This is a genomic window from Chryseobacterium indologenes (assembly GCF_002025665.1).
GTDB classification, from domain to species: Bacteria; Bacteroidota; Bacteroidia; order Flavobacteriales; family Weeksellaceae; genus Chryseobacterium; species Chryseobacterium metallicongregator.
In genome coordinates, this window is record NZ_CP018786.1 from 3,171,647 (window position 1) to 3,229,317 (window position 57,671).

General features: G+C 35.9%; 49 protein-coding genes and 1 tRNA gene (2 of these 50 running past the window's edge). 10 read left to right on the forward strand and 40 right to left on the reverse strand.

Going from position 1 to position 57,671, the window contains the following annotated elements:
* Positions 1-80 carry the 5' end (the start) of a hypothetical protein gene (locus BUE84_RS14440; RefSeq protein ID WP_079242240.1) on the reverse strand. Its footprint begins 247 nt before the window's first position, so 80 of the gene's 327 nt are visible here — the first part of the coding sequence; the start codon lies at positions 78-80; the stop codon falls past the left edge of the window.
* A 315-nt stretch (positions 81-395) separates the two neighbouring features.
* Between BUE84_RS14440 and BUE84_RS14445 the strand changes: the two genes are divergently transcribed.
* On the forward strand, positions 396-1,241 hold the full coding sequence (locus BUE84_RS14445; protein WP_079242241.1) for a T9SS type A sorting domain-containing protein: 846 nt from the start codon (positions 396-398) through the stop codon (positions 1,239-1,241).
* A gap of 79 nt (positions 1,242-1,320) precedes the next feature.
* On the opposite strand, the gene BUE84_RS14450 is transcribed toward BUE84_RS14445, so the two are convergent.
* The 11 genes from BUE84_RS14450 to BUE84_RS14505 form a co-directional block, all read right to left on the reverse strand.
* A complete protein-coding gene (locus BUE84_RS14450; protein ID WP_034699621.1) occupies positions 1,321-1,770 on the reverse strand; it encodes a VOC family protein in 450 nt (149 codons plus the stop codon).
* A 31-nt stretch (positions 1,771-1,801) separates the two neighbouring features.
* The gene (locus tag BUE84_RS14455; RefSeq protein WP_238594264.1) at positions 1,802-2,317 is read right to left on the reverse strand and encodes an SRPBCC family protein; all 516 of its coding nucleotides are present in this window, start codon (positions 2,315-2,317) and stop codon (positions 1,802-1,804) included.
* Between the two features lie 50 nt (positions 2,318-2,367).
* Positions 2,368-2,739, reverse strand: a complete 372-nt coding sequence (locus tag BUE84_RS14460) for a VOC family protein (RefSeq protein WP_079242243.1) — start codon at positions 2,737-2,739, stop codon at positions 2,368-2,370.
* Positions 2,736-3,140, reverse strand: coding sequence for a hypothetical protein (locus BUE84_RS14465; RefSeq protein WP_079242244.1), 405 nt, complete (start codon positions 3,138-3,140; stop codon positions 2,736-2,738). The genes BUE84_RS14460 and BUE84_RS14465 overlap by 4 nt, the downstream gene beginning before the upstream one ends.
* Positions 3,141-3,142: 2 nt before the next feature.
* Positions 3,143-3,613 carry a hypothetical protein gene (locus BUE84_RS14470; RefSeq protein ID WP_079242245.1) on the reverse strand — a complete coding sequence of 157 codons (471 nt, stop codon included), beginning with the start codon at positions 3,611-3,613 and terminating at the stop codon, positions 3,143-3,145.
* Between the two features lie 13 nt (positions 3,614-3,626).
* Complete coding sequence (locus BUE84_RS14475; protein WP_034699611.1) at positions 3,627-4,082, reverse strand: DUF1569 domain-containing protein; 456 nt, start codon at positions 4,080-4,082, stop codon at positions 3,627-3,629.
* Between the two features lie 294 nt (positions 4,083-4,376).
* Positions 4,377-5,585, reverse strand: a complete 1,209-nt coding sequence (locus tag BUE84_RS14480) for an ABC transporter permease (protein WP_079242246.1) — start codon at positions 5,583-5,585, stop codon at positions 4,377-4,379.
* A 66-nt stretch (positions 5,586-5,651) separates the two neighbouring features.
* Positions 5,652-6,608, reverse strand: coding sequence for an HlyD family secretion protein (locus BUE84_RS14485; protein ID WP_079243952.1), 957 nt, complete (start codon positions 6,606-6,608; stop codon positions 5,652-5,654).
* A gap of 11 nt (positions 6,609-6,619) precedes the next feature.
* The gene (locus BUE84_RS14490) at positions 6,620-8,038 is read right to left on the reverse strand and encodes a TolC family protein (protein WP_079242247.1); all 1,419 of its coding nucleotides are present in this window, start codon (positions 8,036-8,038) and stop codon (positions 6,620-6,622) included.
* Positions 8,039-9,057: 1,019 nt separating this feature from the next.
* Complete coding sequence (gene eco, locus BUE84_RS14500) at positions 9,058-9,546, reverse strand: serine protease inhibitor ecotin (protein ID WP_079242249.1); 489 nt, start codon at positions 9,544-9,546, stop codon at positions 9,058-9,060.
* 157 nt (positions 9,547-9,703) lie between these two features.
* Entirely contained in the window at positions 9,704-15,619 is a 5,916-nt protein-coding gene (locus BUE84_RS14505; RefSeq protein WP_079242250.1) for an alpha-2-macroglobulin family protein, read from the reverse strand.
* An 18-nt stretch (positions 15,620-15,637) separates the two neighbouring features.
* Here BUE84_RS14505 and BUE84_RS14510 point away from each other — a divergent pair, with 18 nt between their 5' ends.
* The 5 genes from BUE84_RS14510 (at position 15,638) to BUE84_RS24425 (ending at position 18,606) form a co-directional block, all read left to right on the forward strand.
* Positions 15,638-16,393 (forward strand): hypothetical protein, encoded by a 756-nt coding sequence (locus BUE84_RS14510; protein WP_079242251.1) that lies wholly within the window; start codon positions 15,638-15,640, stop codon positions 16,391-16,393.
* A 3-nt stretch (positions 16,394-16,396) separates the two neighbouring features.
* Entirely contained in the window at positions 16,397-17,476 is a 1,080-nt protein-coding gene (recF, locus tag BUE84_RS14515; protein WP_079242252.1) for a DNA replication/repair protein RecF, read from the forward strand.
* A gap of 137 nt (positions 17,477-17,613) precedes the next feature.
* Positions 17,614-17,982: a four helix bundle protein gene (locus tag BUE84_RS14520; protein WP_079242253.1), complete on the forward strand. Its 369-nt coding sequence runs from the start codon at positions 17,614-17,616 to the stop codon at positions 17,980-17,982.
* A 59-nt stretch (positions 17,983-18,041) separates the two neighbouring features.
* Positions 18,042-18,335 (forward strand): hypothetical protein, encoded by a 294-nt coding sequence (locus tag BUE84_RS14525; RefSeq protein ID WP_079242254.1) that lies wholly within the window; start codon positions 18,042-18,044, stop codon positions 18,333-18,335.
* Between the two features lie 103 nt (positions 18,336-18,438).
* Complete coding sequence (locus tag BUE84_RS24425) at positions 18,439-18,606, forward strand: hypothetical protein (protein WP_157885754.1); 168 nt, start codon at positions 18,439-18,441, stop codon at positions 18,604-18,606.
* A 49-nt stretch (positions 18,607-18,655) separates the two neighbouring features.
* Here the strand turns inward: BUE84_RS24425 and BUE84_RS14530 are convergent, their stop codons facing one another.
* Genes BUE84_RS14530 through BUE84_RS14540 form a run of 3 tightly spaced genes read right to left on the reverse strand, consistent with a single transcriptional unit; the run spans position 18,656 to position 22,434 of the window.
* Positions 18,656-20,686 carry a recombinase gene (locus BUE84_RS14530; protein WP_079242255.1) on the reverse strand — a complete coding sequence of 677 codons (2,031 nt, stop codon included), beginning with the start codon at positions 20,684-20,686 and terminating at the stop codon, positions 18,656-18,658.
* A gap of 13 nt (positions 20,687-20,699) precedes the next feature.
* The gene (gene mtgA, locus BUE84_RS14535; RefSeq protein ID WP_079242256.1) at positions 20,700-21,344 is read right to left on the reverse strand and encodes a monofunctional biosynthetic peptidoglycan transglycosylase; all 645 of its coding nucleotides are present in this window, start codon (positions 21,342-21,344) and stop codon (positions 20,700-20,702) included.
* 43 nt (positions 21,345-21,387) lie between these two features.
* Positions 21,388-22,434 (reverse strand): ABC transporter substrate-binding protein, encoded by a 1,047-nt coding sequence (locus tag BUE84_RS14540; RefSeq protein WP_167595393.1) that lies wholly within the window; start codon positions 22,432-22,434, stop codon positions 21,388-21,390.
* A gap of 59 nt (positions 22,435-22,493) precedes the next feature.
* Between BUE84_RS14540 and BUE84_RS14545 the strand changes: the two genes are divergently transcribed.
* Positions 22,494-22,567 (forward strand) — tRNA-Arg (locus BUE84_RS14545).
* A 304-nt stretch (positions 22,568-22,871) separates the two neighbouring features.
* On the opposite strand, the gene BUE84_RS14555 is transcribed toward BUE84_RS14545, so the two are convergent.
* Positions 22,872-23,234, reverse strand: a complete 363-nt coding sequence (locus tag BUE84_RS14555) for a nucleoside-diphosphate sugar epimerase (RefSeq protein WP_145953256.1) — start codon at positions 23,232-23,234, stop codon at positions 22,872-22,874.
* Between the two features lie 620 nt (positions 23,235-23,854).
* Here BUE84_RS14555 and BUE84_RS14560 point away from each other — a divergent pair.
* On the forward strand, positions 23,855-27,382 hold the full coding sequence (locus BUE84_RS14560) for a M60 family metallopeptidase (RefSeq protein ID WP_158521370.1): 3,528 nt from the start codon (positions 23,855-23,857) through the stop codon (positions 27,380-27,382).
* Positions 27,383-27,839: 457 nt separating this feature from the next.
* Here the strand turns inward: BUE84_RS14560 and BUE84_RS14570 are convergent, their stop codons facing one another.
* The 7 genes from BUE84_RS14570 to BUE84_RS14600 form a co-directional block, all read right to left on the reverse strand.
* A complete protein-coding gene (locus BUE84_RS14570; protein ID WP_079242261.1) occupies positions 27,840-29,117 on the reverse strand; it encodes an NAD(P)/FAD-dependent oxidoreductase in 1,278 nt (425 codons plus the stop codon).
* A gap of 123 nt (positions 29,118-29,240) precedes the next feature.
* Positions 29,241-31,787: a DNA ligase D gene (gene ligD / locus BUE84_RS14575; RefSeq protein WP_079242262.1), complete on the reverse strand. Its 2,547-nt coding sequence runs from the start codon at positions 31,785-31,787 to the stop codon at positions 29,241-29,243.
* 48 nt (positions 31,788-31,835) lie between these two features.
* Positions 31,836-32,615 (reverse strand): Ku protein, encoded by a 780-nt coding sequence (locus BUE84_RS14580; RefSeq protein ID WP_079242263.1) that lies wholly within the window; start codon positions 32,613-32,615, stop codon positions 31,836-31,838.
* A 106-nt stretch (positions 32,616-32,721) separates the two neighbouring features.
* Entirely contained in the window at positions 32,722-33,336 is a 615-nt protein-coding gene (locus BUE84_RS14585; protein WP_145953257.1) for a hypothetical protein, read from the reverse strand.
* An 11-nt stretch (positions 33,337-33,347) separates the two neighbouring features.
* Complete coding sequence (locus BUE84_RS14590) at positions 33,348-33,722, reverse strand: DUF6766 family protein (protein WP_185116995.1); 375 nt, start codon at positions 33,720-33,722, stop codon at positions 33,348-33,350.
* A gap of 76 nt (positions 33,723-33,798) precedes the next feature.
* The gene (locus BUE84_RS14595; protein ID WP_079242265.1) at positions 33,799-34,443 is read right to left on the reverse strand and encodes a response regulator transcription factor; all 645 of its coding nucleotides are present in this window, start codon (positions 34,441-34,443) and stop codon (positions 33,799-33,801) included.
* Positions 34,443-35,177, reverse strand: a complete 735-nt coding sequence (locus tag BUE84_RS14600; RefSeq protein ID WP_079242266.1) for a sensor histidine kinase — start codon at positions 35,175-35,177, stop codon at positions 34,443-34,445. Before BUE84_RS14600 ends, BUE84_RS14595 begins: the two co-directional genes overlap by 1 nt.
* 208 nt (positions 35,178-35,385) lie before the next feature.
* Here BUE84_RS14600 and BUE84_RS24950 point away from each other — a divergent pair, with 208 nt between their 5' ends.
* Complete coding sequence (locus BUE84_RS24950; protein WP_262487959.1) at positions 35,386-35,514, forward strand: hypothetical protein; 129 nt, start codon at positions 35,386-35,388, stop codon at positions 35,512-35,514.
* Positions 35,515-35,919: 405 nt separating this feature from the next.
* Here the strand turns inward: BUE84_RS24950 and BUE84_RS14605 are convergent, their stop codons facing one another.
* The 15 genes from BUE84_RS14605 to BUE84_RS14675 form a co-directional block, all read right to left on the reverse strand.
* On the reverse strand, positions 35,920-37,353 hold the full coding sequence (locus BUE84_RS14605) for a hypothetical protein (RefSeq protein ID WP_079242267.1): 1,434 nt from the start codon (positions 37,351-37,353) through the stop codon (positions 35,920-35,922).
* Between the two features lie 10 nt (positions 37,354-37,363).
* Positions 37,364-40,168: a hypothetical protein gene (locus BUE84_RS14610; RefSeq protein ID WP_238594265.1), complete on the reverse strand. Its 2,805-nt coding sequence runs from the start codon at positions 40,166-40,168 to the stop codon at positions 37,364-37,366.
* A gap of 9 nt (positions 40,169-40,177) precedes the next feature.
* A complete protein-coding gene (locus tag BUE84_RS14615) occupies positions 40,178-40,978 on the reverse strand; it encodes a WxL protein peptidoglycan domain-containing protein (RefSeq protein ID WP_238594266.1) in 801 nt (266 codons plus the stop codon).
* 81 nt (positions 40,979-41,059) lie between these two features.
* Positions 41,060-41,605, reverse strand: coding sequence for a peptidoglycan-binding protein LysM (locus BUE84_RS14620; RefSeq protein WP_079242268.1), 546 nt, complete (start codon positions 41,603-41,605; stop codon positions 41,060-41,062).
* A gap of 218 nt (positions 41,606-41,823) precedes the next feature.
* The gene (locus BUE84_RS14625) at positions 41,824-42,369 is read right to left on the reverse strand and encodes a peptidoglycan-binding protein LysM (RefSeq protein ID WP_079242269.1); all 546 of its coding nucleotides are present in this window, start codon (positions 42,367-42,369) and stop codon (positions 41,824-41,826) included.
* Between the two features lie 338 nt (positions 42,370-42,707).
* Complete coding sequence (locus BUE84_RS14630; RefSeq protein ID WP_079242269.1) at positions 42,708-43,253, reverse strand: peptidoglycan-binding protein LysM; 546 nt, start codon at positions 43,251-43,253, stop codon at positions 42,708-42,710.
* Positions 43,254-43,591: 338 nt separating this feature from the next.
* Positions 43,592-44,137 carry a peptidoglycan-binding protein LysM gene (locus tag BUE84_RS14635; RefSeq protein WP_079242269.1) on the reverse strand — a complete coding sequence of 182 codons (546 nt, stop codon included), beginning with the start codon at positions 44,135-44,137 and terminating at the stop codon, positions 43,592-43,594.
* Positions 44,138-44,341: 204 nt separating this feature from the next.
* On the reverse strand, positions 44,342-44,884 hold the full coding sequence (locus BUE84_RS14640) for a peptidoglycan-binding protein LysM (protein WP_079242270.1): 543 nt from the start codon (positions 44,882-44,884) through the stop codon (positions 44,342-44,344).
* 162 nt (positions 44,885-45,046) lie between these two features.
* Entirely contained in the window at positions 45,047-45,457 is a 411-nt protein-coding gene (locus BUE84_RS14645; protein WP_145953258.1) for a hypothetical protein, read from the reverse strand.
* Between the two features lie 373 nt (positions 45,458-45,830).
* The gene (locus BUE84_RS14650) at positions 45,831-50,324 is read right to left on the reverse strand and encodes a hypothetical protein (RefSeq protein WP_079242272.1); all 4,494 of its coding nucleotides are present in this window, start codon (positions 50,322-50,324) and stop codon (positions 45,831-45,833) included.
* Positions 50,324-51,343 carry a hypothetical protein gene (locus tag BUE84_RS14655; protein WP_079242273.1) on the reverse strand — a complete coding sequence of 340 codons (1,020 nt, stop codon included), beginning with the start codon at positions 51,341-51,343 and terminating at the stop codon, positions 50,324-50,326. Before BUE84_RS14655 ends, BUE84_RS14650 begins: the two co-directional genes overlap by 1 nt.
* Before the next feature lie 14 nt (positions 51,344-51,357).
* Positions 51,358-52,200, reverse strand: coding sequence for a hypothetical protein (locus BUE84_RS14660; protein ID WP_079242274.1), 843 nt, complete (start codon positions 52,198-52,200; stop codon positions 51,358-51,360).
* Between the two features lie 326 nt (positions 52,201-52,526).
* Positions 52,527-52,967: a lysozyme gene (locus tag BUE84_RS14665; RefSeq protein ID WP_079242275.1), complete on the reverse strand. Its 441-nt coding sequence runs from the start codon at positions 52,965-52,967 to the stop codon at positions 52,527-52,529.
* Positions 52,964-53,533, reverse strand: coding sequence for a hypothetical protein (locus BUE84_RS14670; protein WP_079242276.1), 570 nt, complete (start codon positions 53,531-53,533; stop codon positions 52,964-52,966). The genes BUE84_RS14665 and BUE84_RS14670 overlap by 4 nt, the downstream gene beginning before the upstream one ends.
* Positions 53,534-53,609: 76 nt before the next feature.
* Positions 53,610-54,926 (reverse strand): ATP-binding protein, encoded by a 1,317-nt coding sequence (locus BUE84_RS14675; RefSeq protein ID WP_079242277.1) that lies wholly within the window; start codon positions 54,924-54,926, stop codon positions 53,610-53,612.
* A gap of 110 nt (positions 54,927-55,036) precedes the next feature.
* Here BUE84_RS14675 and BUE84_RS14680 point away from each other — a divergent pair, with 110 nt between their 5' ends.
* Complete coding sequence (locus BUE84_RS14680) at positions 55,037-55,255, forward strand: hypothetical protein (protein ID WP_145953259.1); 219 nt, start codon at positions 55,037-55,039, stop codon at positions 55,253-55,255.
* A 301-nt stretch (positions 55,256-55,556) separates the two neighbouring features.
* Here the strand turns inward: BUE84_RS14680 and BUE84_RS14685 are convergent, their stop codons facing one another.
* Positions 55,557-56,414, reverse strand: coding sequence for a hypothetical protein (locus BUE84_RS14685; protein ID WP_079242279.1), 858 nt, complete (start codon positions 56,412-56,414; stop codon positions 55,557-55,559).
* A gap of 251 nt (positions 56,415-56,665) precedes the next feature.
* A protein-coding gene (locus BUE84_RS14690) for an SGNH/GDSL hydrolase family protein (protein WP_079242280.1) crosses the window boundary here: on the reverse strand, positions 56,666-57,671 show its final stretch. Its footprint extends 1,277 nt past the window's final position; the window shows 1,006 of its 2,283 coding nt (coding positions 1,278-2,283); the start codon falls outside the window, past its right edge — the gene reads right to left on this strand; it ends in the stop codon at positions 56,666-56,668.

Consider the following 57,671-nt stretch of genomic DNA (forward strand, 5'->3'; position numbering starts at 1 on the left):
TCAATACCTTTTGTGTTTTGCCAATTTGTGATCCATGTTTTAGCATCATCTAATGAGATTGCGTGTTTTGGTAGTTCCATAGTTTTTCTTGTTTTAAATTATATAATAGGTTTAGAATAAAGTCACTGTAGCTACACATTACAAGTTATGAAAAAAACTAACCATACCGTGAAATAATTTCATTTTAATTAACATAATATTCATTTTTCAAAATTATAATAATAACAAACAACAAAACTGCGTATTTCTACGCATTTTTCAATTAGGCATTTAATACGCTGTTATCACTTTGTATTTCTCGGTTACTTTGTGGTATCCTTTATAGGAAAACCCCATGAGCATATCAACAGTACAGAAAGTTTATGATCTTCTGTAAACATTAAAAAATCTGTATCATGAAAAAAATTATCTTTTTTGTAATTCTTGCTTTCATAAGCAGTATTACAACGATCAATGCACAGATCACCACTGTAACTTTTGAAACTTCAACTGGTGGCAGCACAAGCTTTACCAGCAATGGATATACATTCAATATTATTTCACAGGCCGGAACTTTTAGAATTCAAAGTAATTATCCAAACACCGGCTGGAACGGAACAGCGAATGACAATGTTTATATTGACAATACAGGAACAACCAATATTAATGCTCCTTCTTTCAGTGTTAAAAGCAATTCTATGTTCACCGTATCCAAGTTTTGGGTCTTCCTGAGTAATACTGCTTTAAACCAGTCTACCTCATCAGGAACACTGATCATTACAGGAAAATTAGGAGGAGTTACAAAGTTTACCACCACAAAAACTTCAGGTTTTAATACAACATTCAATGCAACAATGGGAACAACGGGCATTAACAACGGATTTACCCTGATTGATCTTGCTACTTTAAATAATCAGAATAACAGCAATACAACCATTGATGAACTCCAGCTGCAATCCACCGGAGGATATGTCTATATGTGCCTGGATGCGTTTACATGGACAAAAATTTCCACGCTGGGAACTTCGGAAAATGTCCTCAAAGGCAAAGGGAATATTTATCCGAATCCTACTCCTGGTATCTTCTATATGGATGACCTGAAAAAAAACGAAAAAGTTTCATTATACGACCAGGCTGGAAAACTTATGAAATCTGCAGCAGCAGAAAAAGATAAAAATGAGTTTGATATAAGCGAACTACCGGATGGCATTTACCTCATCACAACAGCATCAGGAAGCTATAAAATCATTAAAAAGAAATAAAAGCGGTACAGCTAGTAAATAATAAAAAAACCGACAGCTATCTGTCGGTTTTTGAATATTTTGAATTCAAATATAAATCTTATGGATGCTGCTGCATTTTAGCAGGATCGTCATAGTTTACCATCCAGTTGATTCCGAATTTGTCACTAAACATTCCAAAATAAGCTCCCCAGAAGGTATCAGCCATAGGCATTGTTACCTGTCCACCAGCAGAAAGACCACCGAATAATTTGTCAGCTTCTTCTTTAGATTCAGCGTTCACAGAAATAGAGAAGTTGTTTCCTGCTTTGAAGTTGGAAGACCACTCTCCTCCTGTATCGCTTCCCATCAAAATCGTTTCTTTGGAGATCGGAAGTGAAACGTGCATGATTTTGTTTTTGTCTTCTTCAGGCGTTTCTTTTCCTTCCATTGGAGGCATTTCTCCAAATGTTCCGATGTAAGGATATTCTCCTCCGAAAACAGATTTATAAAAATCGAATGCTTCTCTGCAGTTTCCGTTGAATGTCAGGTAAACGTTTACTGTTGCCATAATTGTTTTGTTTTTTTAAGTTAAGTTTATTTTATTGAGGTTTTTCAGATAAGGTTTTTAATCTTGAAAGTCCTTTCTGATAATCTTTTCCAATAGCTTTCTCCATATTCATAAACAGTTTCATCAAAGTAAACGGATAAGGAATCTCTGAAGTAAATCCCCATGTTGCTTTACTTCCGCTTCCTTCCGGAACTACTGTTACATAAGCATTTGCTTCACTTTCATAAGGGGTGAGAAATTTGATTTTTGTATCTATTCTTTTACCTGTTTCATCTATTTTTTCTAATTCCTGACAACCTTTTCCTGCCTGTTTATTTTTACTGTCCCAGCAAACTTTTTCTCCGGGTTGACCGGTTGTTCCTGTCCAGTCTTTTTTCATACCCGGATCAAGATCATTCCATGGACTCCATTGATCCATTGCCTTGAGGGTATTGGTATTTTTCCACACTCTTTCTACCGGAGCATTGATAGAAATCGACTTTTCATATTTACAGTCTCCCGAAATAAAAGCAGCCCAAACCAACAAGATGATTAGTAATGTGGCCAAAAGTAAAAAAATGCGTTTAAATGTTCTCATCATAAATGTGTTGTTAATTATTATCTGTGTTGATCTATAAGAATCATATTTCCATCAGGGTCTTTCAGATAGATATGCTCAGGACCGGAAGTGGTTTCATCGGCTTCTTTCCCGATTTCTACTCCAGTTTCTCTTAACTTTTTCTGAATTTCACGCACATCATCAAAAGATTCCAGATTCTGTGCATTTTCATCCCATCCCGGATTGAAAGTAAGCATATTCCCATCAAACATCGCCTGAAAAAGTCCGATAAGAGTAGACCCGTTTTTCATGATCAGGTAATTTTGTGCTTCTGTTCCTGCCATAGTGGTGAACCCAAGTTTCTCATAAAAGTCTTTGGATTTCTGAAGATCTTTTACACTTAAACTGATTGAAAAAGCTCCTAATTTCATATTTTTATTGTTTTTAAAGCAAGTTTATGTCCTACGAAAACCAGTCCCCATACCAGAATTCCTAAAATCCAGAACCAGATAGGAGAAGGTAAAGATGCCATCATGTAAATGGTCATCAGTAAAAAAATAATTCCACAGATTGCAGCAGCTGTATATTTCCCATTATTTGAGATTTTTGAGGCTACAAAACCTGAAACAATTGCTGCCAAGGCATAGGCAATAATGATAAAAAACAGAGCCATAAAAGGAGCCTGATCTACATACAATTTCAAAGCTTCCATATCTCCGGCCTCTGCCTGTGCAGGTGGTGGGTACAAAGCATGCCCTATCTTTTCCACCACAGTAATACAAACGGATCCTGTGATAAGGCCAACCAATACAGCTAATATTCTTCTCAACATCGTTATTGGTTTTTCAATTGAGTTTTAAACTCCAGAGTTCCGTCATAACTTTTCCAGTCTCCTATAAACTCAATAGATTGTCCTTCAATTTTCTCTGTCTTTCTATTCCATTTGAAGTTATAGACAAACTTTCCTTTGAAAAGTCCCGAATGTTTTCCTTTATTCTCTTCTGCCAACTCATATTCTCCATATACTGTTCCCTGTTTTTTGGAATCCTTATATTTTGAAATGGTAATTTTCCCTTCAAATTTCGCATAACTGGTATCCACAAGAGAATATCCTGAAACGAAATATTCCTGGTCATTCTTTTTATTCTGTTCAGAAATATTGATCTTCAGTTTCAGTTCCTGGCCTTTGCTCCCAATAGTCCCTATGTAAGGTTTACTATTGTTCAGCCAGGTATTTGAGATATCCGGCATCTGCCCTAATGTAAAATTGGCAGTCAGAATGAGGAGTAATAAAAATTTTTTCATGTTGTGTGATTTATTAAACACCAAATTGTGCCAGATGGTGATTCAGATGTTTGGCAAACATATTATTCCATTCCTGGGAATTCAGTTTTCCGAAAGAAAAAGATTCTTTACCATCGAACGCATCTGCGCCTAACTGCTGAGTCTTTTGAATAAACCCGATCAGTCTTGTTTTTTCTTCGTGAAAATTCTTTCTTGTGGTAATCAAAAACTGTGGAGCGGTAGGAGAATCTCTCGGATATGCTTTTTCTCCCACCACTTTAGGTTTTACGAAAGTTTTTAGTATAAATTTTGCAATCGCTCCCGGCTTTTTGTGTTTTTCCGGCTCATAGATCATTTCATAGGTAATACAACAGTGTGCCAGCATTTGGTCTACTGTCATTTTCCCCCACAAACCGTGAGTATCTTCTACCAATCTGTTGATCCTATCTATATAGTTTTGAGCATCTTTTGCATCAAATACATTTTCCATATAATTTCTATTTTACTATGGACAAATATATCAGTTTTTTTGTTTGATTTTATAGTCGGTTGAAAAAATTGAGAAGTGCTTGTTATGAGATACGAGTTACGGGGTACGGAATTCGAGTTCGAAATTTTTTTGGCTATTTTTCGGGGTATTTTTTATGTGTTTTTTCCTGCTCTTGTTTTAATTCGTCGGGCATAGAAACTGATTATCAGTCAGCCCATATACTGCCAAAAGCAACCAGCAAACCAGCATCCTATTAACATCTAACTTAAAACCCAGCAACAAATTAACCAAAAACTACTCTATCTCTTCCCGAGAAGTTTCCTCAATTGTAATTTCCTGAGGTGTGGATTTTTTGAAAATAAACCAAAGTTTGATCTTTAAAGCAATCCAGCCGATAATAGCATATATTACTAAAAGGATAGTTAGATGTTTCAGATATGGGAATGTAAGTTCTACCGAACCCTTTTGAATTAATAAAATTTTGAAAGCCTGTAAGAAAGGAGTCAAAGGAATAATATTCGCGATAAACTGGACGAAAGCAGGCATTGCGCTCAAAGGCCATGTAAACCCGCTGATAATGAAGGCCGGTGAAGCAATTACCATCAGGATTTGTGTCGCTTTCAAAGCATCCGGGATTAGGATACTGATGAATACGCCCAAAAATGAAACTGATCCCACAAAAACGGCTGTGAGGAGTATAAAATTAAGAATTCCTTCCGGCATCGGAACCCTGAAGATCATATGCATAAAGTAATAAATACCTACAATAAGAATAGAAAACACCCAGATTGGAATGACTTTAATAAGCATGGTTGGGAAAGCCCATTTCTTCATTTTGAGATATTCTTTCACAAAAGATCCTCTTTCAAATTCGGCAGCAAAACTTACTGCCATTGCTAATAAAATTACCTGTTGTAATACCACTGCCAGCATTGCAGGCCACATAAAAATAAGATAGTTTCCTGTAGTATTGAAAAGAGTAATATAATTGGCTTTGAAAGGTTCATATTGTGTTGCAGCTTTTGCAGCGGGCATTCCTGCTTTCTGAAGAGCTTTAATGGAAGCTCCGGCAGAAAATGTTCCTATGGTCAGCTGAAGCGCTTTCGATGCAAAATTTGCTGTTAAAACATTCCCTGTATTGATATAAACATTGAGCTCCGGGTATTTTTTCTGCAACATATCTCCTTCAAATCTTGATGGAATAATTACGACAGCTGCTGCTTCATGCCTGATCACCTCATCTTTAATACTGAGAGGTTCCTGCAGATATCTGATAATTTTGATGCTTTTATTATCATCCAGCATTTCCGTCAGTTGGTTGGATAAAGGCGTATTGTCCCTATCAACAACCAAAACAGGAGTATTTTCAACTTTTCCGCTTTTGTAGACAAACCCCAGCAAGGTAGCATAGAAGACCGGTGCCAAAAAGAACACCGTCCTTAAGGTAGAATTGCCGATAAAAAGTTTGAACTCACGTTTCAAAAGACGGAAAAATTCTTTCATCTGTATATTTTTATATGTTGAAGAATAAAATGAAATTCCATTGAAACTTCATCTGTTCTTTTCAATTTATTTCAGGATTACATTCGCGTTGACCAGAATACTTTTAGCCTTATTCATGTCTTTGGGTTTTACTTTGATCTCATAGATCGCATCCTGTAACTGGTAATCAGGATAAGCCGTGGTGATATCAGCATACTTTGTCAACTGCTTAATGTATACAATATTTCCTGTCAGGTTTTCTTTGTTATACACTACCTGCATGGTTACCTCCTGCCCTTTTTTGTATTTTGAGATAGCACTTTCCGGGATGGTAAATCTGAAATACGTACTCTCCGGAATATATCCGTTAAACAGAGCGAAACCAGCGGTTGCCAGTTCCCCTGTATTTAAGCTGATGGTCTCAATTTCCATATCGTTGGTAGCAATGATATATCTTTCGGAATAGGCTACATTAGCTTCCTGCAAAGCTCCTTTGGCTTGTGAAGCCTGCCCTGCCGCCATTTCTATTTTTTCGAAACGGGTTCCTCTGTTTACATCATCCAATTCTGCCACTACAGCATCATACTGAGCTTTTGCGCCTTGTAATTTTGCATAGATTTCATCATGAGCCTGTGGAGACATTAAGCTGTCGCGAAACATATTGTTGGCTCTTTTGTAAGATTTCTGGGCAAATTCATATTGTTCCTTCAATCCTTTATATTTGGCCTGAAGTTGTTTCAGCTGATCGGATGTTGCTCCGTTTTTGGCCATTTGTTCCTGAGCTGAAGCCGCACTTACTGCACCTTGTGCCTGTGCTATTTTTGCAGAAACTTCAGGGACATCAAGCTGAGCCAAAGTATCTCCTTTCTTTACAGTCTGACCTTCAGAAACATATATTTTAAGAATCCTTCCGGTAACTTTAGGAGCGAAAGAGATCACATCCTTTTTAGTTTTTCCTTCAGGTTCTTTGATTTTTTCATTTTTTTTGTCACAGCTCCCCAATAAAAACAGAGCAGCGAAGAGTATAGATATATTTTTATGCATCATTTAAATTTTTAAGGGATTAAATAAAATTTGGTGATATCCAGCTCCTGGGTAGACCTCATCAGTTCTATTCCCGCTCTTCTCTGGTTGAAAATGGCATTCTGATATTCCAGTTCGGAAGCTTCCAGGTCGTTTTCTGCATCAATAAGCTGTGAAGATTTGCTCATTCCGTATCTGAATTCTTTTTCGGCCTGTACCAACGCATTTTTTGCCAGCTCTTTTTCTTTGGCTTTCAAGGTAATCTGTGCAGAAGCAATATCGTAATTGGTTTGATTATTGGCCAGATTCAACGTCAGCTTCTTCAGCGCGTCTTCTTTCTGGTTCTGCAATACTTCTTTCCCAACTTTGGCTGTTTCTTCTGCATGTTTTCCTTCTTTACCATCGAAGATCTCCCATTTAAAACCGACACCTGCCGTAATCAATGGAAACACGTTGATATTATTGGGTCTCCAGTCCAGCTTTTTTCCTTCATATCCAAGAATTGGCACAGCAGGAATGACATTTTCTGAGGACTTTATTCTGTTTCCATACAATCCGATATAATAAGCAGAAGCCATCAGCTGTACTTTGGGAATCATCCACGTTTTTTCTGCTTTTATTTTATAGTCTGCAGCACTGATCCCATGTTCCAGTGCACGGATTTCTGCTCTTTGTTCAATTCCTTTTTCTGCAGCCAACAATTCTACAGGAGATAATACAGGATCAATCATTCTGAGCCTGTCTCTTTGAATCCCTGTCAAAATATAAAGCTGGGTAAGAAGCAATTCTTTTTTCCCTTCATATTCTACCATTTTAGCATCTAAAGTAGCTTGGGCCAGCTCGATTTTCTTATGATCATAAGGTGTTATCAAACCATAGCCAAGCGCTTTGTCCGCAGTTTTTCTGTTGATATCCAGTCTTTTTTTACTTTCATCCAGAACTTTTTTAGACTGATGAATGAGAGCTAGCTGGTCATATGCTTTAGAAATAGTAGCAATCACCTCATCTTTTGTTTTCTCCAGAAGGATATCTTCAGACTTTTTCTTTTCTTCCACCGCTTTTTTCATGTACTTCACCTTTCCTCCTGAATACAGCAGCATTTTGGCATCTGCCTTGGTAATACCTGAAAATCCGGAAACATTGAAATTATTGTTGAAAGCCCCTTCAGGGATATTGATAAAGGGAGCGAGATTGAATTCTGGTGACGTCAGTCTTGCTGTTCCGTTGAGATAGCCAGCCTTACCACTTAATTCCAGAGTTGGAAGAAAGATATCCTTGAGTTTGTGTTCGTCAAGATCGGTAAGTTTGTTTTGGGTAATCTGCATTTTGAGGTTCGAGTCCCGAACCATAGCACTATCCAGAAGTTCTTTAAAATCCGGCGCAGACTGTGCCCAGCCAAAAGCGGGGAAAGCAAAAAAACTAAACGTAAAAATCAATAAATTGTTTTTCATGGTTTATGTTTATAACAAATATAATGCAAAAATTGTTAAAATCCTTAAAGATAATTCTACAATACCGTGAATTTAAACTAAGTTTAAAATACGTTTAAGTTTAAAGCCCTACAAAATAAAGTTTTGGGCAAAGCGTTTAAATGTTAATTAAAAACTAAAAAACTTTGAAAAATTACTTAACTCTACTTTTTCCATACTCAATTGAGAACTATTTTATCAATAAATAAAGGGATATGAGAGTATTATAACTAAAAAATATCTATAAATTTTTTATACTGAATTTTGAAATTTGGATTCCTGCGGAATGATAAAGGATGTAGATAGGTTCTTGGAAGAAAAACGCTATGATCGCAAAGGGATTATGAATTGGCTTTAAAACGAGCGCAAAGGCGTGATACTCAACAAAAGGATTCGATAAAACTCTATCCAAACTAATCAATTCAATAGGAACGGGCTTTAGCCCGTTTAATGAGAACAAAATTTCCAGCAGCTTTAGCCCAAACTTAAAGCCATTGAGAAATGGATACATTATCACCTTCTTCTTTTATTTTGATTTTGAATTTTGGAAACCGGATTCCTGTGGAACGAGAAATGGAGTGGATAAACTTTGATAATAAATAATCTGCTCGCTGTAAAATTGAGTGTAAGTTTGGGCTAAAGCCAAAGGAATTTAAATTATTTATTAAATGGGCTAAAGCCCATTTCTATTGAATAAAACTGGACTTATTCTCTTTATATTTTAAATTTTGGAGGCTGGATTCCTACGGAATAGCAAACTGGATGCTTAAGCTCTGAAATAAAAATCAGTAAAATTTTTGAGAATGAGGATTCAATAGGAATGGGCTTTAGTCGAAACTTATATTACAACGCAATGTTCGCAAAAGCATTATGGATAGCTTTGAACTCGTGCGCAAAGGCGTTTCACTAAGCAAAGAACATGACGAATTATCTTATTCTGAAAAAACGAAAACTCCCCACATCACTGTGAGGAGTTTTCTGTATAATTATAATAAGCTGATTTATTTTTGAACTGCTTTTTTCATGCCAGCATCAGGGCGTAAAATTCGGTAACGAACTTCAATGTCTTTCGGTACGTAGAATACCAATGGAAGTTTACTGTTATATCTTACAATTTCAGGTTTTAAAGTCACAAACTTTTTAGTCTGTTTTTTATCCAGACAACCCATCAGTGTTCCTGCGGTTTCTCCTTTAGATTCTACTTCATAATAGTTGTATCCCCATCCCTGAAGATCCTGAGTTTTCATTTCTCCCATCAGGAAATAGTTGTTACAGTCTAACATTTTTTCAGCTCCTACAAAAAGTTCAACTTTCAAATCGTTTTCATTTTTTGCTACGGGAAGCTGAATATATACTTGCTTATATCCTTCTTTTGCTTTGGGGAACATTTCAATCTGTAGTTTTTCAAACTTCTCTGCTTTCTTTTGTGCGAAAGCATTTACTCCAGCCATTAATACTAACCCTGTGATTAAAGTTTTAGAAAATTTCATCTTTTAATAATTTTTTTAATTGCTACTATCTTAATTCCAAAAATCATTCCAAAATTAAACAATTGTTTGATTTTTCGATTTCATTCTATTTTTATTAAAAATTTAGAAATAAAAAACTGCAGTAAAAAAATTTACTACAGTTTTCTATGTTGATCAGTTACTCTGAAATTGTTACATTACTTCCTTTTGTATGCGCATTCATCTGTGGTGCGTAATAATTCTGCATCGTTGTAATTCCGTTGGAGAATTTTCCTGATGCATTGGAGACCACATCGTATTCAAAAACATATTTTCCTTTCGGCATATACTGAATATAGAAATTGGTAGAGGCATCTTTGGTAGACTGATAGTACCCAAGATTATTTTTCCACTGGTATCCGGATAATACATCTACAGGCTCGAATCCTGCTGCACGCATATCTTTAATATGAATAAACTCCATGGCTCTGTCCGTGTTCAGAATCATTCTTACGGTTACTTTATCTCCTACTTTCAACGGTGTTTCAGAAGAGATTTTCTGAAGTTCTTCTCCGTTTACAGTTTTCACTTTTTTATAAAGCTCTTTCGTCACAGAAATATAGTTTTCTGAAGATTTTATTTTATCAAGATCCTCATAATATTGCCAGAACAATCCTCCCTGAACAATTCCAGGACCAGGTTTCGTTACAGTTACAGTGGCTAGGTTTTTATCTATAGCTCCTGGCTTCACTGTCGATTTCACGTAGCCTGTAGCTTGTGTCTGAGGAACTAGTTCTTTTCCACCCCAAACAATTGTTGCTTTATCACTTTCTGTTCCCGTCCATGATTTTCCCGAATTCAAAATGGTAAAGATCACCTCAGCTGTTCCTCTTGAACTTCCCCATGAGTTAACTTCTTTTTGGGTTACCAGCCAGATTTTCACATCTTCAATAAAGTTTTGGTCGTTAGATTGTAACCTATTGAAAGCTTCCAATGCTCCGGCATGGTTGACTACTTTCGAGCCGAACCATCCCCAATCATTCAGGTTCTGTTTCCAGTAGACCCCTTGTGTTTTGGTATCTGTAGAAGTTTCCTTAAGATAAGTCATCAACTTTGCAGACACATCTTTCAGACCATAATCGTTCATTAATAATGCAGCACGGTGAAGTCCGAAGAATGTAAAGTCGGTGATTTTCGCTGTTTTTGCCTTTTGTTTCACCAATGTTTTCAAGGTAGCACCTTTTCCTTTCAATGGATATTGCTTTTCCCAATAGTTTCTGGTATCAAGATAATCCATTGCCCAGTTGTTCCAGACATTTCCTTTTTTAGCATCAAAATATTTATTCACCTCATTATCTACATACTGGATCAATTTAGCAACAAGTACTTTTTGATCAGCATTTTGATAATCTTTCACATTATCTTTTAACCAGGAATTGATTTTCCCTAAGTTTTTAAGGATATACAATGACGTTCCGTAAGAACTTGGATAACCAGGATACCATGAGAATCCACCGTCAGGATTTTGCAGTTTTTTAAACTCATCCCAATCCTGATTGATAGAATTTTTCATGGTATTGACATCAAACAGTAATGCCAGTTTCTGCATCTGTTCACCTTCATTTTTACTTTCCAGCACCCATGGTGTTTCTTCCAGCAACAATTGTTTTAATTCCTGATTCTTTTCAAGATTTGAATTTAATAATCCCTTGTTCTGATATTCCTCAAAAACCGTTTTCATTTTTGGATTTGCTTTGAATATTTCCGAAGCCAATACATCAGCAAACCATTTATTAAAGATAACATCTGCAGAGTTATTCTGGTCATTTTTCAGACTTGGAAGGGCAAACATGATCTCCCAGATCGGATTGGTTGTCAGTTCTAACGTATTGGAAACATTAGAAGCTGTTGTAGAGGTATTATTTTTAAGGTTATCCAGTACAAATGTTTTGGTCTCTCCTTCTTTTACAAATACAGGAACAGCATCCGTTACCAGCATTCTGTTTGGCAATACCGCAATAGCCTGCTGCTCTCCATCCGAATACGCTCCAGCTTTTGCTACCACTTTGAAAATAACAGAAGAAACATTGTCCGGAACTTTTAATTTCCATGTCAGTGCACTGCTTCCATTTTCAGCTAAGCTAAAGTTTTGTCCTCCTGAACTCATTCCGAATTTAGAAGAAATATTTTCATTGGTGAAGGCATCTAAAATCTGTAATTCCGCAGAACCGCTTAGTTTTTTATCGGTAAGATTGGATAGTTTCGACTGCAGATTGAGTTCATCTCCTTCTCTCAGGAATCTTGGATAGTTAGGAGTTACAGAGAATTCTTTCTGCGTTACCACTTCTTTTTCTAATGTCGCTGCTCTTGCATCTTTGGTGTGGGCAAGAAACATCAGTTTCCATTTTGTCAGTGCTTCCGGAGAAGTGAACTCGAAGCTTACATTACCTTCTGCATCGGTTTTCAGATCCGGATAGAAGAATGCCGTTTCGTTTAGATTCTTACGAACAGCTACTTTAGCCAGATTTTCTTCAGAAGATCCAGGAGGAGAAGTTTCTACCTTCGGAGCTTTTACAGGCTCAGGAACAACATTCTGCATCACCTCAATTCTATCTTCTGCAACAGCAGCTCTTGCTGTTTTAAATTTAGCACCAGCAATTGGTGACGGAGGTGGTGCATAAGCCGGAGCTTTAACTCCTTCCTGATTGCTAAATCCTACTATAGTTTCCCTTGAAATTGAATAATAATTTCCATCAAACCAGTTAAACTGAGGAACAGTTATATATCTGTCTTCAAAGTATTTTAATCTCTTCTGATAGTTTTGCTGCTGAAGATAATTTCTGATTCCATAAGAAGTCACCATTACAAATGGAGTATATAGTTTTCTCCAGCTGTACGTGTTTTTAGCAAACTGATCCAGAGACATATCATACATATTCGCCAATACTTCAGCATTGATCTTTTCATTATCATTTCCAGTTACTTTTACTGTCCATTTTTCCTTAGAATTCGGTTCCAGTTTATCTCTGAAAGTAACGGTTTCAATTTTCAAAGGTTTTTCAGTATCTTTTATTTTTAAAGAAACAGATTCTGTATTCACATCATTAAATGCTACCAGCTGAAACTGAAGATTCAGATCTGAGACACTTTTATCTTTAGGAATTTCAGCCGTATATTCTAATACTCCGTTTTTCATCTGATGAACTTCTGAAATGGTTTTTCCGGATCCGTCCTGCACAAAAACATTGATTAAAGCATCAGGAACAGCCGAGTAAACATACACTTTTGCTTTTTCTCCTCTGGATAATTCTTCTTTCGGAGCGATAACCGTAAGGAATGTTTTCTGAGTGGGTTTTAAAGCTGTTTTATCCCAAACACTGAAATATTGTGACGTTTTGATCGTATCTTTTCCTTCAATATTGAAAAGTTCAAGTTCATAATCTCCTGTTTCCAGTTTTCCTAAATCAAGGTTGGTTGAAAATTGAGCATTGTCAGCGGATGGCTGCTGCTGTCTTTCAATCAGTACTTTTTCCGTTTTCCAGTTTTTGATCTCATCATTTTTATCAAAAAGATCGTGTGGGAATCTGCTGATGAATTCTTCTTTTGAATATTTAGGCAGATTCTGAACATCAGACTTGAAATTTTCTCTGAAAATCCTATCCGGAGCAGTTAGTTTTGATAGCTTAACCTGATATGGCTTTTTAAGATTCTGATCATTATAATTTTTGGTTTCTACCTTCACTTTTACATTTTCATCTGTAAAAATATTGCTGATGTTTTCTGCCTGAATGTAATGAGAAACCGACGCTACTTTTAATTGAGTATCGGCAGTCTGCGTTTCTCCGTTGATGTCTGTAACGGATGCATTGATGGCATAATTATCAATTTGTATCCCTTCCAGTTTTTCATCTTTTTTAAGTTCCAAGTGAATGGTAAATTCTCCTTTTTCATTGGTTTTGGCTTCGCCTAAAATTGAATTTTCATTATCATCATTCTGTGGATACCAGCTGAAATATCTCCATCTGATATTTTGTTTTTTGATCTCATAATTCACTGTAGTATTGCTCAAAGGCACTCCCGAGAACATCACGGCTTTTCCTTTCAAATCAATTGTTTGGCCATACTTATACTCTTCTTTTACCGGATCAAAGGTTACTTCAAATTTGGGTCTTTTATATTCTTCTACCCTGAAATTTTTATATCCAGCACTTTCCCCTTCTATTCTCAGGTAAAAATTACCATTCAGTTTTCCTTTTGGAAGAATGAAACTTCCATGATAAGAACCGAATTCATTGGTGGTGAAATCCTGTGAAGAAACCTCTTCACTATTAGTGTTCAATAACGTTATTTTTTGTTTTAATCCTGAAATAACAGTTTCAACTTCTTTATTCATTCTGGTATTAACCACCTTGAAATAAACAGTCTGTCCGGGACGGTAAATTCCTCTGTCAATAAAAATCTGTGCCGTTGAACGGGTTTGTTTATTTGGATTATAATCTTCAGCATAACCTCTGTTTCCGTACACCTGCATGATCTGAAAATCATTTGTTTTAGGCTGTTGAATCAGGAATGTTCTGTAATATTCTTTGCTATCTGTAGCAGGAAGCTTAAATACTCCGCTGGCATTGGTTGTTCCCTCAATTTTAGTTAATGTTTTATTGGAAACAAATTCATAAAATCGAAGACCTTCATTGGCTAAAGGTTTACCATTCTCGCTATTTACCAATTTCAACTCATCTGAAAGAGGGCTTCTATCCGTTTTATTCTGATAAATGATTCTGTTTCCGGAAACCAGAAAATATAAATTCTGTCTGGAGTCTGTATCTTTCATATCCGTTCCAGCAACCGTAAATTCTGCAACATACACTCCTGAAGGAAGCGGTTTCACCTCCAAAGAAGTTTTGTGACTCTGATAATCTTTAGGATCCGGAAGCTGGAATGTTTCTTTCCTTACCAGATGCTTTTTTAGTTTATTGAAAGTATCGGAATAAGAATCCTGAACATATCGAATTAACGAAGTAAAATCGTCTTTCACTTCATAAATATTCAGGGTAAATTCTGATACGTTCTGATACTGTGCTACAAAGTGAATCGGCAGATTATTCTGCGTCTGTGCTTCATATTTTAAAGTCAGATACGGATTGACAATCTGTGCTTCCTTGCTTTTAATATTCTCCAGGAAAAGAGATTTCGGGTATTCACTTTTTGCTTGTGCCGCTAATGCAAGAGCTTCTTTAGGCTTCTTCTGATTAGTAAGTTCATCCATCACATCTCCCATAATCATCACTTTATAATCTCCTTCTATATTAGATTTCAAAAGATTCTGAAGCTGCTGAAGTTTATCCTTACAATGATTGAAGTTACAGTTTTCCGTAAGCTTTTCTTTCATGAAATACAGCTTGGAATTTCCTGTATTCTGTTCGATCAGTTCATCATAAATTACATTGATTGTTGTATGGTTTTCGGTTAGTTCATTTTTGGTAAAAATATTGTTTTCAGATAAAAACGCTATTTTCTTTACTGCATACCAATCTGACAATGTCGGGAAATAAATAAGGTCTTCTGCTTCTGAAAAGATATTTTTATACTTTCCCAGAGAGATCTTTTTCATTTCAGGTTTTTCTTTATCAAGTTCCTGGAAATTTTTCGTCAGATAATTTTTGAAATCAAGTTTACTCCAGGTTTCAATCTGTGAAACATCCTGTGAATTGATATTGGTTCTTCCGTTTATTTTCCATGAGTTCTGGTTGTAATAATCCATGAAAAAGCCATTCATTAAGACTTTGTATACCAGCTTTCCGTCTCCGTTTATTTTACCTTCTGCATCTTTAATTTTTTTGAAAAACTGAGAAGCAGCATTATTCTGATCATCATCCACGGTTTGGTTTACAATACTGAATTCCGCTTTCAGAGAACGGATCAGCTCGAAGGCATTATTTTCTTTCATGGCTTGTTTTTGTATGTCTAAAATAATGGGAAGATTAGATTTATAAGCTCCTTTTACACTGTTATCAGCCACTTTTTTCCATTGGGTATCGTAATATTTCTGTGCGGATACCGTTGAAAAGCTTAGCATTACAAGCAAAAGCAGAAAAATCTTGGAAAATCTTTTCATATATATTAATTTTGATAAATGAACATCTTAAAAATACTGAAAAAAACCGTCATAGACAGCCAGATTTATGTCTCTCTTATGGGAACTCTTTTTGCAGTATTTTTCATGAAAGAGCAAAACACATTCCGTTTCCCTACTTTCGCATTTATTTTCATCACTTATTTCAGTGGTTATCTGTATACTAAATATCAATATACCAGGTATTTTTTCAAAATAGTGATTATCAACGCCATTGCCGGAATCATCTGTGCTTTTTTAATCATTCATAATCATAATGAAATCAGACTTCTGAAATGGTTTATCATTGTCGTGCTGGGATTGCTTTATAATAGCTTTTTTCTTGATGTGTATATCCGGAAAATTCCTTTACTGAAAGTCTTCTACGTAGGATTAGTGTGGGCATTGGTCAACTGCTGGCTTACCCTTCCGGAATTTAGTATTCCTATTTTTCTGATCAGCTTTTTCTTTATCACTGCACTTGTACTTCCTTTTGATATCCGCGATATGAACAGTGATACAGTAAAGACTTTCCCCATGCTGATAGGTGTGAAAAACACTAAATATATTGCCTACGCACTTGTTTTCATCAGCAACATCATTGGGATCTTCTATCTTGAATTATCTTACGCCATATCTTTTTTTATGGCAAGCATCGTAACTTATATTCTCATCTACTTCTCTGATAATAAAAGAGATGACGCTTATTTCTCATTCGGAGTGGAAACTTGTTCGGCACTTCCTTTTTTATTTTTAGTAATAATGGAGTATTTTTGACGAATGATTATCAAGAAGCTTTCCCTCTACAATTTCAAAAACCATTCCGAGAAAAAATTTGAATTTTCCCCGCAGATCAACTGTTTTGTGGGAAATAATGGCGTGGGAAAGACCAATATTCTGGATGCTTTGCATTATTTATCAGTAGGAAAAAGCTTTCTGGGAAATACGGACCTCAACAATATTAAACAAGAGGAAGACTTTTTTACCATTGATGCTGAAATTCAGAATGAAGACAGTGAGGATATCATCAGAATCACCCAGCCTAAGGAAGCTAAAAAGGTGATCAAAAAGAATGATAAAAGTTACGACAGGCTTGCAGATCATATTGGATACCTGCCAAGTGTTATGATTTCACCTTACGATTCTAATCTTATTTCGGATTCCGGAGAAAGCAGACGTAAATTTCTGGATGCGATGATCTCTCAAACGGATTCTGAATATCTTTTTGACCTCATCCAATATCAGAAAAGCATTCAGCAACGAAATGCGCTACTAAAATATTTTGCCAAAAACAGAACCTGGGACAAAGATTCTCTGGAAATCTATGATGAGCCTATCACCCGATTTGGAACGAAAATCTTTAAGAAAAGAAAAGAGTTTGTAGAACAGCTCAACCCTATTGTTCAGAATTTCTATCAGATTATTTCCGGAGGCAAGGAAACCGTATCAGTAATTTATGAATCTCATTTACTGGAAGATTCTTTTGAAAACCTTTTAAAAGAAAGTCTTGAGAGAGACCGAATGCTTACTTACACGTCAAAAGGAATTCATAAGGATGATCTTCTTTTTGAAATGGATGATGTATTAATCAAGAAAATCGGATCACAGGGACAGCAGAAATCTTTCCTGATCTCTTTAAAGCTGGCTCAGATGAGTCTTGTAAAAGAACTCACCAAAAAGACTCCTATTTTATTGCTCGATGATATTTTTGATAAGCTTGATGATACCAGAGTTGCACAATTGATTGAGCTTGTTAATAAAGAAAGTTTCGGACAGATCTTCATCACGGATACCCACAGAGAACGTACGGAGAGTGTAGTAAAGAAAATCAATGAGGAAAGTATAATTTTTGAGGTCTAGTAAGAGATTCGGGATGCGAGTTACGAGGTATTAAATGCAGGCAAATAAGTATGGGTGTAGATATAAATTAAAAAACTAATATTCTTTATCATTGAACTGTTTTTTATCTTAACTTAAGATCCTAAAACACCAATGATATGAGTTATAGAAATCTGGATATTTATAAAAAAGCTTTTGATTTATTTTTAAAAACCCATAAAGCGTCTCATCTTCTTCCTAAATACGAACTGTTCGAACTAGGTAGTCAATTAAGAAGGTCTTCAGACTCAGTCATTACAAATATTGTTGAAGGCTATGGAAGATCAACTTATAAAAATGATTACATTCGCTTCCTGATATACAGCCATGCGAGTAACGATGAAACCATTAACCATCTGGAAAAAATTATCATATTATACCCTAATTTTTCCTCAGAATTTGAAACATTAAGAAATGAATACAACACATTGGGAGGAAAGATCAATATTTATAAAAAATGGGTCATAGAAAATTGGAATAAAAAGTAGCACAATAATCACAAACCAAATAACCCGAATCACGCATCCCGAAACCCGCCCCCCCGACTATGAAGAAGAAAAAACGTGAATATCAATCCTCTGAACTGGTAAAATCTTTTGCCAGAATGTATGGTTTTGAACATAAACTAGTTGCTTTTGACATTAAAGATTTTCTTGAAGAATATCTTGATGAAAGTCTTTTCAATGAAATTAGAAGTGTCAATATAGAAAACGAATGTATTATTATTAAAATTGATTCCCCCTTATTAAAACACGATTTTAAAATGCGGAAAAGCTTTTATCTAAAAAAATTCCAGGATAAATTTGGGGTAGAGAAATTTAATGATCTTCAGATATTATAGAAGTAGAATGTAAATTCATTTAAATAATTCACCAACATTGAAATTATTTTATTTTATGCAATTTTATACGTATTTTTAATGCACATTAATAAATATTTTTACCATGAAAAAATCAATTGCATCAAAAAAACTGACAAGAAAAACTTTAAAAACAATACAGGGAGGGGGAGTTGGACAGATCTGCTGTGCTGTAAGCTGCGCTAATGAAAACGAATGTGCTTATTGGACAACATTGCCTACAAAATGCCCATTACTTCCTATTTGTCTTTAATAGCTATAACAATAGAAAAATGCTACCCGAGGGTAGCATTTTTATTATATTAATGTTCTTCTGATTTATTGGAAATAGTACTGCTCATCAAATCGTCTGCTTTTTTGTCCAGACCAGAGCTAAGCGGCAGGAAGAATTTCAACGGATGTTTCGTAAAATATCTGAAAATCTCTTTATAGATCTCACTTACCTGTCCGAAATTCATTTTTCTTGACCGGAATGCCAGGAACATCGACAAGCTGAAACTCACCAGGAAGTTAAAGAAACCAATCAGGAATACCGTTACAAAAGACATCCAGAATGTATAGGAATCTACAGAGAAATCTTTTCCATATAACCCTAAAGCAAAGTTTCCGGCTGCAAAGGTAATGTGTCTGATATCCAAATCCAGTCCGAAAAACATTCCGACCGGAGCCGTTGCCCCAAGGAAAACCCCAAACCAGAAATTGGAAATGATTCCCGGCCAGTTTTTAGCATAATATTTCGAAAGTCCTTTTGCGAATTTCTTTCCGAAAAAGTTTCTGATTGATAGGTTTTTGGCAATTCTTTCTGGAATCTGGTAAAACACAGAGTTATTCCCGATATTTCCAGAAATAATCCCGGAAATAAAAAGATAAAATCCGGCGATACTGGCATGCAGAATAGCTTTTGATTTAAAAGGGTCAAGGTCTTTTAATAATTTATCCGAGCGTTCTACGGCTAGATTTTGTGAGAAAAACACATCCAATCCGTAAATAATGGCAAGAGCTACCGGAAAGGCAAGCAATACATTTCCTACAAAGGCAATGAACTGACTTCTGAATAATTTGGATACCAAATGGGCAAATTCCGTATTATTTCTTTGGGCATTTCCTTCTTCTGATAATACTTTTGTCATCGTGGCAGCAGTCATTGCCGGCTGTTTTGTAGCCAGTGTAAAACCCATCAGATAAATCATCACAAATCCCATCGCATAGTTCATTGAATACAGAAAGGCATGTGAGAAATCACTTCCCGGGATATATCCATAGAGCATTTTCAGAACACAAAGGGCTCCTACGATAATACCACCACCACTCGCTTTGTAGAACATGGTCATATATTCCTTACGGGTAGAGGTAATATAATGAGTTCCTGCTTCAGCAGTGTGATTGGTAATAAGGTGTGAGATCAACCTCGTACTGTCATTGATCAGGTCTGAAATATTATTTTTGTGAGATTTATAACTCAGAATATTAAAAATCAACTGTTTAGATTTTATCTGAATATCTTCATCTGTATCAATAACCAATAACTGAACGATTTCATATATTCTTTCAGTCTGCTGACGAATTTTTAACAGAGATTGATTAATCTTCCCAGAAATACCATATTTGGCAGAATTTTTAAAAGCAATATTCACAAACTCCTGGCATTGTTCTGCATAGATTTTGATCTGCTTATATCGGCTGTCTTTTGAATGCAGTTGTAATTCAGGATCTTTAACCAGATCATCGGCCAATGTTTCCAGCTCATTCTGAAGGGCAAGAAACGGATTGTCTAAATTTCTGTATTGAGGGGCCATTCTAACCACTTCCACTTCCATCGCCATTCCTGTTACCCTCCAGGAAAGAATGTTCATAGAGAAAATAAGTTCTTTTTTAACGTTAGGGTGGATAATAAAATCCGAAGCTCCCAACATATTAAAAAATTCATTGATCTCATTTTCAGGAAGATTATGCAGATATTTTAAATCCTTCTTCGGCCTCATACTGACGTTATCGATCATGTACCATACCGTATTTTCGTTTTCAACGGGTGGCAGAACCTTGTTCAGGATTCTTTTTTTAAGCTCAGGAAAGAAGGCATTTTCTGAAAGAATATTTGCTTCTGTCAGTGAAAGATTGAATGGTCTTCCTCTAAAAATATTGTGGATATAATATTTAAAGTTCTCAGCAAAATTAGGATTGCTTCTGAAAAAATTGAGCACATCTGTAAAGTCAGCCTCTTTTATGGTCTCTAAAAACTCTGCAAATGGTTCTAAAGAAAGAGTTTCGTTCTTAAAAGAAAAATATTTTTTAAGAACTGACTCAAAATTTGTGCTGGAATTAAAAAATTTCATTAGTACAAAGATACTATTTCAAACTCACATTCCTCATCTGTCTCATGATCCAATTATGTTTCTTTCTTAAATATGGGGATGGATTCTTAGGATCATACTTCTTTGGATTAGGCAATACAGCGGCAATCCAGGCTGCATCTGAGGTACTTAAATCTTTGGATGATTTTCCAAAATAATATTGAGCAGCAGCCTCTACACCAAATACACCCTGTCCCATTTCTATGGAATTCAGGTATCTTTCAAGGATAATATCTTTAGTCCATACTTTTTCAATGATGAAAGTATACACCGCTTCCAGTCCTTTTCTCACCCAGCTTCTGCCCTGCCAAAGAAACACATTCTTCGCTGTTTGCTGGGAAATAGTACTTCCTCCTCTTATTTTTTTGCCTTTCTCATTATATTTCATGGCTTTTTCGATTGCTGTGTAATCGAAGCCGTCATGATCAAAGAACTTCTGATCTTCAGAAGCAATTACGGCTTTTTTCACATTACCTCCCATTTCGTCATAGGAAATGTAATCTCTATGCAGTTTTCCATACTCAAAAAGTCCTCCTATCTGAGTAAGAGTGATTGGCGGATTAAAAAATCGGCCCCAGATGATAAAAACTACATTCAAAACAAGAATGATGAAGATAAGCTGTTTAATTTTTTTCCACATAACTTGATAAAAAGGAAAGGCAAAAATAAGCAAATAGTACGAGTTACTGCAATTCTTTCATGTAAGTAAGCTGATAATTGGGTAAAAGTTCAGGATGAAAGATCTTTATATAATCTTTAAGGATCAAATCTGCTCTTACCACTCCGCTTTCAAAGAAATCATTCGCTTTCAGTTTTTCTTTTCCTGCAATCGTATAGATCTTTCCTTTATTGAATACATCCAGTTTTCCATAAAATGGATTCATACCCAACATTTCTTTTTTCGAAGTGTGGCTTCCTGCATTTACCCAGTACTGAACGCTTCCTGCTTTGGCATATACTTCCTCAAAGCTCATTGTCAATGCTTTTTCATCTTTATTATCCTTCATGATATAATTAGCATTGGCATCCGAAATATAATGAGCCACAGAAGTATTTCCCCCTGGAAGATACCAAACATCTCCATACATTTCATTAGCAAGCACAACAGGTTTCTCTTTTGCTGTTAATGCAAGCTTTTTCAGATCATTGTAGTTTTTCTCCACTTCCTGATATTTAGCTTCAGCTTCTTTTTCTTTTCCTAAAAACTCTCCGAAAAGTTTGATATAAGCCGTTTTTTCCAAAGGCTTCTGTTCCATGTATTCATCCAGAAATATCACCTGAATACCATTGTTTTTCAAAAGTTCATAAGTATTGTCGAAGCTGGCAATATGATTAGTAAAAATAGCATCCGGTTTCATAGAGATGATCTTTTCCACATCATATTTCTGTTCGCTCCCTACGTTTTGGATTTTCCCTTCTTTAATAAGATTCTGGATTTTATCTGAAAAAATATACTCCGGACTGGAAACTCCTAGGATTACATTTTCTGCTCCCAGTTCTGAAATATACCCTGCCATACTAGCATTCAACAGGATGATTTTCTTGAAAGGAGTTTGATTTTGTTTAAAATTATAAGTAAAGTTTCCCGATTTCAACTCCAGGTTTCCGTCCTGTTCCTTGTATTGGGTACGATTTGAGATATTTGTCCAATCTGAGGACGAAATTTTTGATTCTCTTTTACAGGCAATTAGCGCTAAAACTGTAAATAAAAGTAAAATTCTCTGTTTCATCTTCCAAAGAACGGAAAAAAGTGGTATATTTGCAACCGTTAAACAACAAGATAACAAACGGCCTCGTGGCGCAACTGAATAGCGCATCTGATTACGGCTCAGAAGGTTACAGGTTTGAATCCTGTCGAGGTCACTTAAAGAGACAACTATCAAATAGTTGTCTCTCTTTTTTTACACATAAAATCTCTATATCAAACTTTTACAGCCTGATATTTTATGGTTTGAATTTTTTGATGTGAAATCCCTGGTCCATCTGAAACAGACAGTCTAAAAGTGGATTTAATCGATATTTAAGCTTGGTTTGAAATCCCATTAAGGTTCTAGCATTTCTTTCTCTTTTGGCTTATTGTAATTTTTCGATACTAAATATAGCAATTCCAATATAATTTTAGCTTCATTCTCATTTGCCTGAATTCCATTCTTGGCAAGAAAAAGCTTTAAGGTTTTGCGAAAATAAATGGGCAATCAACGGGCCCATTATTTTGTACAATGTTTTTACATTTTTTTTGCCCTTTCGTGCCTTTCATTATAGCAGGGCGAAAATTGTACTGATCTTTGAAAGGAAGCTTCATCAAGGCGTTTTCTGTGCGGCCTTTTACCCTTGCCCACATTACTTTTCCTTTTTCGGTGCTGTCGGTGCGGTTGCCAGACACATAAATAAATGTCATTGCCTGATTGATTGATAATAGTGAAGTAGCAAACGGAACAACAAAATCATACGTTTTTTTAGTAAAACCTTCCTCGCTTTCGCCCACCGAACTTACACCTGCACAAAAGAAACAACTGTCATAGTCCTTCAATATTTCTGAATGATTTTCAATATTTACCGGGGAGTTTACACAACACACTGATGGTATTTAATAATGTATTTTGTTCGGTCTAAAAAAGAGAAAATCTTTCGGTACTTTCCTTCAACAAGCTCACTATAAGCTTAGCTCAGTGCAGGCTTTTAATGTTTACAATGAGAAAAGGATATAAGAACTATCCTTGAAACGGTATTTTTCTCTTGAAAAAACAGGTTTACAAGAAGCTGCGCGATTGCTTACCATCATAGAACTGTGGAAATGTACATTTTTCAGAGCTGTTTTTTCATCAAAAACGAAAATAGTACATATCAGCCTTCATTTTGGGAGAAATGGAAGATTTTAGGAGTATTTTAAATGATAAAACTACATCAATTTAGTTAAATATTTACTTTTTAAATTGTTTATCAAATGGCCGTATAATTTATCTTTACGTCACATAAAACTCCCAACATGGTGTTTTAATATTAAACAAATTTAAAGAAATGAAAAAACAACAAACAACAACCAAAACTTCAGATTTTAATGTTTTATTTATTAATAAAAAAAAATATTATTGATAATTTATGTTAAAATTCAAAAAACATACATATTTAATGCAATATAAAACATATTATATGAGAAAACTATCATTATTCTTTTTTTTGTTATGTGGACTCCATGGGTTTTCACAATTAATTCCAGCTCCTGTGAATTCGGTTACCTCTTCGCAACCAGCACAACCAGGGACTGAAGTTACCCAGTTGATTGATGGCAATAATGCTACCATTTATCATACTAATTGGTCGGTGAACGGTATTCCGGATGAGTTGAAATTTTATTTTAATCCTAATGTCACCAATATTAAAAAACTGATTTACACCCCAAGACAAGCTTCAGGTACAAACGGGATTTGGACTAATGTAAGTATTTCCTACAGTACACAGACGGCTCCCGATACTTTCATCCCGGTAAGCAATAATTTAATTTGGGCTCTCAGTGATGCGGATAAGGAATTTATTTTCCCTACCGCTATTCAAAACCCTTATATCATTAAGATAACCGTAAATGCAGGCTCTGGAAACTTCTCCAGTGGTGCAGAAATGAAATTCTTTTCTGAACTACAGCTCGTTCCGGCTTCTGTGAATTCGGTTACCTCTTCGCAACCAGCACAACCAGGGACTGAAGTTACCAAGTTGATTGATGGCAATAATGCTACCATTTATCATACTAATTGGTCGGTGAACGGTATTCCGGATGAGTTGAAATTTTATTTTAATCCTAATGTTCCCAATATCAGAAAACTGATTTACACCCCAAGACAAGCTTCAGGTACAAACGGAATTTGGACTAATGTAAGTATTTCCTACAGTACACAGGCGGAACCCAATACTTTCATCCCGGTAAGCAATAATTTAATTTGGGCTCTCAGTGATGCGGATAAGGAATTTATTTTCCCTAGCTCTATCCAAGACCCATATATCATTAAGATAACCGTAAATGCAGGCTCTGGAAATTTCTCAAGCGGTGCAGAGGTGAGATTCTTTTCTCAACAACAACCTGCGATTGTTGACGGTATAGACTGCCCCATCAATACATCCGAACTAAGTATAAGCGGGAGCAATGATGTGATGGCCACCATCACCCCTTCAGGAACGACTGCGTCATCTTATCAGCCTGGAGAAGATATAGATAAATCTTATGATAATAATGTGAGTACGATTTATCATTCTGCATATGGCAGTACTGTTTTTCCGGTGGTGTTAAATTACAGATTAGATGGTGTTACTCCTATCGATTATCTAAAATATACGCCTAGGCCCAGTGGAGACAACGGGCTGCTTGGAAGCGTGAGTATCAGTTATAATACGAGCACAAACAGCACATATGTTCCGTTAATGACATTTGATTTTCAGTATTCTACTTCTCCTGTGAAGGTTTACTTTCCAAATCAGATTACCCCTTTGAATGTAAGAATTACAGTAAACAATGGGAAGAACAGTTTTGCAAGCTGTGCTGAAATGGGCTTTTATAAATCAGGCGCTTCAGTGGTTAATAATCCTTACAGCAATATTTTTACAGACAATCTTTATTCAGCATTGAAGTCTTCTGTTACTCAGGCGGATATAAATAATATGACATCGCCATTCTATAAAGGGTTAGCGCAATGTCTATTTAACGGAACTTATGTAAAAAAATACAGGGTTCAGAATTATAGTGTTTACCCTCCTGTTTCTGTTACTACAGGTAATTTAAAGGTGGGAAGTGGCTATAGCACTTTTGAGAATCCTACAGGTATTGTGTTTGCACAGGGGGAAAAAGTAGCTTTGTTTGCTCAGAATATCCCAGCAGGAGCAATTGTTTCTCTGAAGGTGAAAGATTTTTCTACCTCTTTATATGGCACTGACTCCTATTATGAGATTCATAATGGTTTAAATGTATTTCCTGTAACCAACAGTGGCTTGGGATATATCAATTATTATAATACCAATGCGGCATTACCTGATATCAAAATCAATATTGTTTCCGGTAAGGTTAATGGTCTTTATCATTATCAAAAATCTACACAAAGTGATTGGGAGGCAGATCTTACGAATTCGGCTTATAATATGATTGATGTTGTGGGACAGCATGTCCATATGGTTTATAAAAAAAGCACGCTGAAAGCATATGCTCTTCATAATCAGGTAGCCCTTGTTTCAAAACTCGATCTTATGGTAAAAAATGAGTGGCTTGTGATGGGCTTGTATAAATATAATTTAGTTCCCAAAAACCGTATGTTCGGCTATAGTAATGACGGCGGAGGCTGGCATGCAGGCGGGCTGGGTATTAATATGGATGCTAACGGAAATGATAACTATGTTGCTGATATTAATCAATTGTCTGTATGGGGATTTGCACATGAATTTGGGCATATTAATCAGATAAGCCCGGATCTTAAATGGATTGGCACTACAGAAGTTACCAATAATATATACAGTGCATGGGTGGATTATAATATGAGTACAGAACAAGATGGACTGACCAGTGTGGAAAGATTTGATGAATCACCAGCAGCAGGAATGGCCAGCGTGGCAGGAGGAAGAATAAATGGAGGTATTCTGAATACAACCGTCAATAAGCAACCTTTACAAGATAGTGTAAATTCGGATAATTTTAAAGTATTAATCCCTTTCTGGCAGCTTGAGCTGTATTATCAGCTGGCCGGAGCTTCACGAAATGCGCCGGTTCTTTCCTTTAATTATCCAACTAACTATACAGGAGTAGATTATGCGCACTGGTTTGCAACGGTTGCCAACAAGGCAAGAAACACCAATTCTTCCGGGGTCTCAAATGGTGATTTGCTTCTGAATTTTGTGAAAAATACCTGTGATGCAGTGCAGGAAGATTTAACAGAATTCTTTACAATAACCGGATTTTTAAGGCCGATAAACAGGAATATTGATGATTACGGTTTTGGTCAGCTTACCATTACGCAGGCTCAGATTGATGCTACGATTGCATCCATAAAGTCTAAGAACTATCAGAAACCGGTTTCTCCTGTAATGAATTATATTTCAGCACGTAGCGTTGCAGCTTTCCGTGACCTTCTTCCGGTGAGCGGACAAACAGGCCAGGGAGTTACTTTAAATAATAATTATCTTACTGTACAGCACAGTGTTTGGAGAAATGCAGTTGCCTATGAAACATTCGATGCCAATAATAAATTGATTTATGTATCTGTTATGGGGACTGGTGATGTTAGTAACAATACTACAAAAGTGTATTACCCTTCCAGTGCTAGAGCTGTTTATGCAGTGGGTTACAATGGACAGAAAATTTTGGTTTATCCTGTTTCAACTACTTTAGCAGGCAAAGGGAAAAAAAATAATTCAGAATTAAAAGATAATGTAGAATTAAGAAATAATTCAGAATTCATTGTGTACCCTAATCCTGTGGAGCAAAACGGATTAATTCATATTAAATTAGAAAATGCATCAGGAAATTACAGTGTAAATATTTTTAGTGCAGATGGAAGAATGCTTTTCAGTTCAACAGGAAATATTGAAGCCATTGAAACGAAAATAAATACAGAGTTTGTTAAATATCCTTCGGGAACTTACTCACTTTCTTTGAAAGATGAAAAAGGGAATGCCTTTAAAAGCGTTAAGGTTATTAAAAAATAATTTTAGCCTATGTTTCTCACGATTAGAATGTAAGAGATAAGTTTTGCAAAGTTCTATAATACATTATTATAAGGACTAGAATATAAGTGATTTACAATCAGTATGTACGGTTATTCGTGCATACTGATTTTTTTTAAGTGGAAATACATTATTAAATACATTTCAGGAAAAAATGTGTTTTTGTTCGATCAAAAAAAAGATATTTCGACTGAAGCGAATATACAGACTATGAAGTTATTGGTAGAAGATGCAGTTCACATTAATAATACCAAAAGACCACATTGGTCGTGTTATATGAAAATACCTGAGCAGATGCACAAACAAAATAGTGTAAAAATAAGAACGTATAAAAACAAATATAGTTGTCGGGATAACCCAACAACTATATAATAAATATTAGTATTTTTATCCTATTAATATGTAACGCTTATTTAGGACTAGTCATCGCAGAATACAATCATTTACTATTGCTCTGTAAATTATTTTTTTTGGGTCGAAGGATGAGCCTTATGGAAGGATTATTTGTTATAAATAATCTTAGCCAATCCAGAGCTAAACGGAGTTTATTCCGAAAACCCACTAAGGGAATAATATGAATAAACAGCCAGGTCAACCACGCTGTAACTCCCTTAAATGAAAATCCTGGAAGATCTACCACTGCATTGAATTTTGAAATGATAGCCATAGTTCCTTTATCTTTATATATAAATGGTGATAAGATTTTCTCATCTTCAATTCTTTTAAAGTTTTTACCTAAATTCTTACCTTGTTGAATAGCCACTTGTGCTAACTGAGGATGGCCATTGGGATATTTTTCTTCCGTTGTCTGCAAGCATATATCTCCCAAAGCATATATATGATCTGTTGCTTTAACTCTATTATATTCATCTACTAAAATCCTTCTCCCTTTTCCTATACTTTCTTGGGGTAGCCCCTTTACTTCCCGGCCAATGACTCCTGAAGTCCAGATCAATGTTTCTGTTTCAATAGATTTTCCGTCTGCCAGTATGACTTTTGATTCAACATAATCTTTTACTGCAACATTTAAAATAATTTTAACACCAAGCTTCTCCAATTTATGATAAGCTGCCTCCTGAGCCATTTTACTCATGGGGGAAAGTAAAGAAGGAAGCGCGTCGATAAGGTAAATATGAGAAAAACCACGATTAATTTCAGGATATTCTTTCTCTGCTATGTATTGTCCCATTTCAGCAATCATTCCCGCCAGTTCTACACCAGTAGGACCGCCTCCTGCAATCACAATATTCTGCAACTTCGGTGAGTCTTTTACTTTTTTATTTCTTGCAGCTTCTTCCATTGTCAAAAGCATATAATTCCTTACATAAATTGCTTCATCAATAGTTTTCATAGGGAGGGCGAATTTCTGTACATTCTCCATTCCAAAGAAGTTGGATTCAGTACCCATTGCTAAAACAAGCTCATCATATTGAAGTTCTCCATTCTCCGTTTCTATAGTTTTTGTTTCAGGAATCACCCTCACTAAACTCCCCATGTAAAACCGTACGTTTTTATAGTTTGAAAATAGCTTTCTGAATGGATAACTAATATTCGAAGCTTCAATAAAAGAAGTAGCAACCTGGTAGATAAGTGGCGGAAAAAAATGGTAATTGTTTTTATCTACCAACGTTATTATAAATCTGTTATCGTTTACCAAAGATTTTATAAGGTTAATTCCTGCGAATCCTCCACCTACAATGACAATATGTTTTTTCATATCTAATCGAAGTTAAAGTTAAAATACATTTTATTGATAAAGGCAAATGAAAACAGCACTATTTGTTAACTTATTAGTCTATGCGTTTAGAAATACTCTTATCTGTTAAACCTTTCATAATCGTTATATATTTCCTAATCTATTTATAGCTTTTAAAAGATCAATTCCTTTTCCTAAAATCGATTTGAAGAGATCTCCCTTTTCCTGTAAGCGTTCTGCCATATTATGGATTGTAAAATTGGTAGGATGAAGACCTTTTTTCACTTCATTCCATTCTAATGGTGTAGAAACAGGGGCTCCGGGTTTTGGACGTACGCTATATACACTTGCCAATGTCTGTGCTCGTCTGTTCTGTAAATAATCCAGATAAATTTTATTTTTATCTCTTTTTTGGAGACTCCTTTCCAGTGTAGTAAGTTCCGGAAGTTCCTGATGAACCAATTGCATAAGCACATGTCCAAAATCTTTCACCTGATCATACGTATACTTCGCTCCCATAGGAATATATACATGAATACCAGAACTTCCTGATGTTTTCGGATAGCCTATAATACCTGCTTTATCCAGAACTTCTTTAACAGCCAATGCTGTTTCTATCACATCTTCAAATGTATTTTTTTCTGAAGGATCAAGATCAAGCACCAAATAATCGGGAAAATCTACCTTCGGTGTATGACTTGTCCAGATATTCAGTTCAATACAGCCCAAATTATTCAGATATGCCAAGGTTTCCTTATCATTACAAATGATATAATTGATGTATTTATCATTACTTTCAGAGAATATTTTTTGCAAAGTCACCCAACCCGGTGTATGTTCATCAGCATCTTTCTGATAAAAGCTCAACCCTTCGATCCCATTCGGAAAACGGTTGAGTGATTGTGGACGGTTTTTCAAATGAGGTAAAATAAATTTAGAAATACTCTGATAATACTCTATAATGTCACCTTTTGTAATTCCGTCCGCGGGAAAATACAGTTTATTCTGATTGGTAAGTGTGACCTGCTGTTTTCCGATTTTCTTGACTATATCTGTGGTAGTTGTTTTTTTTGATGTTGCTTTAGCTTTCATTTCAGGCTGTTTTTGAGGTGAATTCGTATCAAATTTTACATCCGTATCATCAATATCTTCTCTTAGTCTTAAAAAAACCGGATGCCGGTATATATGGTCTTTTGTAAGTTCTGTATATTTTATCTCAGCTACCAATTCAGGTTTAAGCCATGTTGCTTTGGAATTGGTTTTGGGAGTTATTTTAAATGCTGATTCCTTCACTACCAGAGGTTGTAATTTCTGGTGAATCTCTTTAAGACTTTGCTCTGTAAATCCTGTCCCTGTATGTCCACAAAATATGAGCTCCCCATTCAGATATTTCCCTAAAATAAGTGATCCGAAATGTTTTCTTGCTCCTTTCGGAGCAGTGAAACCACAGATTACTGCTTCATCACTTTGATGGATCTTTATTTTCAGCCATTCGGAGCTTCTGATGTTTTCTTTGTATTCACTGTCTGCTTTTTTGGCTATAATTCCTTCCAATCCCATATTTTCGGCAGCCTGAAAGAAATCTTTTCCGTTTTGAAGAATATGATCATGATACTTGATAATGTCATTTTCAATTAAAGCTTCTTTCAGCAGTTCTTTTCGCTGTAAATAAGAAAGGTTTTCTGTGGAATGTCCGTTCAGCCATAGTAAATCGAATACCTGATAGATGAGGACCAGGTCTGTATTTTGTTCTGCAATTCTCGGCAGCCATTGGAAATTAGGTTTTCCTTTATCATCATATGCAACGACTTCACCGTCCAGAACCATTTCGTGGTTCTGAATTTTGAGTGCATCGGAAACTTTTCTAAATGATTTTGAAAAATCCAGTCCGTTTCTGGAATACAACCGGATTTCACCATCTCTTATATCGGCAATCGCTCTATACCCATCCCACTTTATTTCAAAAGCCCAATCTTTGTTATCAAACGGTTTTTCGCTTGTTTTACAGAGCATGGGTCTGATAAAATCGGGAAGTTTTTTTTCTCCGGAAAGTGCCGACGTATAATTTTTGTAATGTTTTAAGCTTTCGGCGGTATTATTTTTTTTTTTACTGCTTTTCTCCTGAAGGTAAGCTGTAACTTTAGAGTTTTTTGGGGTTTGCTCTTCAGCATCATAGTCTTCTGCAACAGCATAGCGGTCTTTATGTTTGATAAGAAGCCATGCATTTTCCTCTGTTGAATTTTTAATTTTCACCAAAGCAAACTCACCTTTCAGTTTTTTACCATGCAAAATAAACTTAAGGGATTGCTTATGCAGTTCCGAACGCATAACCAGATCATCACTTTTTCCATCTATTTTTTCCAAAGGTTCATAGGTTCCTTCGTCCCAGATTTCAACTTCACCGGCACCATAATTTCCTTTGGGAATGCTTCCTTCAAATGTGCGGTATTCATAAGGATGATCTTCTACCATCATCGCCAGTCTTTTATCAGAAGGATTAAGGGAAGGTCCTTTCGGAACTGCCCAGCTTTTAAGAACACCCTCCATTTCAAGTCGAAAATCATAATGCAGACGTGTTGCTGCGTGACGCTGAATCACAAATCTCAGTTTTGCTGTACTTTCCTTTTCTTTGCCTTCCGGTTCGGAAGTTACCTTAAAATCTCTCTTTTTATGATATTCTTCTAATGGCATTTTACAAAAATTTAAAGTTAAACGAAAAATGATTATCTGATTAAAGTCTTATCCTGCTTTTCTTTTTCCTGACTCAAGGCTGGCCTTCAGCATTGCCATAAGGTCAGTCGCTTTTCCCGCAGGCTCTTTTGTTTCCTTAACTTTTGCTCTTTTACCTTTTGCTTTCTGCTTTATAATTTTCAAAAGATCTTCATTATATGTATCTCTGTACTTCAAAGGATCGAAAGTCTCTGCTAAAGATTTAATTAATGTTTCTGCCATTTTGAGTTCCTCAGCTTTCGGTGCTTTTCCTGAAGGTATTTTCAGATCTTCATACGTTCTCATTTCTTCCGGATACCTCATCCTGTTTACCATAAGAATTTCATCTTGATAAGGGCGGATCATGCACAGAATTTCCCTTTCTCTTAAAATAAAAGAGCCTATCCCCGCCATTTTTGTTTTCATTAAGGCTTTCAACAATAATTTGTAGGCTGCTTCTCCATTTTTTTGAGGTTCTAAAAAATAGGGGGTTTCGAAAAGTGCAGGATCCACTTCTTCTTCTTTTACAAACTGTAAAATACTGAGAATTTTTGATTTCTCAGGACTTACCGCCTGAAAATCCTCATCTTCTAATACAATGTATTTATCTTCTATTTTATAGCCCTTTACGATATTTTCCCATGCTACTTCTTTGTTAGTATTTTCATTTACCCTTTTGTATTTGATATTGCTGAGATCTTTTTTATCCAGCATATCCAGATCTAATGTACTCGATTCACTGGCCGAGTACAACTTGATCGGTATATTTACCAATCCAAAACCTATTGCTCCATTCCAGATTGCTCTCATATTTTTTGTTTTAAACTGTTAGAGTACAAAACCTTTTCCAAATTAATGTAAATGCTATTTATTTAGATGTATTTATAAGTTATTTAACACCTTTCTTTTCAAACCGTTATAAATTCAGCAAACCATTTACCAGTGTTTTCCACTCAATTTTTGAAACACCGATCATTCCCCCCGCTGCGATCAAGAGGTTTCTGGCTTTGTCTAAAAACTCAGCGTCCATATTAGGTAATTCATTTCGTCCATATATTCCTACCTGAATAAAGTCTCTTCCTTTAAAAATTCCAAATGTAGAGGTAGCTTGATCAGAATAAAAATGTAATATGTGTTCCGATGTTTTATCCTGAGGATTTTTTGAAGGTCTGCAAGTCATCATCACAAAATCAAGACAAATACCATGGGTCTGCTCTTCAAACAGATCCACAATTTCAACCCAGTCGAAACCCTTGGCTTCTACGGCTCCCGGACCCGGAATATCTATCCTGATATAATCACCAATCAAAGGGTATCTATTAATCATTTTACCCTCTGAATCAAAAAGTTTAAAATCTGCAAACCCTTCGCCACAGTACCTTTTCCAATTGTTGATCAACATGAATCTTTCTCTAAGTGTATTGAAAACTTCCTCAACACGCTCAGGGGCAATATCGTTTTTCTTAGATTCTGTATCGTGGTATCCACCTTTCTTCTGAATGGGAACTCCGAAAATTTCTTTAGGTTTCATAGGTATCATTATTAATTTTCGCTGTGAGGCATATCAACAGGCTTCGATTCGGGAGAGCCTCTTTCACGTAGCCAAATAGATAAAAGGACAAGAGAAGCTACTGCCAGAAATTCACTCTGCCAGTTCTGAAAAGATTCAAACCAGAATCTGGATTCTGAAATATACTGTAATGCTGTTACAGGCGGTTTACTTTTCATTATTTGTTCATCATTAAAATCCGTAAGACTGCCATAGAAATGTAAAATTAAGCTTGCTAGAAAAAGGATTGCAAAAGCAAGTGATAAGGAATGTTTATAGAGCTTCAGCCATATTCCTCCTTTTTTCACAGGCCATGGCGCTTTGGAATGTACCACAGGCTCTCTGTCAACCTCTTCCTTTTCTGTCATAGATTTTGATTCGCTGGAACCTTTTTGTCTGAATGGAACAGAGATTGATTCACAATCAGATTTTTGTGATGAATGTTTACTGATTATACAGCCTGAGAATCTCTACCAATTCGGGTATGGATCGTATTTTCAACTTCTCAAACAACCTGATTTTGTATGTACTGATCGTTGATGAATGGAGGTTCAGCTGATTAGAAATTTCTTTGAGGGGAAGACCTTCTGCAAGTTTATTGGCAATTTGCAATTCGCGGTCTGATAATGCTTCAAAGGGAGAGCTTTTGGCTGTGCCATTTAATGATTCTAAAAAAATCGCTTCTTTTATATTTTCACTGATATACCGGCCCTTACTGAGCATCGCTGTTAAAGCAGTCTCAATTACTTCAGTGGAGCTTAACTTGCTTAGATAGCCACCAGCACCCATTTTCAGATAACGCATTCCATACAGTTCTTCATCCTGCGAAGAAAATATTAGAATTTTTAATGCAGGTTGGTGAATTTTTATGTAATCTATTGCTTCCTGAACAGTACCATTAGGCATATTAACGTCCATAATGGCCAGATCAAATTCTTCTTTCAGAATTAATTTGTACAGCGATTTATAATCCTCTACTTCTGAAACGATGGCATCGGGTCTGAATCGTTTGATTGTTTGTATCAAACCCATCCGGACGATACCATGATCATCTGCTACAACAATGCGAATGTTTGCTTTTAAACCCATTATTCTATAAATTTACGTAAAAAAAGAGAAACCGTAGTACCTTTATTTTCAGCGGAAATAATTTGGATGTTTCCCTTCAGCAAGGATATAAAATTTTTTACAATTTTCAAACTTAATCCAACTCCTTTCTCGCCTGCAGTTCCCAGAAATATAGGATTACCATAAGTGTAGATCCCAGGTAAATACTTTTCATTGATTCCTGTTCCGGAATCAATTATAGAAAGTACAACCTGATCACCTTCCGTAATTACTTGTAAATAAACCTCTTGACCTGGCAATGAATATTTAATGGCGTTGTTGAAAATTTTGTCCAAAACATATTCGAGTAACATCCGATCGCTTGTAAGAAATGCATTATGATCTCCTTTAAAATAAAAATTAATGTTTTTTTCTTTCAATTTAGCAGCATATTTTTCTTCTAAATCGTGAAAAAGATCCATCACCATGATTTTAACGGGTTTAATCTTAAATTCCCCGTATTGTGTTTTTAGCCATGCAATGCTGTCCTGAATAGTTTGCAGATTCTTCTGGGCATCTCGTTTTACCTGCGGCAACAATTTAAAAAAATCTTCCTCACTTAGAGTATTTTGCTCCAGCTCTTCTGTAAGCCACAGAAAGGTTCCAAACAGTTCTTTTGAGTCATGAGACAAAATCGAGATCAATCCGTTCTTGAAATTGATTTCGTTTTCCAGTCTTTCGATTTTTAATTGAAGTTCGTTGATAAAATCATTCATAAATTAAGTATCACGGTTTTAGAAGCTTTTTGATTTTTTTGAAAGAAGGCAGAAAGAGTTATATTGCTTAAATGCAACTAAAAACATATAGTTCAGACCTTTCTTCCAGAAGGTAGCAAGTTAAAAAAAATATCATATTAGTTAAAAAAAAATCAAATGGGATTTACCTGAAATAATACAGGTCCTGTTTTATTTCACAAAAATGACTATGTCAGATTCCAGGAGAATTTTGACTCTGGCAGGCTGTTTACCGGTATTATCGAAAATAGAAAAAAGATGGAATATGGAACACTATCAACAGGTTACTGATCGCAAACAGCTGAATGATGCAAGATAAAAAATGGCAGCCTGAAGTGGCAATAATTAATAGCCAGACTAACAAAATACATCTGCAGGTATTGATAATATAGGAGCTTGATGAAGGAAAAATCATCAAAGGAAGAAAACGTATCTATGGAGATACTTCAGGAAATCTTTTGGGAAGTTTTGTGTTTTCCGCCAATTGTATGGTGAAACTACAGCCATAAAATGCTGTAACAAAATGCTGCATTCAGAAAACGAATTATTGGAAAGTATACAGCTTATTTATTCCGATGGAGGAATTTTTCATCAGCAAATAAAAGCAAAAATGGTAATCTTAGCAGCCAATCACCCATTTTTTGGATGCAGTTACTTTATCAATATTATGTTTCTCCGGCAATTGATTATTGTCCATAAGGAGAAGTCATTTCAAAAAGTATTGTTAAATTGCCGTAAAGCTATAGTAAACATTGATAGAATAAGTGGTGTTTTCCTTTCCTACCAAACTTTGGGCACCCGCAGGTGATATGGTGTATCTTACGTTCAATCCACGGTCCAAAACCGGTGCTCCGTTAAAGAGTATTTTTTGAGGAGTTTTGGATAAGGGAACATTTACAGAACTCCCATCGATGCCAATTTGTAAAATATTTGAATTGATGCTGGTCTGCAGACCGCCTTTCTTGAAATAATTTTCGTCCGATTTTACATAGAGCTCAAAATTTTCATTATTGGACAACGTGATTTGGTTGGGAATGATTTGTGACTGACCGTCGGTGTAATGGGCAGCAGTATTAAAATTGAAGTTTACATTGCGTCCGGAACTTGGGATGGTGATCTCCGACAGAGGAAGCACCTTTAACTGTACAGCCGTATTTTGCAAACTGTTAATTGAGTTATCTGTACTGCTGGCATTGAAGTTCAAATCAAATGTATAAGTTCCGGCTTCAAAAAAAAAGTTTTTAAAATCTTCCGCAGACACATAAAGTTGCGGAATGAAGTTGTTTCTGTTTCCTGCTACAACACTAAAATTAGCAGGAGAAAAATTCTGAAAATCGGAAGATAATGCTTTGGTCGTAAGTGAAGATCCGTTACTACCCAATTTAATGCTTGCTATATTTCTGGTTCCCGGAACACCTTTAGAGGACGTAAACTGAACATTTGAGGCAGCAGCTTTCGCCCAAAAATTAAAATCAACCGTATTTGCTATTTCCGTACTCCCCAGATCCCACACCCTCGTGCTTGTACTGCGGTAGTCATTCAAAGAAGAGATTTCTATATATTTTGTTAAAGAGTTTGCAACCCATTTTATAGCCGAAGGGATGACTAAAATTGTTTTAAAATTACGTGGTGTGAAGTCATTATAATTCTGAGTTATATCCATGGAGTAATTCCCTGCCCGAAAGGCATTGGCACTAAATTGTGAGGCAGGAATTTTAAATGTAAAATTGATATTTCCCCGGTTGAATCCTCCCCCTAGACTGATGGATGGCGGTTCAAACCATCTTATAGCACTTGTACTGAACGACTGAAAACCTGGCAAATAACCTGAAAATCCGGTAGATGGCATCTGCCCGCCCATACTTTCCAACTGCCACAGAAGTGCGGAACCGGGTAAAGTAAGTGAGGAAGAAGAATGAGTAAAATTTGGCCCGGAAACAGAGGTAAATGTAGGAGCGGTTGGGAGTAATCCCAAAAAGGCATAGTCCCAGTTGGTTCTGTTGGCGTTCGTCATTACCCTTGTAGGTACTGAGGTAAATTCGCTCCTGTTAAAAATATTATTTTCAGGAACTGACAGGTAAACATCCTGAGCTTTTGTGGCTGTAGACCCGCACAACACGGTAAAAATTCCTATTAGAAAAGACCTCATCTTTTTCATACTTTTAAATTTAAAACTTTTTCACCTTAATGGTGGTGTCTTTCTTCTTATATTCAAAAACCACTGTTTTTGAGTACCCTTCTTTTGTCACCTGAATAGTTTGGGTAGGTTGTGTATAGCTATATTTGTCATTTTCAATATAGAGAGTGTATTTTCCATCTTTCAGGAAAAACTCAAACTCATTTTTTTGATTAACCACGGCAGTATAGATCATACCCTCTTCACTTTTTGCATATACCACTATTCCGGTTACATCCGTTTCCAAAACATCGTAGGCTTGTCTGATCTCTGTTAATTTCCCACTTACCCTGATGTTTTTTACCAAGCCTACTTTACGATTAATATTGGCATGCACCATAATGACAGGATCCATCATCAATCGGGCACCTGCACTTTCGTTCATTTTCAGTGTGTAAGTACCTTCAGGCACATTCTGAAAAACTACTTTTCCATTCTTATCTGTTATCGCTACATAATTTTCCAGTTTTACAATTTCATTAGCAAGTACCGATTCACCAGATTCCAGAAGTCCATTAAAATTTTTATCTTCAAAGAACTGGAAAGCCACTTTATAATTTCCGAGAGCTGTTGCTGTAGTAAAATATTTTTTAATCCCCACTCTGAACTGGTAATAACTTCCACTGGTTGCATATTCAGCCGTAGATTTATAACCGGAAAGATTAAAATACCCTGTGGTGGACCAGGAAGGCGAAATCTTATACTCCAGATTACCGGTGATATTACTGTTTAAATTTTTATAAAGTTCCGAATAGAAGGTCCCGGCTGAAAAAGATCCAGTCAGATTATGATTAAACATCTGGAAATTATACGAGGCGTAAACATTATAGTTGGCGAAATTACGGTTTCCATCATAATAAGAATTTAAATCAAAGACACTCATTGCGTTCCATTGAGCTGTTCCGTTGAGAGAGAATGATTTATATCTGTAAGATAAAGTCGTTTTCAAACTGTTGAACCATTCTGGATTATCATTCTCTTTTGAATAAGAATATTCCGCTGTCAGGTTCAATCCGTGAGCACCTAATGTAGTACTGATGTTGGCTTCCAACCGGTAAGAAAAAAGTTCCTGCGATGTATAAAAATTAGCTGTTTTTTGTTTTTCAACCTTTGGATAAAGTAGGAAATTCCACTTCTTTAAAGAAAACTGATACCCTAGTCCCAAAGCTTCTGTACTGTTAAAATAATAACGTAAATTAGAGGTATTCCCTGGTTGGATGGGTTCACTCTGGAAACTCAGGAACTCGGGTTCTACCTGCGAATTCTGATATTGGATAAAAGCGCGCTGAGCAGCAGAAAATTGACGGCCAATCCTCTGATTTGAGAAAAAAGATCCCCGTTTGATCCCTGCATAACTTTTGGTGGCAAAAGAATTGAAAGATTGTATATCCCATTTCCCTATTTTCCCTTCGTAATTGGCTCCCATTGAAGCTCCTGTATTTTCGTCTTTATTCGAAAGACCTTTTTCGTTGCTCAGGCCCAACTCCGTGCGGATGATATGTTTTTCGTTGATTAACAATGATGTTACTGCGTTAGCTACCTGTGTATCTACATTAAAGCGCGGATCATGATCGAATATATAGGATACTTTTCCATTGAAAGATTTAGCATTTCCAAAAGCGTATTTTGCACCCGCCATGGTAGATCCTTCTGTTTGCTGGAAATAAGTACCGTACAGATTATAATTACTTTCCAGTGCAAGAACTTCAATCTGATTATTGTTACCAAATTTGGTAGAAACTTTCCCACCTCTTCCGAAAACCGGGTAGTCGTAATCGCTGCTATTAACATTTCCCAAGCGTAAAACCGTATTTTTTCTCTCCAGTTCCAGCCAGGTATCATACACGTTATAAAGGCCGTCTTCAAAATAGTAATCTGCACCGATATTGAAGCGTGATTTTAAATTCTCAGTCACCCGGAATGCTGTATTTCCCCTCAATTGAAGAAAATTGAAACCTGAACTGTTTTCATTATAGCTCATTTCTGCAAAATTACTTCCGCTCACCGCTTCGTTTCCACGGGCAATTTGTCTGTTGTGCGATAAAATAACTAAGTAGATCGTGTTGCTTCCCACAATTTTATTATCAAGCAGATCTGTGACGATTGCATTAATATTAAATTCCGGATAAAGTGTATTCTGTTTTCTGACTGCGATTTTGATCTCAACCGTTTGTTTTTCTAAACCTTCCAAAGATAAGGTTTGCTGTTTGGGCAAAATTTCCAAACCATCAGGAATTGACTGCAAATCAATCTTAACGGTGCGTTTACTATACCCCTGGTTTTCTACAGTCAGCAGAATTGAGGATTGGGGCAAAGCAGGGTTAATGAAATTTTCGTAGGTCGCTGTATAAATCGCGATGTTTTTGTTCTCGCCTTTAGCGACAAAGAATGAGGCACTTTCAGTTCTGGTGACCGTTGGAGTGGCATACGAAACCTGGAATTGGACCGTATTGGATCTCAGTTTCATAAAATCCACGTTGGCGATCAGTTTCACAGGAAGATTTTTAGACTGACCAGCGCCCAAGGTGAAGTCATTTTTGGGATAGAAAAGCAATCCCGGATATTGTTCCTGAGGGATGATATTCTGAATTGTAATCTCTTCAGAACTTTTATTCTCAATGACCAGGAAATTAGTAAAAGTAGAACCCTTCTCAACAGTTACACTGTCATTTTCAAAATGGATTTGTATATCCTTCTTTTCCTGTGCAAAGGCCCACGAAAAGTGCAGAAGAACAAATACAAAAAATAAGATTGTTCTTCTTAGTACTGATATTGATATTCCATTCTGTGGTTTCAAAGCGTAATTTTAAAATTTAAAGTTTTTTTCTCCTACACGTAAATCATTGGATTCTGCCATTTTGACGATAACCACGCCAAGGAAGTTCCCTGAAATGTTCTCTGGTAAAGAAAACTGAACAACCTGATTGGTATCCGGAAACATGGAGATGGAAATTGCGGGTAATTTTATTTCTTTACCACTGTCTGTATTGGTAAGTTCAAACTCAACGGTAGCATCATTGATAGTGTTTCCATCATTATGGATGCTTACTGCAACTTTTCTATTCACCGCATTTTCATTGCTCACTTCTGAAATATTGGTGATATCCAAACTTTTCACATGGTTTCCCGGTGGAGTGTAAAAGATGTGAAGTCCCACCTCAAATAAAGTGATAATACCAATACCATTCTGAATACGTGCCTTATCTGCCTGCTGAGGAAGTTGTGTAAAAAACAGCATGCTGTTTGTAACGACAGACTGTGATGCGTTTGCCGGAATCTGCATGGTTACTACAATCTCCTTTGTACTTTTCGCAGGAACTGTTACAGTGTTTTCTAAGGTGGATACCCAAGAGGCATTGGAAGTTTTTGAACTGCCTGCTTCAAGATAAACCTTATTTCCGTCTTCTTCTCTAACCCAATCTTTATAGTTGAGATTAAAAACATACTCCTTATCCGAGCTGTTTTGAAGCGTGACTGTCTTTGTTACTTTTTCTCCTGGATTACCTGTGAAAAACAAGCGTGTAGGTGACATAGAGATACTTTGTGCCAGAAGTGAAGAAGACCCTGTAAGGATAAAGAAAATGAAAAGATGAATAAACTTGTGCATGGTGTAAATAGTTTAATAATAAAAGATTCTCAAAACTACTGAAAACGTAGCAAAATGAGCCTTTCCAAACTAAAAATTTTATTATAAAGCAGTCGCGGTATAAGTTACTGTTTGTGTATAAGTTCCGGCTGGTTTACCTAAAATATCAGAAGAAGATGATTTTGCTGCTGGAATTGTGTAGTCCAAATTCAGTGTTAATGCACTTCCAAGAGGAGCATTCGCTACTAAGGTTCTTTCTCCTGCAGATAAAACCACATCATTTTTTGTTCCGCCCATAGTTCCGGCTGCTGTAGCTGCTTTAATTGTCAAAACATCTACAGGAATTGAATTTAAACCATTGACGAAATTTGGGCCTCCTGCTTTTACTTTAACATTAAAGTTCTTTGTAGAAGTAACTTTCAAAGCGTTGGCTTTAGTAATTGTCTGATCAGAGTTATAGTCTGCTGCAGTAACATAGTTAAAGGCAACTGTCCCGCCAATGGCAGTACTTCCTGCGTCGATGGAGATTACATCGTTCAGGGTAATGTTTACCGTTGTGGTTGCTGTAGTATTTTGAGCTTGAACATTGTTAGTTCCTAATATGATCGCTCCAAAAGTTAAGGCTGTGATTACGATTTGTTTTGTCATGGTAGTATTATTTAATTGTTATTCTTGTTTAACTGTTCTCTTTTGAACACTACAAATCTACAGCGGTGATAAAAGTTTCTTTGTAGTGGAAGACGGAAGTGCATGTAGTAAAATAACTACAGAATTACTCCTTGGGTTTAAATAGAAAAACCCTCAGCACTTTCCAGGTACTGAGGGCATGTATATTGATGTGTTTTTTTATATTGATGTGTTTTTTATTATAAAGCTGTCGCAGTGTAAGTTACTGTTTGCGTATAAGTTCCGGCTGGTTTACCTAAAATATCAGAAGATGAGGATTTTGCTGCTGGAATAGTGTAATCCAGATTCAATGTTAAGGCACTTCCAAGAGGAGCATTGGTAACTAAATTCTGATCCGTTGCAGATAAAACTACAGTATTTTTTGTTCCGCCCATTGTTCCGGCAGCTGTAGCTGCTTTAATTGTCAAAACATTGACAGGGATTAGGTTCGTCCCATTCATAAAATTAGCACCTCCTGCTTTTACTTTAACATTAAAGTTCTTCGTGGAAGTAACTTTCAAAGAGTTGGCTTTAGTAATGGTCTGATCAGAGTTGTAATCTGCTGCAGTAACGTAGTTAAAGTCAACTGTATTACCAATGGCAGTACTTCCTGCGTCAATGGAGATTACGTCGTTCAGAGTAATGTTTACCGTTGTGGTTGCAGTTGTATTTTGAGCTTGAACATTGTTAGTTCCTAATATGATCGCTCCAAAAGTTAAGGCTGTGATTACGATTTGTTTTTTCATGATGGTAATATTTTATTGTTATTTTTTACTTAATTGTTATCTTTTGTATACTGCAAATTTATAGTGGTGCTAAAAGTTTCTTTGTAGTGGAAAAAGGAAGTTCACGTAGTAAAATCACTACATGGTTTATTCATTTGACTTAAATAGTAAAACCCTCAACACTTAGAAAGTGTTGAGGGCATATATAAATTGCTGTTATTTCTATTATAAAGCTGTCGTAATATAAATTCCCGGATTTTGAGTTTTATCTATAATCGGTACAATACATACAAAATCAAAGGCCTCCTGAGGAAGCCTTCGAAACACCAAATCACAAAATATTAATATGAAAAATTAATTTATAAAGCTGTTGCGGTATAAGTTACTGTTTGCGTATAAGTTCCGGCTGGTTTACCTAAAATATCAGAAGATGAGGATTTTGCTGCTGGAATAGTGTAATCCAGATTCAATGTTAAGGCACTTCCAAGAGGAGCATTGGTAACTAAATTCTGATCCGTTGCAGATAAAACTACAGTATTTTTTGTTCCGCCCATTGTTCCGGCAGCTGTAGCTGCTTTAATTGTCAAAACATTGACAGGGATTAGGTTCGTCCCATTCATAAAATTAGCACCTCCTGCTTTTACTTTAACATTAAAGTTCTTCGTGGAAGTAACTTTCAAAGAGTTGGCTTTAGTAATGGTCTGATCAGAGTTGTAATCTGCTGCAGTAACGTAGTTAAAGTCAACTGTATTACCAATGGCAGTACTTCCTGCGTCAATGGAGATTACGTCGTTCAGAGTAATGTTTACCGTTGTGGTTGCAGTTGTATTTTGAGCTTGAACATTGTTAGTTCCTAATATGATCGCTCCAAAAGTTAAGGCTGTGATTACGATTTGTTTTTTCATGATGGTAATATTTTATTGTTATTTTTTACTTAATTGTTATCTTTTGTATACTGCAAATTTATAGTGGTGCTAAAAGTTTCTTTGTAGTGGAAAAAGGAAGTTCACGTAGTAAAATCACTACATGGTTTATTCATTTGACTTAAATAGTAAAACCCTCAACACTTAGAAAGTGTTGAGGGCATATATAAATTGCTGTTATTTCTATTATAAAGCTGTCGTAATATAAATTCCCGGATTTTGAGTTTTATCTATATCGGTACAATACATACAAAATCAAAGGCCTCCTGAGGAAGCCTTCGAAACACCAAATCACAAAATATTAATATGAAAAAATTAATTTATAAAGCTGTTGCGGTATAAGTTACTGTTTGCGTATAAGTTCCGGCTGGTTTACCTAAAATATCAGAAGATGAGGATTTTGCTGCTGGAATAGTGTAATCCAGATTCAATGTTAAGGCACTTCCAAGAGGAGCATTGGTAACTAAATTCTGATCCGTTGCAGATAAAACTACAGTATTTTTTGTTCCGCCCATTGTTCCGGCAGCTGTAGCTGCTTTAATTGTCAAAACATTGACAGGGATTAGGTTCGTCCCATTCATAAAATTAGCACCTCCTGCTTTTACTTTAACATTAAAGTTCTTCGTGGAAGTAACTTTTAAAGAGTTGGCTTTAGTAATCGTCTGATCAGAGTTATAGTCTGCTGCAGTAACGTAGTTAAAGTCAACTGTATTACCAATTGCTGTACTTCCTGCGTCAATGGAGATTACGTCGTTCAGAGTAATGTTTACCGTTGTGGTTGCAGTTGTATTTTGAGCTTGAACATTGTTAGTTCCTAATATGATCGCTCCAAAAGTTAAGGCTGTGATTACGATTTGTTTTTTCATGATGGTAATATTTTATTGTTATTTTTTACTTAATTGTTATCTTTTGTATACTGCAAATTTATAGTGGTGCTAAAAGTTTCTTTGTAGTGGAAAAAGGAAGTTCACGTAGTAAAATCACTACAGGATTACTCATTAGGTTTAAATAGAAAAGCCCTCAATACTATGACAGTACTGAGGGCTTTTCTATTTAAAATTGTTATTTACTTACAATGCAGTGGCAGTATAAGTTATTTTTTGTGTATAAGTTCCCTTTGGTTTTCCCAGAAGAACCTTGGATGCATTTTCCGCTGAAATGGAATAGGCAATATTTAAAGACTGTTTGGTTCCTAAACTTGCATTACTCACCAGCACCTGATCAGTTGTAGATAAAGTAACCTCATTCAAGGTTCCCACCAAACTTCCGCCCGGTATTGCTTTTACTTGTAATATATCTACAGGAATTAGGTTTGCGCCACTTACAAAGTGTGCACCTTCAGATTTTACTTTTACATCAAAATTTTTAGAAGAAATAATGACTAAACTGTTGGGAACGGTCACATTTTTTGATGAATTATAGTCTTTTGTGCTCCCATAGTTAAAATCTACGGCACCTTCTGAAGCAACAGAGCTAATGTCCATTGCAATAACATCCGATAAAATAATATTTACTGATGTACTCACCTGCTCTGAATTTTGTGCCATAACCTGGTTGGTTCCTAAGGCAATTGCTCCCAGAGACAGCGCAATGATAAAGATTTGCTTTTTCATGATTAATAAATTTAGTGAGGTGTAATAATATTGTCATTCAGAATTCATTATAAATCTAATAACAATATATGACATTACCAAAGTTTTTTCATCATTGATTGAATATTACCACCATATAGTTCACAGATATTCAACCTTATAGCATTAATTCTACGATCTTAGTTAATTATTAAGAAGTATGACTTCTCTTATTTTATGCCTTAATTCTTGACTAAATTTTTTATTATTTTGAGTTGTACTCAAAAGCTGTATCATATTACTGTTTAAACATTCCATTTTAATAATAAAACATAAACATAAATTTAACCAGTAACCTTGGTGGTGATCAATAATATCTTTCAAGATTAGTTCTATAGGAAAAATATCAGGAAGTAATATATTATCTTTATTAATTAACATTTTTAACTGTTGACTCACCGTTTCTGTATTTTCAAAAATTATATAAAAAGGATGACCATGGAAATTATTCATAGTAATATTTGTGGTTTTACCTTCGTAAATTATTTTCCAACAATTACCACAAAAATAACACTCATAATTAATCTCTGATATATATATTATTCTTATCTCCATATTGTATGATTAACTTTTAGACCTGTTTTCTGATTTGATTATTCCATCTATGTTCAGAATTTTCATCCGTAATTATTGTGTTTCCTTGTCTTCTCAACATTCCTCCCACATAATTCCTTTTTTTATTTAATGAAAGAACTAACGTTTGGTGGGGGAAACTGCAGCTGCTATACCTTCCCTTTCTACTGCATTTGTATTTCCTCCAGAAATATGCCTAGCAGTAGACTTCCACTTCAAAGTTATAGACTTCTACTTTTTCATCCAAGAAATTAATAGATTCCAACAAAGAAATAATATAAAAATGGCGCCACTTTACAACAAGTGACGCCATCTTATATGAGTTATATATTCCTTATTTTGGAATTTTCAAGTTTTAATACATCTTATTTTCTGCATATTTATAAACTGTCTTTTCATCCCATGCAAATAATTGGATAGAGCTATACGGTGGTATTTTGTATGAATAAGCTGCACTTTTTATGTCAAATCCTTGCGCATGGCTATCACTGGCATTTAATACGAGTATTCTCTGACCCCGGAAACATTTTCCTAATGTAAATTGTTCACCATGAACACATCTGATGACCAGCATTCTATTATCAGAATCATAATATTGAACTCCTGGCTGCTGCTCAATCATGCCATGAGATAATCTCATTCTAGAGTCTTCATTGATAATCTCATCATCAAGATAGGAAAGACTTCCGTCAGGAATAAATAAAGTATTAGGCTTTTCATCTTTTGATTTAAAGTTTTCAGTAGCCTTTACTGAGCCTGAAACAGTTACTTTATCGGCATCATTAGCATCTGTACCTATACCAATGTTATAACTCTTTCTATGGAAATTAATCCCTTCCCAACTCTTATATTTACTTGAATATTTATAATATTCACCTTCCAAAACAGTTAAATAGAACCCATCCTGTTCATTATATATACCAGATTCTCCGCCATTATATTCATCAGCAACCATTAATCCATTACCTGTATGGCTAGTAAATTGCTGGTTTACAATAACACCGTTATTAGACATATAATTCCAGCTATTGATATTATTTTGAGAGAAATCTGCGTCACTCCATAATTTATACCATGCCTTAGACCACTTATCATCAATACCTTTTCTGATTTTAAGCATTGGTATTCCTTCTCCATTTATACCGGTTTGATTGGCAAAAACCAATTGGTATGAAGAATCCCCAGTGGATGCAGAGGTGCCATCCCAGGGAGCGTAAGTCATTACACCCGCATAATTTCCAGAGCCTCCAACAGATCCGGCATTAATAAAATCAAATCTAACTCTACGGGAATTGCCATTTGGAGCAACAACTGTATTCGGGTCTCTTGAACCATCTCTTGAAGTAACAAAGTAATTTGTAGCAAAGACTCCGTTTGAATTAGTTAGATTTATCCATTGACCACCTTCCTCCTCAGGTTGAATTGAGAGAGTCTGGCTTGTAAAATTAGATGACACCCAAGATTGAGTAGCCAGAAATACATAACCATCTGTTCTATGATAGATGTAAGGTGCACCTGCTGACAAACCACTTGAGAATCCTAATGTTTGAGCATTTTCAGCAGAATTAACTTTAGCATCTGGATTAAAATTATTATTGGTCCAAAGTGCTTCTCCATCTGACAATAAAGGAATATTCCCTTTTTTCGTCATGGTTGTTGTATTAACAGCCTGCCAATATTCTAAATGATTGCTGAATAAAGGAAAATCTATTCTATGATACCATGTATTATTTCCTGCAATATGTAAAGAGTTACCGTAAGTAGTGGGGAATCCGTTACCTGTCGCCCAATCTGTAACACTTAAAGGATAATCGGTTTTTACTGCGGCTGCATCCTGATGGTTTCCTCTTTTCGCTAAGTATTCTGCGGGATTTAAATTGTTAGTAGTCCAGGGAATACCCCCTTGAATTTTAACAACACCATTGTCTGAATTTAATAATAAATCACCATCATTTACCGCTCTAACTACAAAATTATCTCCTGTCCCACCCCATGTGGCAGCACCTCCATCAGCTCCAATATAGGCTATATCTTTAGATCCATCATATTTTTGCCAGGTCAGATAATTCCCTGTTTGTGCAGTACTTTTCCACTTACCTAACATAGCTGGAGTCTCTATATTAAAAGTACCTGTCATAGTATCGCCATCTTTTCTGAGATAGTTTCCTAAGTCTGAAGATGATACAAAGTCTGAGGCTAATCTTTGCCCACCACCTGCTGTTAAGATATAGTTATCATTATACCCAACTTTATTGAAACCTTTTGATGAAACCTGACCGGCATCAGTGAATGTTATACCATTATTTAAATCCCAATCTTCTGCATTATTTGTAACAGAAGGTGCCAGTATTAAATTGTTATTGGTAGGTTTCTGAATTGACCAGGATTTATATGAACTATTTTTTAGTTTGAAAGGTATTCTGTTATAATAGGATTTAGCTGCAGAGATAATTTCATCTGTATTTCTTGTCTGATACTCACTTGGTTTGAAATTTACATTATCCCAGGCTTTTCTCCATAATGTCCAATTGCCATTATACCCACTTCTATAGACTAATTCTCCTGCGTCTGCATTCGTATCATTATATTTTACCTGCAACTGTGCTGTGGTATCCTGAGCCCCCATGTGCAACATAGGACTATACAAATGCTGAACTCCTCCTCCGTTACTGTTCGCTCTATAAACTCCGGAACTGGAATACCCTCCAAGACTATTGAAGTTATCATTAAGCTGAACTGCTTTTGGAATATAGCTACTGTCTGCAAAATTTGTTAACCAACTTCTCGTAGCGACTACATCAGAAGGTAAAGTAATGATATGGGTAGGATATAAATCAAAGTTAGGTTCTATTGCATGAGACCATCCTACATTCCAGTCAAGATTATAGTTCCCATATTTAACTTCTACTTTAGCGACTTCAAATGAGAAGTATCCATTCCAGAATGTGTTTGATTCTCCTAATAAAATACTAACATATCCATCAGTTCCAATCCCAATCCTTGCGGTAGTGGTAGGAAAATTATCTGTGACTTCCCATATCGCTTTTGAACCATTGGTAACCAGAGTTCCTGATACATATTTGTAGAAAGCAACATTCACTTTTCCTAAGTACTGATTTTCATATCCATAAATATTAATATCAACACTAAACATAGCATGTTCTGTTGAGGCTTGTGGCATTTTAATCGCTAAAATACCTGTGTGCCCTCCATCACCATAATTCCCTTGATAAACTTTATTAAATATCCTTACATTATTCTGGTGTTTACTTATAGATCCCCCGCCATCAAATTCTAAATCCTTTGTCCCAAGATTCACATCCTGTGCTGCGCCATTGTAGGGAACATAATTATTTAGAACTGATGCATTAACAAAAGTTGACGGATCTAAGTTATGGGCATCCCAAACCACTCCATTGACTCCATTTTTATAATGTATAATGTCATTGCCATTAGATTCTATAATCGTATTAATGGTAGGGTTTCCTACATATAATGTAGACGGGCCACTATAATTTAAAACCTGTTTATTACCTGTAGTAAATGAATTAGAATAAATACCTACGCTAGAATAAATCTGACCTGATCTTCCCAGAAAATGAGTAGGCTGATCCGGATCTCCAAAATGGAAACCTATCCCCTCATTCAGGCTATTGGCATTTCCCTGATAATAAGAAAGTCCGTAAGTATCTGCGTTTGCAAATGACCAGATTCTATTCCTTTCGTCTACTTTGTAAAACCTGTTTTGAAAACCTTCATCTGTTTGCACAAAACCTCTTGAATGGATACCATATGCAGGAATAAACTGAGAGTCAGTATAAGCAGAAGAGGCCAATAAACCACCAGATAAAATTGCCTGCGCTCCATTTCCATTGAGTCCGGCTATAGGTCTGTCGGAATCTAATGCCCAATAGCCACCTGTATCCTTCTTCTCCCAAAATGTATTACCAGCAACTAATTCTTCTTTAGTGAGTAAATGTTTAAGATTGATCTGAACTCTTTTTATACCTCCCGGATCCGGATGATCGGACACTGAAGTAACTCTGTTTTTACCTTGATCTAAGCCTCCATATCCAACCGTTACCTTTACATCAAACCCCTGCCAATAAGATAATTGAGTAAACCAAAAACAAAGTTTACCATTTAAGTTTAAGGCAGTAATCGAATTCCAGTAATGTAATGTAGAATAGCCGCTATGAGAAATAATAGTACCATTATAGATATAGCCCTGAATCTTACAATCTAAAGGCTGATCAGTACCGTACATATTCCCTTTAATCTCTAAAAGAAACTGATCTCCATAGTCTACAGAATAATCTACATCAGTTTCAATGAATGTACCCTGCGGGAAGTTTCTTCCGGAATGATACCAGGAGTCTTCTTTTCCCCGGGAATCATAATCTCCACCGCCTCCCGTAAGGAATCTTCCATTATCTGACCCATCTTTATAATACCCGGCAGATCTCACGTTATCAAAAGCATTGCCATTGATATTCATAAAATGGTAACCGTTTGATCTATATTGCAATGTACCGGCATAAAGGCCTGGCTGATGGAAAGAAATTGCAGGGTAAACTGTATCAGATGTACCATTACCTCTTACTTCTAAAGCAACTGCATTATAAGCATTCCCGGTAGCTCCTGAGAATGTTTTTCTTGCCGATATATCCTGAAAGGTATTAGTGGTTACTAAATTTAAATCAGAAACTATTTCCGCATGGGTTCTTGTGCTAATTTTTTTCGTTACAGAATTCCAAACCATTACAGAACCTGCATCGTTTGGAACACTTTTCACAATTATTTCGCCTTCTACGGCGATATGATTGTTAAAATATTCAGGAGCAATCATTAGTCTAGTCTTGCAGTTAAAGTAATTCTATATTCATTCGGGGTAAGAGGTGCCAAAACATCTATTTGTACGTCATTTTCTGATATAACCCTACAGCTTACATTTATTTTTCTATTATCAGCATTACGATAACAGATATAATCAACATTCACGGTATTCCAGCCATGGGTGATGGGGAAAGAAACGGACGCTCCATCTCCGATATGCCATGTTTGGGATTTAATTTTTGCATCCAAAACAGCTTTCGTAGATTTTGGAGTCATTGCTTTAGTAATATTGACTCCCTCAATAGCTTCAATATCTGTAGCAATCTGGATCACTCCTTTTACCGTATCTGTAGCGTCTACAATATCAGGAATACCTTTTTCTATAATCTGATAATTTTTAGGAATATTGTAAGCATCATCGGTATTGGCAATAAGATGGTCACCCACAGATACAGGTTCATTGCCCACCCATCCATTTGCTGTAATCACCCATACCATTCCTGTTTTAATTACAGCTGCTGTAGCAGGTGATGGCATCGTCATTGAACCTTCAACAGTAGAAGGAGTATAACCTCCCGGCTGATAGATCAGTGCTCCTGTAAGACTTTGTCCTATGAAGTTTTCAACATAAGTCTTAATTTTATAGGATGACCATGTAAAGGTACCTGACTGAATAGCGTCATTCACAACAATAGAAACAATATCTGCATTGGTAAGATTTCGGCCTGCTACTTTAATAACATGCCCTGAACTATTGGTCAGGAGCTGACTTAGCAATAGAAGCCCGCTTGTCTGATTGGTCTGAAATGGATTATTAGTCAGTGGATAATCTGGATGTACATAATTTTCGGCCAAATTAATCCATTCGGTTCCGTTCCATTGATGCAATTGCCCATTATAATCAATTACCCAACCTGCAGGAACATTATCCGTACTGGGAAATGAAGTAAATTGTTGAAAACGGGTACGTTGTAATTCCCCGAAAAAATTATCCTGATTTGCGTTATTACTGATTACTGCGTTGTTATTCATAGTTTTTTATTTTTTTATGGTTTAACTTTTAAAATGAGAATGTTAATCGGATTAGCAAGGTCGCCCAACATCTTAATCTCGATGGTTTGATTGGTTGCATAATCGTCAATATTTATTTTTTTTCCGGTAACACTGTCCCGGGCCTGAATGATTACATTTTCCGTTTGAAGGGTATTGGGAAATACTGCACTTCCGGTAATCTGCACTACTGCACTTTCAGCTGTTTGTGAGATCAGCAAAATCTTATCATAGATCTGCTTATTAAATTCCTGTTGATTTTTCGGGCTGCCTAGCCAACCGTAGTCCAATAACAGCTTTACTTTATCTTCACTTGATTCTCCTATGGGAAGAGCTTTTAAAGCTTCAATATCATCACGGTTTTTTTTAATGAAGTTTACTATTTCCTGAAGTTCATCTAAAGACAGATCATTAGACAATAGTATCTTTCTAATATTTTCTATCTTCAGGGCTAAGTCTTTATCAGCATCTTTCAGTGCATCCACAAAACTATTTACCTGTATTTTCGTGTACGTATTGCCTAATTGATCAGAACTGTCGATGGTAGCAACATTGCTGATTCCGAGTTTGCTTTTCCAGCTGTCAACATGTGCTGCAGTCAGGTTGCCGGCATTCAATAAAGCCAGATATTCCGAATGAGCCTTTGGGTCTTGTAAGTGTTCCTGAAATGCTTCTGCACTGGCAAATAACTGAAAGGTCTCTTCAAATCCTTCAATACTTTTCATAGGGATTAAGTCATCTTTGTGATAAAAAGATAAAAACGTGTCTTTAAACTGGGTTTCTGTTGGAAAATCTCCAGTTTCAAACCAACTGAAAATTGTATGTAATGGTGTACTCATTTGATAATTGATAATTAGTTTTGATAAAATTGATAATTGGGAAAGGCTTAAAGATTATTTCTATCGCGTGACATTTTAAAGGAGCGAAGAAGTCCATATACTTGCAGATGAAGCGATATGTCTATGCGTTCACTTAGAAAGAATCCATGAAGCTGATTCCACTTTTGCGATCTCAAAATATTACAATGATGCTATAACATCTTTGTTTGAAATTTGAACTGTATGAGCAGTTTGAAGCCGGAACAAAGCAGGCTACACCTGACTTTGGAGATTTATTTCCAATGATAACAGATGGTTTAAAGTTCCCACTATTAGGTAGAAATTATTTATTTAGAAAAGAACAGATCAGCTTCAGCTTTTCTTCTGCGGATGAGCCCGTTTAATGTTTTCCCGGCAGCTGTAATGTATTTCGTGGTAAACCAATTTCTGATGGCCTGCTCTTCTGCTTTTTTATTAATCAAAGAAAATAGTCCATCTGATCCTCCGGTATTGTAAGTATGCGATACGAGAGCATCAAATTGATTTTGAGTAAGATTCAGTTTAATTTTACTGTTGACAATTTTTTCATAAGTTGGTAAAACAGATGAAAATAACTCTATTCCTTTTTCTTTAGTGATGGCAGGATCTTTCATGGTTACTTTTTTTCCTCCTGGATAGTAGGTGTTGCCATATCCTATTGTGGGAATTCCGGCAGAATCCAGATAAGGTTTTGAATTGAAACCTTCAAATGATACAATCAGATTGATTCCCTTTTGCGATGTTTTCATGTCTTAAAATATTTGTAGGTGAAAAAGATGAGTATTAAAGTGATTCCAATAATCGTAATGAAAATCCAGGCCAGAATTTCAAATCCATCTGTTTGAATTTTCTTTGTTTCTTCAGAGACATTTGAAGCCACTTCTTTGACTGTTTCTTTTGAACTTGTTTTCTGGGTTACATCCTGAACAGCATGGGTAATTTCTTCTTTTTTAACCTCTGATTTTTCATGGTTGCCCTTTGCATAATAACTGCTGATAGAATATTCTGCATTTCCCAGGATGGAAATACGTTGAAGGGTATCACGTCCCACCACATTATGGAAAACAAAGGGATGAGATGCGTCAGATTTTCCTTTAATCAATAGCTCACCGGATATTTCATTTTTCTCTTCCTTCAGTGACATCTCATCCGATAGACTTTGAGTTGATTGTGAGGTTTGAAGTGTTAAAGAATCAGCTTTTATTTCTTCTGTATTTTTAGTATTTTCTTTATAAGTGGCTGTAATTTTGTGTTTACTCCGGCAGCCCAACATGAGACTGCTCAAGATGAGCAACAACAGAATTTTTGTTTTCATGAGTTTTAGTTTTAAAAATTGAAAAGGCTTATCTTGAATTCTTCAGACTCAGGAAATCCAAATGGTATTCAAATTCTTACATAAAGATTTTATCTTCTTTTACGTATTCTTTTTTGATGCTATCCAGCAACATGTCTAAGCTTACTTTAAAGCCAGATTCTTTTAATGCAATTGTTTTTAAACTAACATCCTGTATGATATTCATAATATTAGAACCGGTTAATTCATATCGTTGAGCAATTTGTTCCAGATCAATATCTTCAAGTTGTAATTGTTCGGGTAAATTTTGCTGCCAGATACGCAGACGCTCTTCATGCTTTGGATTATTAAATTGTATGCAGCTGTGAAAGCGTCGTGTAAAGGCTTTATCCATATTATTTTTAAAGTTGGATGCCAGAATAATAAGCCCTGAAAATGTTTCTATGCGTTGCAGCAAATAAGAAACTTCCTGATTGGCATATTTATCATGGGCATCTTTTACAGAGGTTCGTTTTCCGAAAATAGCATCCGCTTCATCAAAAAATAAAATCCAGTTTTTATTTTCTGCTTTATTGAACAGTTTAGCTAATTGCTTTTCTGTTTCTCCAATGTACTTTGAGACCAGCATAGAAACATCCACTCTGAAAACAGGGCGCTGGGTGTATTTCCCTAAAAGGCTGGCCGCAAGAGTTTTTCCTGTTCCCGGCTCTCCATGAAACAACACTCTGAACCCTGGTTTAAGTTTGGTCTGCATATTCCAATCTTCCATAAGAATCCGGCTGCTATTGTACCAGGCTTCAATACTTTTAAGCTCCTGTAACGTCATTTGAGGAAGAATCAAATCCGTCCATGATCGATGGGTAAGTATTTGTTCTGCAGGAAAATCATTGCTCATTTTCGGTAATAATTCCAGGCCAAACATGATCTTATTAAAAGCTTCTTCATGAATATTGATCTGGCTGTTCATTGATGCATGTTCATGGGCTGAACCTGAAAAAACAATGAGTTCTTCTTGACTCAAAACCGAATTCGGACCGAAATAATCCAGTGATTTTAATCTTTCTGAAATACTATCCCCTCCCAAAACGTATTGAGCTGCCTGAATTGTAGGGTAAAAGAGCCTGCCGCTATCATTGGTTGAACAGAAGTCAAACAGTGCACTCCCCGGAAGTTCCAGATAAATGCGTTTCAGTAATGATGGATCTAATCGTGGCAGCAAAGCCATTAAAAGAATCACGACTTCCTGATGGGCAAGCTCTTTCCCTGAAATATAATCTCCTAATTGAAAATTCTCATGGTTACTAGTATTAAATTCAGGGGCTCCTATATTAAAATCCTCTGAAGGATTGTTGATACGCCATGTAATAACCTTTTCTAAATGGGTAAATAATTTTTGTAATTGTTCTGACTCCATTGGTTTTTATCTTTTTTAAGATCCGGGGTTCTGCATCATTTTCACTTTTAAGATGCTTCCACTTATCTTGTCGTTATTTCAAGAAACCTCAACCGGAAACTTGCTCACATTTGAGTGTCTCTCCACAGCTGGCTCCGCAACTGCTTTTGGAAAGTCGCCCTTCATTGGAGTCCTTCATTTTAAAGAATCAATCTGCGTTTGAAGGAGAACAAGAGATCCGAAGATCAGCCATTCTGCTTCCAGAAGGAGATTCAAATGTTTACATATCAGAAAATTCCGGGACTTCAGATGCTAAAAGGAGTCCTGCCAATGAGAGTCTCTCCGATTGAGGTAGTATTTTTAGTAATGAGAATGTAATGGATTACTTCTCTGCCGCCTTGCGATCTTAATATCTTTTATAGGGATAGGATGCGGCTTGTTGTGTTACATAATAACAATTACTATGTTGTTGTTGTGTACAGTTCAAAATTAATCCCTTTTTTGTTCTTATAAAAGTTTTCTGCCCTATCTGTACTGTAGTTGCAGTAACTCTTAATTTTTTAGGATCAAATGATGGTTTATTCCAGTACTGTTACTTCAGAAGTATGAATATTTTGTACTACTGATTGCTGTTAAGAAATTCCAGTCAGACTATTTTTCATTAATAGAATAACTACATTCGATTCTTACATTTCTGATTTCATTTATATCACCGCCATACCATGCATCCTGACTTTGTCCGGCATATAAAAAGCCTGTAGCTAAAAGGGTATTGGTATCTTCATCAAAGATATCGCATCGTACAGATTGACTCAATCCCGTAAGGTCTGCTTTATAATTAAAGCTTAAATGATCACTTAAATCATAATGATCAGTAACCATATCTTCAGCTCTGAATCTATCACTCCAGTTACTTGCACTTACTCTGTACTGTATAGGCACTTCTGTTTTGTTAACAAACTTAATATCTGTATTCAGAACGTTTATCTTTCTTCCAAAATTCTGTTTATAAATATTCACGGGTAACCTTTTACCCTCAAGTGATCCTAAATCAAAACCTACAGGAATTGTATTCAGGCCATTTCCAAACATTCTAAAAATCGTATAGCTCTGGCTTATTTCATATCTCAAAAGATAATATTCGTTTTCTTTTAATGTTTCTCCCGATATTTCTTTTACTTTAAAAGTATAAGGTGCACTGCCTAATAAGAATTGTTTTTCCACAACGATGTCAGTTTGTCTTACGGTGACTACCTGATCTTCTTCATCCTGTGAGCTGATACCAATCCGGAACTTTAAATTTCCAACGTCGTTTGTAGAATAGTAAATGAATGCATTATCAATAAGTGCCAGACTATTGGCAAGGATTACCATTTCTTTACTGGTGAGGACATCTTTCTTATGTCTTAAAGAATCTATCAATTCCGAAAATTGACCTTGCGTTGGATGTTTTCCTGTTTCAAAATAGGTTTTTAATTCTTCTCTTGGGGTTAATTTATTTTCTTCCATTATATTTTATTATTCTTTACAATTTAATTGCCTTTGGGTTCAATGATTATTTTTGTTATGTTTTTAAAATTCGGGATTCATTTTTTTTAAATTCCTATAAAAATTTTTAAATTTCTCTATTCTGCGGTACTGCTTGGTTTTAATCATCGAATGATGGGTTACTTGATTTCAAAGCCGAAGTTCATCTTTTTTCTCTTTTCGGGAAAGTTTTTTGAACGCTCTGTTCTGTAGTTGCAGTAAGTGTTATTTCTTTAAAGACCCAGAGCATTGAACATTTCGGATGCAATAGCCTCCATTCCCAAATCACCGGGATGAATTGCTACACCTGAATTATTGACAGTATGCCACTGACTATCGTCACCTTTAACCTGTGCTCCCATATAGGATCTGTTTGCAGGAATATCAAGATGAGATATTTTAACAAAGGTTAAGTTATTCTCTGTGGCTACCTGAGACATTGCTGAGTCTTTATTAACATCTGCCCAGAATACACCTCCAATAATTATTTTAGCTGTTGGATTTTTTATTTTTATATAATTAATCAATGCTGAATACTCTGCTTTAAATGCTCCAGAAAAAACTGCATTTTCACCCAGTCTTACACAAATCAAATCTTTTCCTGACAAATAAGTATCTAATTGAGATTTATCCCATGTAGAAGGAGAAGTTTCCCATCCGGCAATATTTAACACATCAGTGGTTGCAGCAGGTTTAAAAACCTTCATTTTTTCTAAAAAACGATGTACATAATCTTTACTCTTCTCAGATGCAGCCATTCCCCAGCTCCCCCACCAATAAGCAAGAACCGGATGCCTGGCGATTGAATTTCCTAAATGAAGTATATTTGAATATCCTGCGACATAATCCCATGTCACAGAGCCATCCGGATTAAATAATAAGGATACTTTTTTCCCGTTAAAAGTAAAATTCTGTTGTAATCCTGCAATTGATGAATTGATAGAAGATAAATCTGATTTTGTAGATATAGGGCTTTCAATATATTCTTTAAGGTATAACTTCATTGGAAGAGATTTCCCTGATACTTGCGTCAGCACTCCGGTGTAATTGTCAGCAGCCCACAGATTTGCTATTGCAGGTGTATTATTCACAGGAAATTTTGAAGGAAATTTTAACCCCACATACTCTCCTTTTGCAAGTATTATCGGATCAATTGTAACAACATTAAACCCGGCATTTAAAGTCTTTCTTATTACATTTTTTTCAATAAACTTCCCAGCCTGGTCCAAAAATCCGGTT

Excerpts from the sequence above, each read along its gene's own strand:
- BUE84_RS14445 (WP_079242241.1), top strand. The coding sequence starts at position 396 with ATGAAAAAAATTATCTTTTTTGTAATTCTTGCTTTCATAAGCAGTATT.
- BUE84_RS14450 (WP_034699621.1), bottom strand. The coding sequence starts at position 1,770 with ATGGCAACAGTAAACGTTTACCTGACATTCAACGGAAACTGCAGAGAA.
- BUE84_RS14460 (WP_079242243.1), bottom strand. The coding sequence starts at position 2,739 with ATGAAATTAGGAGCTTTTTCAATCAGTTTAAGTGTAAAAGATCTTCAG.
- BUE84_RS14465 (WP_079242244.1), bottom strand. The coding sequence starts at position 3,140 with ATGTTGAGAAGAATATTAGCTGTATTGGTTGGCCTTATCACAGGATCC.
- BUE84_RS14470 (WP_079242245.1), bottom strand. The coding sequence starts at position 3,613 with ATGAAAAAATTTTTATTACTCCTCATTCTGACTGCCAATTTTACATTA.
- BUE84_RS14475 (WP_034699611.1), bottom strand. The coding sequence starts at position 4,082 with ATGGAAAATGTATTTGATGCAAAAGATGCTCAAAACTATATAGATAGG.
- BUE84_RS14480 (WP_079242246.1), bottom strand. The coding sequence starts at position 5,585 with ATGAAAGAATTTTTCCGTCTTTTGAAACGTGAGTTCAAACTTTTTATC.
- BUE84_RS14485 (WP_079243952.1), bottom strand. The coding sequence starts at position 6,608 with ATGCATAAAAATATATCTATACTCTTCGCTGCTCTGTTTTTATTGGGG.
- BUE84_RS14490 (WP_079242247.1), bottom strand. The coding sequence starts at position 8,038 with ATGAAAAACAATTTATTGATTTTTACGTTTAGTTTTTTTGCTTTCCCC.
- eco (WP_079242249.1), bottom strand. The coding sequence starts at position 9,546 with ATGAAATTTTCTAAAACTTTAATCACAGGGTTAGTATTAATGGCTGGA.
- BUE84_RS14505 (WP_079242250.1), bottom strand. The coding sequence starts at position 15,619 with ATGAAAAGATTTTCCAAGATTTTTCTGCTTTTGCTTGTAATGCTAAGC.
- BUE84_RS14510 (WP_079242251.1), top strand. The coding sequence starts at position 15,638 with ATGAACATCTTAAAAATACTGAAAAAAACCGTCATAGACAGCCAGATT.
- recF (WP_079242252.1), top strand. The coding sequence starts at position 16,397 with ATGATTATCAAGAAGCTTTCCCTCTACAATTTCAAAAACCATTCCGAG.
- BUE84_RS14520 (WP_079242253.1), top strand. The coding sequence starts at position 17,614 with ATGAGTTATAGAAATCTGGATATTTATAAAAAAGCTTTTGATTTATTT.
- BUE84_RS14525 (WP_079242254.1), top strand. The coding sequence starts at position 18,042 with ATGAAGAAGAAAAAACGTGAATATCAATCCTCTGAACTGGTAAAATCT.
- BUE84_RS24425 (WP_157885754.1), top strand. The coding sequence starts at position 18,439 with ATGAAAAAATCAATTGCATCAAAAAAACTGACAAGAAAAACTTTAAAA.
- BUE84_RS14530 (WP_079242255.1), bottom strand. The coding sequence starts at position 20,686 with ATGAAATTTTTTAATTCCAGCACAAATTTTGAGTCAGTTCTTAAAAAA.
- mtgA (WP_079242256.1), bottom strand. The coding sequence starts at position 21,344 with ATGTGGAAAAAAATTAAACAGCTTATCTTCATCATTCTTGTTTTGAAT.
- BUE84_RS14540 (WP_167595393.1), bottom strand. The coding sequence starts at position 22,434 with ATGAAACAGAGAATTTTACTTTTATTTACAGTTTTAGCGCTAATTGCC.
- BUE84_RS14560 (WP_158521370.1), top strand. The coding sequence starts at position 23,855 with ATGAGAAAACTATCATTATTCTTTTTTTTGTTATGTGGACTCCATGGG.
- BUE84_RS14570 (WP_079242261.1), bottom strand. The coding sequence starts at position 29,117 with ATGAAAAAACATATTGTCATTGTAGGTGGAGGATTCGCAGGAATTAAC.
- ligD (WP_079242262.1), bottom strand. The coding sequence starts at position 31,787 with ATGCCATTAGAAGAATATCATAAAAAGAGAGATTTTAAGGTAACTTCC.
- BUE84_RS14580 (WP_079242263.1), bottom strand. The coding sequence starts at position 32,615 with ATGAGAGCAATCTGGAATGGAGCAATAGGTTTTGGATTGGTAAATATA.
- BUE84_RS14585 (WP_145953257.1), bottom strand. The coding sequence starts at position 33,336 with ATGAAACCTAAAGAAATTTTCGGAGTTCCCATTCAGAAGAAAGGTGGA.
- BUE84_RS14590 (WP_185116995.1), bottom strand. The coding sequence starts at position 33,722 with ATGACAGAAAAGGAAGAGGTTGACAGAGAGCCTGTGGTACATTCCAAA.
- BUE84_RS14595 (WP_079242265.1), bottom strand. The coding sequence starts at position 34,443 with ATGGGTTTAAAAGCAAACATTCGCATTGTTGTAGCAGATGATCATGGT.
- BUE84_RS14600 (WP_079242266.1), bottom strand. The coding sequence starts at position 35,177 with ATGAATGATTTTATCAACGAACTTCAATTAAAAATCGAAAGACTGGAA.
- BUE84_RS24950 (WP_262487959.1), top strand. The coding sequence starts at position 35,386 with ATGTCAGATTCCAGGAGAATTTTGACTCTGGCAGGCTGTTTACCGGTA.
- BUE84_RS14605 (WP_079242267.1), bottom strand. The coding sequence starts at position 37,353 with ATGAAAAAGATGAGGTCTTTTCTAATAGGAATTTTTACCGTGTTGTGC.
- BUE84_RS14615 (WP_238594266.1), bottom strand. The coding sequence starts at position 40,978 with ATGCACAAGTTTATTCATCTTTTCATTTTCTTTATCCTTACAGGGTCT.
- BUE84_RS14620 (WP_079242268.1), bottom strand. The coding sequence starts at position 41,605 with ATGACAAAACAAATCGTAATCACAGCCTTAACTTTTGGAGCGATCATA.
- BUE84_RS14625 (WP_079242269.1), bottom strand. The coding sequence starts at position 42,369 with ATGAAAAAACAAATCGTAATCACAGCCTTAACTTTTGGAGCGATCATA.
- BUE84_RS14630 (WP_079242269.1), bottom strand. The coding sequence starts at position 43,253 with ATGAAAAAACAAATCGTAATCACAGCCTTAACTTTTGGAGCGATCATA.
- BUE84_RS14635 (WP_079242269.1), bottom strand. The coding sequence starts at position 44,137 with ATGAAAAAACAAATCGTAATCACAGCCTTAACTTTTGGAGCGATCATA.
- BUE84_RS14640 (WP_079242270.1), bottom strand. The coding sequence starts at position 44,884 with ATGAAAAAGCAAATCTTTATCATTGCGCTGTCTCTGGGAGCAATTGCC.
- BUE84_RS14645 (WP_145953258.1), bottom strand. The coding sequence starts at position 45,457 with ATGGAGATAAGAATAATATATATATCAGAGATTAATTATGAGTGTTAT.
- BUE84_RS14650 (WP_079242272.1), bottom strand. The coding sequence starts at position 50,324 with ATGATTGCTCCTGAATATTTTAACAATCATATCGCCGTAGAAGGCGAA.
- BUE84_RS14655 (WP_079242273.1), bottom strand. The coding sequence starts at position 51,343 with ATGAATAACAACGCAGTAATCAGTAATAACGCAAATCAGGATAATTTT.
- BUE84_RS14660 (WP_079242274.1), bottom strand. The coding sequence starts at position 52,200 with ATGAGTACACCATTACATACAATTTTCAGTTGGTTTGAAACTGGAGAT.
- BUE84_RS14665 (WP_079242275.1), bottom strand. The coding sequence starts at position 52,967 with ATGAAAACATCGCAAAAGGGAATCAATCTGATTGTATCATTTGAAGGT.
- BUE84_RS14670 (WP_079242276.1), bottom strand. The coding sequence starts at position 53,533 with ATGAAAACAAAAATTCTGTTGTTGCTCATCTTGAGCAGTCTCATGTTG.
- BUE84_RS14675 (WP_079242277.1), bottom strand. The coding sequence starts at position 54,926 with ATGGAGTCAGAACAATTACAAAAATTATTTACCCATTTAGAAAAGGTT.
- BUE84_RS14685 (WP_079242279.1), bottom strand. The coding sequence starts at position 56,414 with ATGGAAGAAAATAAATTAACCCCAAGAGAAGAATTAAAAACCTATTTT.